At 72.1% G+C, this 57,671-nt stretch carries 40 protein-coding genes (1 of these 40 running past the window's edge); 12 read left to right on the forward strand and 28 right to left on the reverse strand.

What is annotated here, in order from left to right; genetic code table 11:
• Positions 1–447: 447 nt before the first annotated feature.
• Together ACIGXE_RS28595 and ACIGXE_RS28600 are read right to left on the reverse strand one after the other, a co-directional pair.
• Positions 448–1,338: a helix-turn-helix transcriptional regulator gene (locus tag ACIGXE_RS28595; protein WP_399751765.1), complete on the reverse strand. Its 891-nt coding sequence runs from the start codon at positions 1,336–1,338 to the stop codon at positions 448–450.
• A gap of 1 nt (position 1,339) precedes the next feature.
• Positions 1,340–2,215, reverse strand: coding sequence for a DUF4097 family beta strand repeat-containing protein (locus ACIGXE_RS28600; protein WP_399751766.1), 876 nt, complete (start codon positions 2,213–2,215; stop codon positions 1,340–1,342).
• Between the two features lie 192 nt (positions 2,216–2,407).
• Between ACIGXE_RS28600 and ACIGXE_RS28605 the strand changes: the two genes are divergently transcribed.
• Positions 2,408–3,226, forward strand: coding sequence for a hypothetical protein (locus tag ACIGXE_RS28605; protein ID WP_399751767.1), 819 nt, complete (start codon positions 2,408–2,410; stop codon positions 3,224–3,226).
• A 122-nt stretch (positions 3,227–3,348) separates the two neighbouring features.
• Here the strand turns inward: ACIGXE_RS28605 and ACIGXE_RS28610 are convergent, their stop codons facing one another.
• From ACIGXE_RS28610 to ACIGXE_RS28640, 7 genes are all read right to left on the reverse strand, one after another.
• Complete coding sequence (locus ACIGXE_RS28610; protein WP_003961784.1) at positions 3,349–3,531, reverse strand: DUF6104 family protein; 183 nt, start codon at positions 3,529–3,531, stop codon at positions 3,349–3,351.
• A gap of 82 nt (positions 3,532–3,613) precedes the next feature.
• The gene (locus ACIGXE_RS28615; protein ID WP_399751768.1) at positions 3,614–7,423 is read right to left on the reverse strand and encodes a multifunctional oxoglutarate decarboxylase/oxoglutarate dehydrogenase thiamine pyrophosphate-binding subunit/dihydrolipoyllysine-residue succinyltransferase subunit; all 3,810 of its coding nucleotides are present in this window, start codon (positions 7,421–7,423) and stop codon (positions 3,614–3,616) included.
• A 280-nt stretch (positions 7,424–7,703) separates the two neighbouring features.
• Positions 7,704–8,798, reverse strand: coding sequence for an ATP-binding protein (locus ACIGXE_RS28620; RefSeq protein WP_399751769.1), 1,095 nt, complete (start codon positions 8,796–8,798; stop codon positions 7,704–7,706).
• A 44-nt stretch (positions 8,799–8,842) separates the two neighbouring features.
• Positions 8,843–9,577: a response regulator transcription factor gene (locus tag ACIGXE_RS28625; RefSeq protein ID WP_399751770.1), complete on the reverse strand. Its 735-nt coding sequence runs from the start codon at positions 9,575–9,577 to the stop codon at positions 8,843–8,845.
• A 60-nt stretch (positions 9,578–9,637) separates the two neighbouring features.
• Positions 9,638–10,321 (reverse strand): spermidine synthase, encoded by a 684-nt coding sequence (locus ACIGXE_RS28630; RefSeq protein ID WP_399751771.1) that lies wholly within the window; start codon positions 10,319–10,321, stop codon positions 9,638–9,640.
• 99 nt (positions 10,322–10,420) lie between these two features.
• Complete coding sequence (gene surE, locus ACIGXE_RS28635) at positions 10,421–11,491, reverse strand: 5'/3'-nucleotidase SurE (protein ID WP_399751772.1); 1,071 nt, start codon at positions 11,489–11,491, stop codon at positions 10,421–10,423.
• A gap of 501 nt (positions 11,492–11,992) precedes the next feature.
• Positions 11,993–13,738 carry a glycoside hydrolase family 3 N-terminal domain-containing protein gene (locus ACIGXE_RS28640; RefSeq protein ID WP_399751773.1) on the reverse strand — a complete coding sequence of 582 codons (1,746 nt, stop codon included), beginning with the start codon at positions 13,736–13,738 and terminating at the stop codon, positions 11,993–11,995.
• Positions 13,739–13,879: 141 nt separating this feature from the next.
• Between ACIGXE_RS28640 and ACIGXE_RS28645 the strand changes: the two genes are divergently transcribed.
• Positions 13,880–14,524, forward strand: coding sequence for a TetR/AcrR family transcriptional regulator (locus ACIGXE_RS28645; protein ID WP_399751774.1), 645 nt, complete (start codon positions 13,880–13,882; stop codon positions 14,522–14,524).
• Positions 14,525–14,548: 24 nt separating this feature from the next.
• Here ACIGXE_RS28645 and ACIGXE_RS28650 read toward each other — a convergent pair whose 3' ends face one another.
• Together ACIGXE_RS28650 and ACIGXE_RS28655 are read right to left on the reverse strand one after the other, a co-directional pair.
• A complete protein-coding gene (locus ACIGXE_RS28650) occupies positions 14,549–15,070 on the reverse strand; it encodes a hypothetical protein (RefSeq protein ID WP_399751775.1) in 522 nt (173 codons plus the stop codon).
• Between the two features lie 46 nt (positions 15,071–15,116).
• The gene (locus ACIGXE_RS28655) at positions 15,117–15,752 is read right to left on the reverse strand and encodes a GNAT family N-acetyltransferase (RefSeq protein WP_399751776.1); all 636 of its coding nucleotides are present in this window, start codon (positions 15,750–15,752) and stop codon (positions 15,117–15,119) included.
• A 130-nt stretch (positions 15,753–15,882) separates the two neighbouring features.
• Between ACIGXE_RS28655 and lon the strand changes: the two genes are divergently transcribed.
• The gene (gene lon / locus ACIGXE_RS28660; RefSeq protein WP_399751777.1) at positions 15,883–18,294 is read left to right on the forward strand and encodes an endopeptidase La; all 2,412 of its coding nucleotides are present in this window, start codon (positions 15,883–15,885) and stop codon (positions 18,292–18,294) included.
• 169 nt (positions 18,295–18,463) lie between these two features.
• On the opposite strand, the gene ACIGXE_RS28665 is transcribed toward lon, so the two are convergent.
• From ACIGXE_RS28665 to ACIGXE_RS28675, 3 genes are all read right to left on the reverse strand, one after another.
• The gene (locus tag ACIGXE_RS28665; RefSeq protein WP_399751778.1) at positions 18,464–19,612 is read right to left on the reverse strand and encodes a glutamate--cysteine ligase; all 1,149 of its coding nucleotides are present in this window, start codon (positions 19,610–19,612) and stop codon (positions 18,464–18,466) included.
• A gap of 378 nt (positions 19,613–19,990) precedes the next feature.
• Complete coding sequence (locus ACIGXE_RS28670) at positions 19,991–20,863, reverse strand: lytic polysaccharide monooxygenase (RefSeq protein ID WP_399751779.1); 873 nt, start codon at positions 20,861–20,863, stop codon at positions 19,991–19,993.
• Positions 20,864–21,061: 198 nt separating this feature from the next.
• Positions 21,062–21,898, reverse strand: a complete 837-nt coding sequence (locus ACIGXE_RS28675) for a lysozyme (RefSeq protein WP_399751781.1) — start codon at positions 21,896–21,898, stop codon at positions 21,062–21,064.
• A 224-nt stretch (positions 21,899–22,122) separates the two neighbouring features.
• Here ACIGXE_RS28675 and ACIGXE_RS28680 point away from each other — a divergent pair, with 224 nt between their 5' ends.
• The gene (locus tag ACIGXE_RS28680; protein WP_399751782.1) at positions 22,123–22,608 is read left to right on the forward strand and encodes a MarR family winged helix-turn-helix transcriptional regulator; all 486 of its coding nucleotides are present in this window, start codon (positions 22,123–22,125) and stop codon (positions 22,606–22,608) included.
• Positions 22,609–22,636: 28 nt separating this feature from the next.
• Here ACIGXE_RS28680 and ACIGXE_RS28685 read toward each other — a convergent pair whose 3' ends face one another.
• Positions 22,637–23,431, reverse strand: coding sequence for a hypothetical protein (locus ACIGXE_RS28685; protein WP_399751783.1), 795 nt, complete (start codon positions 23,429–23,431; stop codon positions 22,637–22,639).
• A 384-nt stretch (positions 23,432–23,815) separates the two neighbouring features.
• On the opposite strand from ACIGXE_RS28685, the gene ACIGXE_RS28690 reads away from it, so the two are divergent.
• The 5 genes from ACIGXE_RS28690 to ACIGXE_RS28710 all read left to right on the forward strand — a co-directional run bounded on the left by ACIGXE_RS28690 (position 23,816) and on the right by ACIGXE_RS28710 (position 29,942).
• Complete coding sequence (locus ACIGXE_RS28690) at positions 23,816–27,019, forward strand: nitrate- and nitrite sensing domain-containing protein (RefSeq protein ID WP_399751784.1); 3,204 nt, start codon at positions 23,816–23,818, stop codon at positions 27,017–27,019.
• Positions 27,016–27,522: a roadblock/LC7 domain-containing protein gene (locus tag ACIGXE_RS28695; protein ID WP_399751785.1), complete on the forward strand. Its 507-nt coding sequence runs from the start codon at positions 27,016–27,018 to the stop codon at positions 27,520–27,522. The genes ACIGXE_RS28690 and ACIGXE_RS28695 overlap by 4 nt, the downstream gene beginning before the upstream one ends.
• On the forward strand, positions 27,519–27,932 hold the full coding sequence (locus tag ACIGXE_RS28700) for a DUF742 domain-containing protein (protein ID WP_399751786.1): 414 nt from the start codon (positions 27,519–27,521) through the stop codon (positions 27,930–27,932). Before ACIGXE_RS28695 ends, ACIGXE_RS28700 begins: the two co-directional genes overlap by 4 nt.
• On the forward strand, positions 27,913–28,587 hold the full coding sequence (locus ACIGXE_RS28705; protein ID WP_399751787.1) for a GTP-binding protein: 675 nt from the start codon (positions 27,913–27,915) through the stop codon (positions 28,585–28,587). The genes ACIGXE_RS28700 and ACIGXE_RS28705 overlap by 20 nt, the downstream gene beginning before the upstream one ends.
• Before the next feature lie 95 nt (positions 28,588–28,682).
• Complete coding sequence (locus tag ACIGXE_RS28710) at positions 28,683–29,942, forward strand: styrene monooxygenase/indole monooxygenase family protein (protein ID WP_399751788.1); 1,260 nt, start codon at positions 28,683–28,685, stop codon at positions 29,940–29,942.
• Here the strand turns inward: ACIGXE_RS28710 and ACIGXE_RS28715 are convergent.
• The 4 genes from ACIGXE_RS28715 to ACIGXE_RS28730 all read right to left on the reverse strand — a co-directional run bounded on the left by ACIGXE_RS28715 (position 29,915) and on the right by ACIGXE_RS28730 (position 33,194).
• The gene (locus ACIGXE_RS28715) at positions 29,915–31,126 is read right to left on the reverse strand and encodes an NlpC/P60 family protein (protein WP_399751789.1); all 1,212 of its coding nucleotides are present in this window, start codon (positions 31,124–31,126) and stop codon (positions 29,915–29,917) included. The genes ACIGXE_RS28710 and ACIGXE_RS28715 overlap by 28 nt on opposite strands.
• A gap of 75 nt (positions 31,127–31,201) precedes the next feature.
• Positions 31,202–31,480: a hypothetical protein gene (locus tag ACIGXE_RS28720; RefSeq protein WP_399751790.1), complete on the reverse strand. Its 279-nt coding sequence runs from the start codon at positions 31,478–31,480 to the stop codon at positions 31,202–31,204.
• Positions 31,481–31,505: 25 nt separating this feature from the next.
• The gene (locus tag ACIGXE_RS28725; RefSeq protein ID WP_399751791.1) at positions 31,506–32,228 is read right to left on the reverse strand and encodes a TetR/AcrR family transcriptional regulator; all 723 of its coding nucleotides are present in this window, start codon (positions 32,226–32,228) and stop codon (positions 31,506–31,508) included.
• 30 nt (positions 32,229–32,258) lie between these two features.
• Positions 32,259–33,194, reverse strand: a complete 936-nt coding sequence (locus ACIGXE_RS28730) for a diiron oxygenase (protein WP_399751792.1) — start codon at positions 33,192–33,194, stop codon at positions 32,259–32,261.
• 169 nt (positions 33,195–33,363) lie between these two features.
• On the opposite strand from ACIGXE_RS28730, the gene ACIGXE_RS28735 reads away from it, so the two are divergent.
• Positions 33,364–34,479 carry a ferritin-like domain-containing protein gene (locus ACIGXE_RS28735; RefSeq protein WP_399751793.1) on the forward strand — a complete coding sequence of 372 codons (1,116 nt, stop codon included), beginning with the start codon at positions 33,364–33,366 and terminating at the stop codon, positions 34,477–34,479.
• Between the two features lie 87 nt (positions 34,480–34,566).
• On the opposite strand, the gene ACIGXE_RS28740 is transcribed toward ACIGXE_RS28735, so the two are convergent.
• On the reverse strand, positions 34,567–37,497 hold the full coding sequence (locus ACIGXE_RS28740) for a DNRLRE domain-containing protein (protein WP_399751911.1): 2,931 nt from the start codon (positions 37,495–37,497) through the stop codon (positions 34,567–34,569).
• Between the two features lie 837 nt (positions 37,498–38,334).
• On the opposite strand from ACIGXE_RS28740, the gene ACIGXE_RS28745 reads away from it, so the two are divergent.
• Together ACIGXE_RS28745 and ACIGXE_RS28750 are read left to right on the forward strand one after the other, a co-directional pair.
• Positions 38,335–46,356 carry a ricin-type beta-trefoil lectin domain protein gene (locus tag ACIGXE_RS28745; RefSeq protein WP_399751912.1) on the forward strand — a complete coding sequence of 2,674 codons (8,022 nt, stop codon included), beginning with the start codon at positions 38,335–38,337 and terminating at the stop codon, positions 46,354–46,356.
• Positions 46,357–46,366: 10 nt separating this feature from the next.
• Positions 46,367–46,681: a hypothetical protein gene (locus ACIGXE_RS28750; protein ID WP_399751794.1), complete on the forward strand. Its 315-nt coding sequence runs from the start codon at positions 46,367–46,369 to the stop codon at positions 46,679–46,681.
• A 206-nt stretch (positions 46,682–46,887) separates the two neighbouring features.
• Here ACIGXE_RS28750 and ACIGXE_RS28755 read toward each other — a convergent pair whose 3' ends face one another.
• The 8 genes from ACIGXE_RS28755 to ligD all read right to left on the reverse strand — a co-directional run.
• Positions 46,888–48,363 carry a penicillin-binding transpeptidase domain-containing protein gene (locus ACIGXE_RS28755; protein ID WP_399751795.1) on the reverse strand — a complete coding sequence of 492 codons (1,476 nt, stop codon included), beginning with the start codon at positions 48,361–48,363 and terminating at the stop codon, positions 46,888–46,890.
• Positions 48,364–48,388: 25 nt separating this feature from the next.
• Positions 48,389–49,777 (reverse strand): FtsW/RodA/SpoVE family cell cycle protein, encoded by a 1,389-nt coding sequence (locus tag ACIGXE_RS28760; RefSeq protein WP_399751796.1) that lies wholly within the window; start codon positions 49,775–49,777, stop codon positions 48,389–48,391.
• Positions 49,778–49,833: 56 nt separating this feature from the next.
• Positions 49,834–51,168: an ATP-binding protein gene (locus ACIGXE_RS28765; RefSeq protein ID WP_399751797.1), complete on the reverse strand. Its 1,335-nt coding sequence runs from the start codon at positions 51,166–51,168 to the stop codon at positions 49,834–49,836.
• Complete coding sequence (locus ACIGXE_RS28770; protein ID WP_399751798.1) at positions 51,165–51,968, reverse strand: hypothetical protein; 804 nt, start codon at positions 51,966–51,968, stop codon at positions 51,165–51,167. Before ACIGXE_RS28770 ends, ACIGXE_RS28765 begins: the two co-directional genes overlap by 4 nt.
• Before the next feature lie 137 nt (positions 51,969–52,105).
• Positions 52,106–52,612 carry a class F sortase gene (locus ACIGXE_RS28775; protein WP_399751799.1) on the reverse strand — a complete coding sequence of 169 codons (507 nt, stop codon included), beginning with the start codon at positions 52,610–52,612 and terminating at the stop codon, positions 52,106–52,108.
• 436 nt (positions 52,613–53,048) lie between these two features.
• Positions 53,049–55,142: a HEAT repeat domain-containing protein gene (locus ACIGXE_RS28780; RefSeq protein WP_399751800.1), complete on the reverse strand. Its 2,094-nt coding sequence runs from the start codon at positions 55,140–55,142 to the stop codon at positions 53,049–53,051.
• Between the two features lie 426 nt (positions 55,143–55,568).
• The gene (locus tag ACIGXE_RS28785; protein ID WP_399751801.1) at positions 55,569–56,468 is read right to left on the reverse strand and encodes a DNA ligase; all 900 of its coding nucleotides are present in this window, start codon (positions 56,466–56,468) and stop codon (positions 55,569–55,571) included.
• Between the two features lie 293 nt (positions 56,469–56,761).
• Positions 56,762–57,671: the 3' portion of a non-homologous end-joining DNA ligase gene (gene ligD, locus ACIGXE_RS28790; RefSeq protein WP_399751802.1), read on the reverse strand. It continues 2 nt past the right edge of the window; 910 of the gene's 912 nt are visible here — the last part of the coding sequence; only part of the start codon is in view: it crosses the right edge, with 1 base visible at position 57,671; it ends in the stop codon at positions 56,762–56,764.

Genomic DNA, 57,671 nt, shown 5'->3' on the forward strand with positions numbered 1-57,671 from the left:
CACTTCGCTTCGCTCGTGGAGGACGCCACCACGTCCGGACACCTCCCTCCCCCGCTCCGGCCCCGGACCCCTTCCCGCCGTCGTCGGCCGCCGGGTCGGCCCCCGTCCCCCCTTCCCGCCGTCGCTGGCTGCCGGGTCGGCTCCAGGCCCTTCTTCCCGCCGTTGTCGGCTGCCGGGTCGGCTCCAGGCCCCTCTTCCCGCCGTTGTCGGCGACGGGGCCAGAGCGGGTGGCTCCGGCTGCAGGCGCTTAGCGGGGGTGGGGGCGGCCCTGCTCCTCTTCCCGCCGTTGTGGGCTGCGGGGCGCGGGTGGGGGCGGCCCCGGTCCCCTTTCCGCGTGGTCGGTCGTGGGTTGTGGGTTGGTGGGTGGTTCGGTGCCGGGTTCGTTCCGCCGTTGTCGTTTGTGGGTGGGGGCGGGTGGCACGGGGCCGGGTGGGCTGTCGTTGGTGGTTAGTTGTTGTCTGCTCGGTGGGGGTTCAGGAGGGAGAGGATGCTGTCTGCCGCTGTGCTCAGGTGGCGGCGGGTCTCTGTCAGTTGGGTGCGGGTCACGCCGTGGTCGCGGGCCGCGTCGCGGATGTCGTCGCGGAAGCGGTCGAGGAGGCGGTCGAGTTCGCGGGCCGGGTCGGCCGCGGTGTCGATGTCCTGGGCCCAGTCGGAGACGGCCTGCTCCGGCGTGGCGGGGCGGGTCGAGGGTGAGCCGTGGGCCGAGCCCGTGACCAGGCTGCCCAGCTGGGCTGTGATGTCAGAGATGCCCTCCCAGACGCCCTTGGGCCAGTCGCCCCGGGACATCCGGTCCTGCACCTGCTCCTGGACCTGCTGGGCGATCCGCTGGAACTCCTTCGCCTGGCGCTTGGCCGACTGGGCCTCGGCGCGGGCCTGGCGGGCCTGCTCCTTCCACTCCTGGCGGGCCTTGCGCAGCTCCTCCTTGGGGTCGGGGAAGGCCGAGGACGTGCTGCGGGAGGCGGTCGCCGCCGCGCGCATCTCGCTGCGCAGCTTGCCCGCCGCGCCCCGCACGTCGTCGCGGATCTCGGCGGCCAGCTCGGAGACGGACTCGCGGATCTCCAGCTCCAGGTCGGCCAGCTCGCCGCCGCGCCCGGCCAGCTCGGCCCGGCCGGCGTCGGTGATCGAGTAGACCTTGCGGCCGCCCTCGGTGGCGTGCGTGACCAGGCCCTCCGCCTCCAGCTTGGCGAGCCGCGGGTAGACCGTGCCCGCGGAGGGCGCGTACAGGCCCTGGAAGCGCTCCTCCAGGAGCCGGATCACCTCGTAGCCATGGCGGGGGGCCTCGTCGAGCAGCTTCAGCAGATAGAGGCGGAGACGGCCGTGGGCGAAGACGGGCGGCATGTCAGAGGACCTTTCCGGACGCGGGGGAGGGGGCCGTCCAGCCGTCGCCGTCCGGCTCCGGCTCGGGGCGGCGCAGCAGGGCGATGGAGCCGGAGATCGTGGTCGCCTTCAGGGTGCCCCGTCCGGCGCCGAGGGTGCCGGTGATGGACTTGGCGCCCCACTGTCCGCCGACCCGCAGGTCGTCGAAGGCGTTGGAGACGGAGCCGCTCGTGGTGCTCGCCTCGACCTTGGCGTCCGCCGGGTGCGGCAGTCGGATGGCGACCTCGCCGGAGACGCTGGCGAGCCGGATGTCGGCGGGCGGGCCGTCGAGGTCGGCCGCCGGGTCGAGGTCGATGACCATGTCGCCGCTGACGGTGTCGGCCCGCACGGAGGAGCAGGCGCCGTCGATCACCGTCACGTCGCCGGTCACCGAGTTGACCTGGAGGGCTCCCGTGACGGACTGCGCCTCCAGATTCCCGGAGACGGTCTCGGCGCGGACCGGGCCGGCCAGGCCGACGAGCGTGGTGTCGCCGGTGACGCCCCGCACGGCCGTACGCCCCTTGATGCCGGAGATCACGGTCTCGGCGCCGATGGCCCCGACCTCGACGTCCGCGCCGGCGGGCACGGCGACGGAGACGACGACCTTGCGTCGGTGACCCTTGGGGTCGAGCCACTTGAGGAAGCCCTTCCAGTGCAGGTCCTCGTAGCTCACCGTCAGCGTGGAGCCCTCCTGCGAGACGATCAGCGGCGGGCCCTCGATCGCGGAGATCTCCAGGCGGGCGGAACTCTCGTCGGTCCCCACCACGTTCACCGTTCCGTTGACCACGCGGACCTGGAGCCGGGTCACGGACTCGGTCAGCGGGATCTTGCGGGGCTCGGTGACGGACCACTCTGTCATGGTGCTGCCCTCCCGTGTCATGGCCGGCGCCGCCGCTCGCGGCGGGCGCCGAGTGACGCAACATATCGCGTCTTTCGCTATACACGATATATCGCGGCCGGGCCGAGTCAACCCCGATTCACCCCTGACAGGGTCGGCTCCGGGGACGGACATTCACCGCCGTACCTGGACGAATTGCCCTAGCGTAGGGCCATGAACGCGACATCGGGTCCCCGCTCCGCCGGAGCGCTGCTGCTCTGCCGTGCCGAGCCGCCGGTGGTCCGCCCGCCCTCGCGCCTGCTACGGGAACGGATGCTCCTCGCCCCCGCGGGGCTCGACTGGAGCGTCCTCGTCCCCGAGGGCAAGCCGTGGCTCGACGACGGCGAGCCCGTCGAGCGGGTCGTCACCGGCTGGGCGACCGCCCTCGCCGTCTCCGCCGCCAGCTGGCCGGTGCTCGCGCTCTGGTGGGACGCGGACCGGGCCGGCTTCACCCTCGCCGCCGGCTTCCGCCGCACGGTCGGCTACGTCTGGCTCGCCGACGGCACCCCCGTCGGCGAGGACGAGGCCATGCGCACCTTCGCCGCACGCCTCCACCTCGACCCGGTGCTCGACGTCCAGGCCCTGGAGCCCCTCACCCGGCCCGACCCGGACGCCGACGCCCACAGCAGGCTCGTCGGCCTCACCGCCGTCCTCGCCCGCACCGGGCTCGCCCTGCCCACGGGCCTGGCGCCCGGCGACCACGCCGACCGGCTCCGCTCCGTCGCCCACGCACAGGGCGCCGAACTGCTCGAAGGGGCGGGGTGGCGCGAGGCCGTACGCGCCGAACTCGACGTCGTGGAGGGCGGCCCGCTCGGCCCGTACCTGCGCGGTCCCCGGGCCCGCCTCCTGGGCGCCGCCCAGCTGGCGGCCGGAGTGCCGCTCCTCGCCTGGGGGATCGGCCGCCGCAGCGGCGGCTGGGCCACGGCCGGCGCGCTCCTCGTCGCCCACGGCGTGCTGGGACTCGCGTACGACCGTCTGCGTGAGACCCCTTAGGCCCGGGCCCGCCGTGAGGGCCGGCCTGACGGCCGGGCCGCTCGAAGCTGCCGGCTGGTCGACGGCGGCCCGCCCGCCTGACGGCCCGCCCCGCCTGGCGACGTCCTGCCGCTCGGCCCTGCCTACTCGTCCTCGTCCTCGTCGTCGAGACGCGCCAGCCAGGTCGCGAGGCGCTCGACCGGCACCTCGAAGTCGGGGTTGAGGTCGACGAACGTGCGCAGCTGCTCGGCGAGCCACTCGAAGGTGACCTCCTCCTCGCCGCGCCGCTTCTCCAGTTCCTCGATGCCACGGTCGGTGAAGTACATGCGATCAGAATAGGCCGTGCGACACGCCGGAGGCCCGGCACCCCGAGTGGGGTGCCGGGCCTCCTGACGTGTCCCGGACGCACTACGCGTCGAAGACCTCCGCGACCAGCTGAGCCTGCTCCGCCTGGTGGCGCTTGGCCGAGCCGACCGCCGGGGAGGAGGAGTGCGGGCGGGAGATCCGGCGCAGGCGCTCGCCCGCCGGGATGTCCGCGCCGACCGCCAGGTCCAGGTGGTCGATCAGGTTGAGCGCGATGAACGGCCAGGCACCCTGGTTCGCCGGCTCCTCCTGGGCCCACAGGTACTTCGCCGCGTTCGGGTACTTGGCGATCTCGGCCTGCACCTCGGCACCCGGCAGCGGGTACAGACGCTCCAGACGGATGATCGCGGTCTCCGTGTCGCCGCGCTTCTGACGCTCGGCCTCCAGGTCGTAGTAGACCTTGCCGGCGCAGAAGACGACCTTGCGGACGTCGGCCGGGTTGACCGTCGTGTCGCCGATCACCGGGCGGAAGCCGCCGGTGGTGAACTCCTCCACCTTCGAGGCCGCGGCCTTCAGACGCAGCATCGACTTCGGGGTGAAGACGATGAGCGGCTTGTGGTGCGGGTTGTGGACCTGCCAGCGCAGCAGGTGGAAGTAGTTCGACGGCAGCGTCGGCATGGCGACCGTCATGTTGTCCTGGGCGCACATCTGCAGGAAGCGCTCCGGGCGCGCGGACGAGTGGTCCGGGCCCTGGCCCTCGTAGCCGTGCGGCAGGAGCAGCGTGACGCCGGAGGTCTGGCCCCACTTCTGCTCGGCCGAGGAGATGAACTCGTCGACGACGGTCTGCGCGCCGTTGACGAAGTCACCGAACTGGGCCTCCCAGACGACCAGGGCGTCGGGGCGGGCCAGCGAGTAGCCGTACTCGAAGCCCATCGCCGCGTACTCGCTGAGCAGCGAGTCGTAGACGTTGTAGTGGGCCTGGTCCTCGGCCAGGTAGAGCAGCGGGGTGTAGTCCTCGCCGGTCTCCTGGTCCACCAGGACCGCGTGACGCTGGCCGAAGGTGCCGCGGCGGGAGTCCTGGCCCGACAGGCGGACCGGCGTGCCCTCCATCAGCAGGGAGCCGATGGCGAGGGTCTCGCCGAAGCCCCAGTCGATGGTGCCGTCGTCGATCGAGGCCGCGCGGCGCTGCATCTGCGGCAGCAGACGCGGGTGGACCGTGATCCGCTCCGGGATGTTGACCTGCGACTCGGCGATCCGCTTCACGATCTCCTGGGAGACCGCGGTGGTGACGGCGACCGGGAACTCCGGCTTGGCGTCGGGGACCTGGGTCGGGGCGGGGGCCGAGGTGGCCTCGCGGACCTCCGCGAAGACCTTCTCCAGCTGGCCCTGGAAGTCCTGGAGCGCCTGCTCCGCCTCTTCCAGCGTGATGTCGCCGCGACCGATGAGCGACTCGGTGTACAGCTTGCGCACCGAACGCTTCTTGTCGATCAGGGTGTACATCTGCGGGTTGGTGAACTGCGGGTTGTCGCCCTCGTTGTGACCGCGGCGGCGGTAGCAGATGAGGTCGATCACGACGTCCTTGTTGAACGTCTGGCGGAACTCGAAGGCGAGCCGCGCCACGCGGACGCAGGCCTCCGGGTCGTCGCCGTTCACGTGGAAGATCGGGGCCTCGATCATCCGCGCCACGTCGGTCGCGTACATCGACGAACGCGAGGACTCCGGGGCGGCGGTGAAGCCGACCTGGTTGTTGATGACGATGTGGACCGTGCCGCCGGTGCGGTAGCCGCGCAGCTGGGACATGTTCAGCGTCTCGGCCACGACGCCCTGGCCGGCGAAGGCCGCGTCGCCGTGCAGGGCGACCGGCAGGACGGTGAAGTCCGTGCCGCCCTTGTTGATGACGTCCTGCTTGGCGCGGGACACACCCTCCAGGACCGGGTCGACCGCCTCCAGGTGCGAGGGGTTGGCGACCAGCGAGACCTTGATCTGCTCGCCGTCGAGGCCGGTGAAGGTGCCCTCGGCGCCCAGGTGGTACTTCACGTCGCCGGAGCCGTGCATCGACTTCGGGTCGAGATTGCCCTCGAACTCGCGGAAGATCTGCGCGTACGACTTGCCGACGATGTTCGCGAGGACGTTCAGGCGGCCGCGGTGGGCCATGCCGATGACGACCTCGTCCAGGCGGGACTCCGCCGCGGAGTCGATGACCGCGTCGAGCAGCGGGATGACGGACTCGCCGCCCTCCAGCGAGAAGCGCTTCTGGCCGACGTACTTGGTCTGCAGGAAGGTCTCGAAAGCCTCCGCCGCGTTCAGCCGGCGCAGGATGCGCAGCTGCTCCTCGCGCTCCACGCGCGCGTGGGGACGCTCCACGCGGTCCTGGATCCACTTGCGCTGCTTCGGGTCCTGGATGTGCATGAACTCGATGCCGGTGGTGCGGCAGTACGAGTCGCGGAGCACGCCGAGGATGTCGCGGAGCTTCATCATCGACTTGCCGGCGAAGCCGCCGACCGCGAACTCGCGCTCCAGGTCCCACAGGGTGAGGCCGTGCTCGGTGATGTCCAGGTCGGGGTGCTTGCGCTGCTTGTACTCCAGCGGGTCGGTGTCGGCCATGACGTGGCCGCGGACCCGGTAGGAGTGGATCAGCTCGAAGACGCGCGCGGCCTTGGTGACGTCGTCGTCGTGGGAGGCGTCGATGTCCTTGAGCCAGCGGACCGGCTCGTAGGGGATGCGCAGCGACTTGAAGACGTCGTCGTAGAAGCCGTCCTCGCCGAGGAGGAGGTTGGAGACGATCCGCAGGAACTCGCCGGAGGCCGCGCCCTGGATGACCCGGTGGTCGTAGGTCGAGGTCAGGGTCATGACCTTGGAGATGCCCAGCTTGTTCAGGGTGTCCTGGGAGGTGCCCTGGAACTCGGCCGGGTAGTCCATCGAGCCGACGCCCATGATGACGGACTGACCGGGCATCAGACGCGGCACGGAGTGGACGGTGCCGAGGCCGCCGGGGTTGGTCAGGGAGACCGTGACGCCGGTGAAGTCCTCCATCGTCAGCTTGCCGACGCGGGCGCGCTTGACGATGTCCTCGTAGGCCTGCCAGAACTCGAAGAAGTTCAGCGTCTCGGCCTTCTTGATGCCGGCGACGACGAGCTGGCGGTCGCCGTTGGGCTTCACCAGGTCGATGGCCAGACCGAAGTTCACGTGCTCCGGCTTGACCAGGGTCGGCTTGCCGTCCTTCTCCGCGAAGGACCAGTTCATCGACGGCATGGCCTTGATGGCCTGCACCATCGCGTAGCCGATGAGGTGGGTGAAGGAGATCTTCCCGCCCCGGGCGCGCTTCAGGTGGTTGTTGATGACGATCCGGTTGTCGAAGAGCAGCTTCACCGGGACGGCGCGGACGGACGTGGCCGTCGGCATCTCCAGCGAGGCGTTCATGTTCTTCGCCACCGCAGCGGCCGGGCCGCGCAGGGTGATGAGCTCGGGGCCCGCGGGGGCCTCCGCGGCCGGGGCCGGGGCGGCCGCGGCCGGAGCGGCCTTCACGGGGGCCGGGGCGGCAGCGGCGGGCTTGGCGGCGGGCGCCGGGGCCGTGGGGGCCGCGGCGGCGGGCTTCGCGGGGGCCGGAGCGGCCGGAGCGGGGACGGCAGCCGGAGCGGCAGGCGCGGCCTGTGCGGGGCCCGCCTGCGTCGTGGCGGGGGCGCCCTGGGTGCTCTGTGGGGTGGCGGCCGGGGCGGCGGGGGTCTCCGCGGCTCCGGGCTTGTAGTCGGCGAAGAAGTCCCACCAGGCACGATCGACCGAATTCGGGTCCTGGAGGTACTGCTGGTAGATCTCGTCGACGAGCCACTCATTGGCACCGAAGGCGGTCGCAGGGGACTGACCCTGCCCGTCTTGGTCGGTCTGGGAGCTCGGGGTACTGGGGGACTGAGACGACACGGCGGCAACCGCCCTCTTCCGCTTCACAAGGTGATGGACAGCGGAAATAAAGGCTACGCCTCCCTGGCCGGGAGGTGCAGGCGGGGCACTCCAACGTCGCGCAAGTCACACTTGACGGGGTGTTTCGGTGCCGTGAATGGCGGGAAACAAGCGGGGTTCCGCATCTGTGAGGGTACGGAGAAGCGCGGCTACGGCCGTCTTCGGCCGCACCCCTGACCACGTCCCGCGCGTCTGTCGTACGACTACACGCAGAACGAGAGCTTCCGGTTCGAACCCTACGTCAATCTCGCGAGGTGAAGCTGCCCGGAAGAGTGAGCCTGATGCGGCAGCCGCGTGACGATTCGGCCACTCCGATGCGGCCGCCGTGCAGATCCACCGCCCAGCGGGCGATCGCGAGCCCGAGGCCGGTGCCGCCGTCGCTCCCGGGGCCCTGCTGAGCCGGGACCGTGCCCCGGTTGAAGCGCTCGAAGACCTTGTGCCGCTCCGACTCCGGGATGCCGGGGCCCTCGTCCTCGACCTCCAGCTCCAGCGAGTCCGGGAACGGCCCGCGCCGCGCCCGTACCGTCACGCGGCCGTGCGGCGGGGAGTGCTTCACGGCGTTGTCGATCAGGTTCGCCATGACCTGGTGCAGCCGCTCCGCGTCCGCGTCCGCGGTCAGCTCCGGCGGCGACACGTCCAGGTGCAGATGCACGTCCGTCCGGTTGTGCAGGCCGGAGGTGGACGACAGGCCGCGCTGCGAGGCCGCCAGGTTCGCCTCCCGCAGAATTCCGGAGAGGTAGGGCCACACCTCGAAGCGGCGTCGTCTGAGCGTGACGACACCGTTGTCGAGCCGTGACAGGTCCAGCAGCGTCTCCACCAGCCGGCCGAGCCGCTCGGTCTGCTTCAGGGCCGTGCGCATGGTCTCCGGATCGGCCTCCGAGACGCCGTCCACGACGTTCTCCAGGACCGCCCGCAGGGCCGCGATGGGTGTGCGCAGCTCGTGCGAGACGTTCGCGACCAGCTCCTTGCGGTGCCGGTCCACCGCCTCCAGGTCGTCCGCCATGCGGTTGATCGTCGAGGCCAGGTCGCCGAGCTCGTCGCGGCGGTCCGCGCCGCGCACCCGGCGGCTGAAGTCGCCGCGCGAGATCGAGCCCGCCACCGTGTTCATCTCGTCCAGCGGGGCCGTCAGGGACTGCGCCACGAACTGGGTGATGAGCAGGGTCGCGATCATCGCGAAGATCGTGATGTAGCGGAACTCGGTCGAGGTCCGGATCGCCACCAGGGCGAGGCCCGAGGTCAGCAGGACCGCCCCGACGACGAGGGCGCCCAGCTTCGTCTTGATCGAGATCGCTATGCGGCGCCGCCGCGCCGGGTGCCCGGGGCGTGCGGACCGCACGGGGCGCTCAGGCCGCGCCGGCCGCTCTCCCGACCCTCGCCGGCTCACGGCGCCGGGGTCTCCAGCGCGTATCCGACGCCGTGGACCGTACGGATCCGCTCGGCGCCGATCTTCCGGCGCAGCGCCTTGATGTGGCTGTCCACGGTCCGGGTGCCGGAGGCGTCCGCCCAGTCCCACACCTCGGCGAGCAGCTGCTCGCGGGAGAGGACCGCGCGCGGGGTGTTCGCCAGGCAGACGAGCAGGTCGAACTCGGTCGGCGTCAGGTGTACGTCCTCGGCCTTGACCCGGACCCGGCGCTGCGCGTGGTCGATCTCCAGCTCCCCGAGGCGCAGGATGCCGCTGCGCGGGGTCACCGCCGCGAGCGCGGCCCGCTCCACCCGGCGGAGCAGCACGTGCACCCGGGCGGCCAGCTCGCGCATCGAGAACGGCTTCGTCATGTAGTCGTCGGCGCCGACGCCGAGGCCGACCAGCATGTCGGTCTCGTCGTCACGCGCGGTGAGCATCAGGACCGGGACGGGCCGCTGGGCCTGCACCCGGCGGCACACCTCCAGGCCGTCGAAGCCGGGGAGCATCACGTCGAGGACCATCAGGTCCGGCTGCCACGCCTCGGCGGCGTCCACGGCGGCCGGGCCGTCGGTCGCGGTCTGGACGAGGAAGCCCTCGGCGCGCAGCCGCGCGGAGATGGCGTCCACGATCGTCGCGTCGTCCTCGACGACGAGGACTCTGCGCTGGGCCCCCGGAGTCGCCGCACCCTGGTTCGTGGTGTGTGTCTGCTCCATTGCCCCGCCTCGCGTCGCCGATGTCGGTGCAGCAGCCTAGAGGCAGCGGCGCGGTCAAGGCTACGCAGGCGAGGGGGAGGGCCGGACGGCGAGGTGGACCACGTCGGGGACGCCCCGGGCAACGGGGACCTCTTCGGTCCGTACCCCGTTGAATCCGGCATTCCGCAACGACTCTTCGAAATCGGCGGACGGCTGCGCGGACCACACGGCGAGGATTCCGCCGGGGTTGAGACGGGCCGCGCAGGCCGCCAAACCCTCGGCGGAATAAAGGGATTCGTTGTCCTCGGTGACCGTCCAGTCGGGCCCGTTGTCGATGTCCAGACAGAGTGCGTCGTAGGTGTCCGGGGTGGTGCGGAGGTACCCGACGAGGTCCGTGTGCAGGATCACGGTGCGGGGGTCGGCGAGCGCCTGCCCCGAGATCGCCGCGAGCGGGCCCTGGCGGTGCCAGTCGATGATCGCCTCCTCACGCTCGGCGACGGCGATCCGGCCCCAGCGCGGGTCGGCGGCGGCGTGCGCGAGCGAGAAGCCGACGCCCAGACCGCCGATGAGCACGGAGGGGCGGGACCGGCCGTCCGGCGACAGCGCTTCCAGGGCGGCGTCGATCAGCAGGCGTTCCGAGCGCCCGTCGGACGTGTCCATCAGGAAGGTGCCGTTGGCGATGATCTCGTAGTCCCTGTCCCGCCGCCGCAGGACGACCTCTCCGTACGGGCCTTCGCGGCGGTCGAGGGTGACGGGGCCGGGCATGCTCACACTCCGTGGCTCGGTGCGTACGGGTTGTCCCGGCCATCCTCGCCAAGGGCGGGCGGCCGGGACAAACGCGTTTCGCCTCCGGCGGGGTGCCGGCTACGGGCGCGGGGCCTCGTGCGTCACGTACCGCTCGACGCGGCCGAGTTCACGGCGGGCCTCCACCGGGGTGCCGTAGGTGCGGTCCCAGGTGAGGGGCGCGATCGTGACGTGGCCCTTGGCCAGGAGCCAGGTCGAGTCGGCGTCCTCGCGGCCCTCGGCGCACTCGCCCTCGCCGCTGCCGTCGAACGGGCACAGGCCCAGCGCGATGTCGAAGGAGTCGCTCGTGCCGCGCTGCTCGAAGGCGTGGTAGACGACGGCGCCGTCGCCGACCCGGGTCCACACCGGGGCCTTCGCCCGCTGCCCGGCGCTGACGTCCGGGTAGTCGACCTTGAGCGCGAAGGCGGAGGTCAGCAGGCCGTGCCGGCGCAGACCGGCGACGAAGCGGGCGCCGAACTCGGCGTTCGCGCGGTAGTTCACGCGGGGGAAGGAGGTGTTCGTGGCGTCGCCGGAGGAGGAGAACGCGAGCGCGGGCACGCCCTGGTCGATCGCCGCCACGGCGGCGCCGACGGTTCCGGAGTCGTTGACGCTCGCCGAGACGTTCGGACCCGAGTTGATGCCGGTGAGGACCAGGTCGGGGGCGTCCCGCCAGCCCGCCTTCGCTCTCAGGCCGCCGCGCAGGGCGAGCTTGACCGTGTCGGCGGGGGTCGCGCTCGGGGTGTCCTTGCCGCAGGGGCCCGCCGACAGGCAGACGCCGTAGACCGCGCCCTGGGAGGGGGCGGAGGCGCAGTCGTCCTCGTAGCCGGCGGGCAGCTCGGTACGGCGCTGGGCGGTGACGACGCCGCCGTTGGTGACGGCCGTGCCCTTGCCGGACTGGACCTGCCAGGGGGCCATCACGACCACGTCGGCGCCGGCGGCGCACATCGCGCGGCGCAGCTCGTAGAGGCCGAGGCCGTCGGAGTTGCTCGGCTTGGCGGCCTGCATGGAGTCGTCGTTGGAGATCAGCACCCGCAGACCGGCGAGCGGCCGGGCGGCGGTGTCGGCGGGGGTCGCGGGCGCGGCGGCGTAGGCGGTCGCTGCCGCGCCCACGAGGGCGGCTGCGGCGGTGGACAGGGCGAGGTACTTGCGCATGGCGGTGCGCCCCTTTCATGGGCATGACACGTGCGGGTGTTGCGGGGAGGGGCGATCCGGGGCCCTGCCCCCCACGGGAGGGCCCCGGATCGGTGCGGGGCGGCGTCAGGAGGCCCCGCGGTCTGTGGTGAGCCGGCGTCGGGAGCGCCCGCGGTCTGCGGTGAGCCGGTCCCGGAGTCCGTGCGGTCTGTCGTGAGCCGGCGGCAGGAGCCCCGCGGTTCGGGGCGAGCCGGGCTCAGGTGTGGTGCCTCGGCCGGCGGCAGGAACCCGCGGTTCGGGGCGAGCAGGTCTCGGGTGCGGTGCCCCGGCCGGCGGCGCCGGTCCGCGCGACCGGCCCGGTTTCGCTGCTCCGGGCCGTGGCCGCACGGGACCGGCCCGGTTTCACGCCTCCAGGTCGTGGCGGAACGGGACCGGCCCGGTTTCACTCCTCCAGGTCGTGGCGGAACGGGACCGGCCCCGGCCTCGCGGCTCCACGCCGTGCCCGAACGAGACCGGCCCGGCCTACAGCTCCAGGCCGTGACCGAACGGGAAGAGCGGGTCCTCCGTGTCGTTCGGGACGTCCGGACGGGAGGCCTCCACCGCCGCCATCGAGCGCGGCAGCTCGAAGGGCAGCCGGCCCTCCGGCTTCGCCCGGCCGAAGACCACGTCGAGGACGGCCTCGTCGCTCGCCCCGTAGTCGGCGATCAGCGCCGCCGCGTGCGCGGCGATCTCGGGGAGGACCGCCGGGCGCTCCAGATTGACGCTGACCACGGTCGGCGTCTCCTTGAGGAGCGCGAGGACGCGGCCGAGCTCCGGCTCCGAGAAGGCGAGCGAGCCCGAGTGGAAGAACGACTCGAACCTGTTGTCGCGCGGTTCGTACGGGGTGTGGAGGCGCAGGACCGCCAGGTCGGCCTCGGAGGGGCCGGCCACCACCTCGCCGTAGCCGGCCGCGACCGCCGGCTCCACGTTCTCCACGTACAGCGTCGGGCGGCCCGCGAGCGGCAGCGGGCCCTTGGTCAGGACCGTCAGGGAGCGGCGCTGGGCGGCGGCGCCGAAGGCCGTGAAGTCGGCGCGGCCGACGGTCTCCGCGGCCTCGTCGGGGTCCACGAAGCGCCGCTCGTCGAACAGGCCGAGCACGAACTTCTCGCGCAGGAGCCGGCGTACGGACTCGTCGATCCGGGCCTCCGTGACGCGGCCGGAGCGGACCAGCTCGACGATCACCTCCGGGCACTGCTCGCCGCCGAACTGGTCGGCGCCCGCGTCCAGCGCCTTCGCCGTCCGCTCGGCCACGCTCAGGTGCTCCACGCCCCAGGCGCGGGCCTCGTGCGGCTCGCCGAAGATCACCGAGTCGGTCAGCAGGCCCCAGTCGGTGCAGACGATGCCGGTGAAGCCCAGCTCGTCGCGGAGCAGCCCCTGGATGACACCGCGGTTGAAGCCGAAGCCGACCTCCTCCCAGTCCGTGCCGATCGGCCGGCCGTAGTACGGCATCATCTGCGAGCAGCCGGCGGCGATGGCCGCCTTGAAGGGCTCCAGGTGGTAGTCGCGCATGCCGCCCGGGTAGACCTGATCCTTGCCGTGCGGGAAGTGCGGGTCCTCGCCGTCCTTCTGCGGGCCGCCGCCGGGGAAGTGCTTGACCATCGCGGCGACCGAGTCCGGGCCGAGCTCCGGGCCCTGGAGGCCGCGTACGTAGGCCTCGACCAGCTCGCCGGTGAGTTGCGCGTCCGAGCCGAAGGTGCCGGACTGGCGGGCCCAGCGGGGCTCGGTGGTCAGGTCGATCTGCGGGTGGAGCGCGGTGCGGAAGCCGACCGACAGGTACTCGCGGCGCACGGTGTCGGCGAAGCGGAGGACCAGCTCCGGGTCGCGGATCGCGGCGAGGCCCAGCGCCTCGGGCCAGGCGGAGAAGGCGCCGGCGTTGAAGGAGGCGCCGATGTTGTCGGTGAAGGCGTGCCGCGGGTCGGTGGAGAGGGAGACCGGGATGCCGAGCCGGGTGCCGGCGGCCATCTCCTGGATCGCGTTGTGCCACTCCGCCATCTCCCGGGGGCCGTGGCTGCCCAGCAGATTGAAGTGGGTCAGTCCGCGCTCGACGATCAGCTCGGGCGTGGTGAGGGGCAGGAGCGAGCCGTCGGTCTCCGTGACCGGGGTGCCGTCCGGGTTCATGGTCAGCATGGCGTGGAAGAGCTGACCGGCCTTCTCCTCGAGGGTCATGCGGGCGAGGAGGTCCTCGACCCGGTCGGGGACGGGGCGGCTGGGGTCCTGGTACGGGTGCACTGTCCTGCCTCACTCGAAGAGGGCGCCGTGGTCGGCGGGCCCACAGGCTAAGCGCGAAAACCGAGTACCCACTAGGTTTGTGTGTTGTGTCCTGGGTCACACGCCGCCGGGGGTGTTCGGGCGCCGGACTAAGGTGGCCCCATGCCCGAGAAGAAGGTCACCGCGAGCCGCAAAAGCGCAGGCAGGGGTACGTATGCGGTCGGTGACGCGCGACGTCAGAAGATCCTCGACACGGCGGTCGAGCACTTCGGGCAGTGGGGCTTCCACGCCTCCTCGCTCGCCCGGATCGCCCACGACTGCGGCATCACCCAGGGCGGTCTGCTGCACCACTTCCGCAGCAAGGAGGACCTGCTCCTGTCCGTGCTCGCGCAGAGCGAGCAGCACGACGTGGAGCGGCTCTTCAGTCAGGAGCCGGAGTCCTACGCCGCGTATCTGGACACCCTCGTCGCCCTGATCGAGGACAACACCCGGCGCCCCGGCATCGTGCGCATGTTCAACGTGCTCGTCGGCGAGTCCGGCAACCTCGGCCACCCCGCCCACCAGTACTTCAAGGAGCGCTACGCGCGCGTGCTGCGGCACACCGTCGACCTCCTGGAGGCCGCCGTCGCGCGCGGGGAGCTGCGCGCCGGCATCGACTGCCCGGCCGTCGGCCGCGAGCAGCTCGCCGTGATGGACGGGCTCCAGATCCAGTGGGCGCTCGACCCGGATTCCATGGACATGCCGGCGCGGGTCGGCGACTTCCTGCGCCGTCAGTACGCGGAGATGCGGGCGGCCGGCGCCCCGTGACGACGTGCCCGAAACCGCGAGGGGCTAGGGCGCCGTGGGCGGGTGGCCTTCGGGCAGCGCCTGGAAGACCCGCTGCAGCGCCGGGGGTCGGTCCTCGCCGTCCTGGGTGACGACGAGCCGGTGGGCGTAGGTGACGTAGTACGTGAAGCCGTCAGCGGCCGGCCGGCCGGTGGGGCGCTCCGGGACCTCGGCGTACGCGGGGTCCTCCAGGGCGGCGCGCAGCTCGGCGGCCTGGGCCTTGGTCATCCGGCCCGAGGTGGGCGGCCGGGTGCCCTTGCGGAGCGTGTAGCCGCCGTCGTACCGGACGACCAGCTTGTTGCTGACGCCCGCGAAGCCGCCGTTGACGACGACCTCGACCAGGACCTCCTGGGGCGCCGGCTCGTCCGGGCCTCCGGCGGTGCCCGTGCTGACGGCCGGTCCGCTCGGCACCGGCGGAATGCTCAGGCCCGAGTCCTCGGGGTCCGCCGCCGGGGCCTGGCTGCAGCCGGCCAGGGCGACGACCGCGGCCAGCACCGTCGCGACCCCGTACCGCTTCACGTACTCCATGGACCGAGCATGCCCGCACACCCGGCCCTCGCGCAGCCCGAACGTGTCAGCCGGTGCGCACGACGCCGGTGAGCGGGCCGCGGTGGTACCAGTCCAGGGAGTCGTAGAGCGCCATCCCGTCGGTGGTCGCCGCCAGGACGCCGGTCTCGGCGCCCGCCTGTGCGGCGGCCGCCTCCAGGGTGTGCATGACGTTGGCGCCGAGCCCGCGGCGGCGGTGGGCCGGGTCGGTCTCGATCTGGTCGGCGACGGCCGTCAGGCCGGTGGGGGCGATCTGGCCGCGGGCCGCGAGCGTGCCGTCGGGCGCCAGGATCCGGACCCGGATCACGCCGTTCCGGGTCTCGGTCGTCCGCGCGTACCCCTCGGGCGGGGCGGGCCGGGCGGCGGGGTCGAGCTTCTTGGTCATCATGAAGCCGGGGTCGTCCGGGACGGTCCACCCCTCGGTGATCCAGGGCGCGACCTCCTCGGGCGTCGCCATCACCTTGAGCCAGGCGTACGGCTCTTCGATCTGCGCGCACAGCCGGCCCACGGACGCCGCGTCCGGGTGCGGCAGCACGTGCCGGAAGGGGTGCCGCGGCAGTCCGACGTCGATCCGGTAGCCCCAGGGCTCGACGACGGCGGGCGGGGTGCCCCGGGAGACGGTCCAGCCGGCCACCCAGGCCGAGGTAAGAGACGCCATATCCATGAGGGCATTACAACTGCTGTTCGCGGCCTGTGGATGGCTGATCGCTCAGAGCGAACGCCGGTCGGGGAACAATCAACGGCTCACATGCATTGAGTCGGCATAGCTCAACTTGACTGCCGAAGGGGAGATCATGGCTTCTGAGTCCATGGCGTCCGCGCCGCTCACACTGCCTGTGCTGCCGCTCGACGACGAGGTCGTGCTGCCCGGGATGGTGGTGCCGCTCGACCTGTCCGACAACGACGTACGGGCCGCGGTCGAGGCCGCACAGGCCGCCGCGCGAGGCGGGAACGGGAAGCCCCGTGTGCTGCTCGTGCCCCGGGTGGACGGCACGTACGCCGGGACCGGCGTGCTCGGCACCGTCGAGCAGGTCGGCCGGCTGTCCGACGGCGACCCCGGCGCGCTCATCCGCGGCCGCGGCCGCGTCCGCATCGGCGCCGGTACGACCGGGCCCGGCGGAGCCCTGTGGGTCGAGGGCGTCGTCGTCGAGGAGACCCTGCCCGACCCGCTGCCCGGCGCCGTGACCGAACTGGTCAAGGAGTACAAGGCGCTGGCCACCAGCTGGCTGAAGAAGCGCGGCGCCTGGCAGGTCGTGGACCGCGTCCAGCAGATCGACGGCGTCGGCGCCCTCGCCGACAACTCCGGCTACTCGCCCTTCCTCACCGTCGAGCAGAAGGTCGAACTCCTGGAGACCGCCGACCCGGTCGCCCGCCTCAAGCTCGCCACCGCGCAGCTGCGCGAGCACCTGGCCGAGCAGGACGTCGCCGAGACCATCGCCAAGGACGTCCAGGAGGGCGTCGACAAGCAGCAGCGCGAGTTCCTGCTGCGCCGTCAGCTGGAGGCCGTGCGCAAGGAGCTGCGCGAGCTCAACGGCGAGACCGAGGGCGACGAGTCCGACGACTACCGCGCCCGCGTCGAGGCGGCCGACCTGCCCGAGAAGGTCCGCGAGGCGGCCCTCAAGGAGGTCGAGAAGCTGGAGCGGTCGAGCGACCAGTCGCCCGAGGGCTCCTGGATCCGCACCTGGCTCGACACCGTGCTCGAACTCCCGTGGAACGAGCGCACCGAGGACTCCTACGACATCCAGGCCGCCAAGGCGGTGCTCGACGCCGAGCACGCCGGCCTGGAGGACGTGAAGGAGCGGATCACCGAGTACCTGGCGGTGCGCAAGCGGCGCGCCGAGCGCGGCCTCGGCGTCGTCGGCGGCCGTCGCGGCGGCGCCGTGCTCGCCCTCGTCGGTCCGCCCGGCGTCGGCAAGACCTCGCTCGGCGAGTCCGTCGCGCACGCGATGGGGCGCAAGTTCGTCCGGGTCGCGCTGGGCGGCGTCCGGGACGAGGCCGAGGTCCGCGGCCACCGGCGGACGTACGTGGGCGCGCTGCCCGGCCGGATCGTGCGGGCGATCAAGGAAGCCGGTTCCATGAACCCGGTGGTCCTGCTCGACGAGATCGACAAGGTCGGCTCCGACTTCCGGGGCGACCCGGCGGCGGCCCTCCTGGAGGTCCTCGACCCGGCGCAGAACCACACCTTCCGCGACCACTACCTGGAGGTCGAACTCGACCTGAGCGACGTGGTCTTCCTTGCCACGGCGAACGTCCTCGAAGCCATCCCCGAGGCCCTGCTCGACCGCATGGAGCTGGTCCGGCTCGACGGCTACACCGAGGACGAGAAGGTCGTCATCGCCCGGGATCACCTGCTGCCCCGGCAGCTGGAGCGGGCCGGCCTGGCGACCGGCGAGGTCGTCCTGGAGGAGTCGGCGCTGCGCAAGCTGGCCGGCGAGTACACCCGGGAGGCCGGCGTCCGGAACCTGGAGCGGTCGATCGCCCGGCTGCTGCGCAAGGTGACCGCCCAGCACGAACTGGGCGAGCGGGAGCTGCCCTTCAGCGTCGGCGCCGACGAGCTGCGCGGACTCATCGGGCGTCCGCACCACGTGCCCGAGTCCGCCCAGGACCCGGCCGAGCGCCGCACCGCGGTGCCGGGCGTGGCGACCGGGCTCGCCGTGACCGGCGCCGGTGGTGACGTGCTCTTCGTCGAGGCCTCGCTCGCCGACCCGGAGACCGGGGCCGCCGGGCTGACCCTCACCGGTCAGCTGGGCGACGTGATGAAGGAGTCCGCGCAGATCGCGCTCTCCTTCCTCCGCTCGCACGGCGCGGAGCTGGAGCTGCCCGTCACCGGTCTCAAGGACCGGGGCGTGCACATCCACTTCCCGGCGGGCGCGGTCCCGAAGGACGGCCCGAGCGCGGGCATCACGATGACGACGGCCCTCGCCTCGCTGCTCTCCGGCCGGCTGGTCCGCACGGACGTCGCGATGACCGGCGAGGTCTCCCTCACCGGTCGTGTCCTGCCCATCGGCGGCCTGAAGCAGAAGCTGCTCGCCGCCCACCGCGCGGGCATCACGACCGTGGTGATCCCCAAGCGGAACGAGGCCGACCTGGACGACGTCCCGGCCGAGATCCTGGAGAAGCTGGAGGTCCACCCGGTCACGGACGTCCGGCAGGTCCTGGAGATCGCCCTCACCCCGGCGGAGGTCGCGGTGAGCGCGGCGGCCTGACGTCCTGGCGTCCGGCGGTTGCCTGAGGCGGAGGTCGCGGTGGGCGCGGCGGCCTGACGTCCTGGCGTCCGGCGGTGCGCCCCGGCGGAAGTCGCGGTGAGCGCGGGCGGCCCATGCCCTGGCGTCCGGCGGTGGGCGCCCTCCCGAGCGGAGGGCGCCCGCCGCCGGCTCAGGCGGGGACGGTCCGCCGCACGGCGTCGGCGACGACCGGGGCGAGGCTGCCTCCGGTGTGCGCGGCGCGCTGGAGGTCGGCGCCGGTTCCCCGGGCGAGCAGCAGCTCGACGCCGCGCACGGCCCGGTCGAGGTCGCCCGCGGCCCGCAGCGCCGGGGTGACATGGTCGACCAGGGCGTCGAGGACGGTGGCGGCCGGGGCCGGGCGCCAGGTCAGCGGGTGCAGCAGTGCGCCGCCCAGTCCGTAGCGGCTGGCCCGCCAGGCGGCCAGGCGCAGCACGACGGTCGGCACCGGGTCGGCCGCCAGCCCGGCCCGCCAGGCCCGCGCCTCGGTCTCCACCAGGGCCCGCACGAGGACGGCGAGGAGCAGGGCGTCCTCGGCGGACTGGCACACGTCGCCGACCCGCACCTCCACCGTCGGGTAGCTGCGGGACAGCCGGGCGTCGAAGTAGACCATGTGGTCGTCGACGAGCACCTCGCTCGCCAGCATCGCCCGAATGGTCTCCTCGTGCGTGGCGACGTCGCCGTACAGCTCGGCGGGCCCGCTCATCGGCCAGCGCGACCACAGCTGGTGACGCCAGCTCGCGTAGCCGGTGTCCTCGCCCTGCCAGTACGGCGAGTTGGCGCTGAGCGCGAGGAGCGGCGCGAGCCAGGGCCGGATCCGGTCCAGGACGCCGACGCCCTCCTCCGCCGAGGCGAGATGAACGTGGACGTGGCAGGCGCAGGTGAGCTTGTCGTCGACGAGCCGGGCGTACCGGTCCTCGATGCGCCGGTAGCGGTCGGTGGGGGTGAGGAGCGGGTCGAAGCGCATCGGCGCGGTCGCGAGCGCCGCGACGGCCACTCCGGCCTCCTTGGCCGCGGCCGAGGCGGCGGCCCTGGCCTGGCGCAGCTGCTCGGCGAGCTCGTCCGCCGTGGCGCACGGACGCGTGCCGATCTCCAGCATCTCGCAGAACAACTCCGTCTTCACCGGCTCGCCCCGGTCGCCCTCCGGCCGCACGTCGGCGTGCCAGGCGGCGATCTCGGAGACGGTGCCGGCGAGCGGCTGGGGGAGCCCGGTCTCGGGATCCACCAGGAGCAGCTCCTCCTCCACCCCGAACGTGCGTAAACCTTGCCCGCGGTGGTAGACCCACCGCTGCTGATCCCGCATGGAGTGCTCTCCTTCACGGTCGGACGACGTGCGCTGACGGCCGTTCGAACAGAGCTTTCCCGAAGGATGTCCACGGAGGACCCCGCTCCCACCCGTCCTGGTACGGATGGCGTGAATTCGTCACCTGAACACCGGAACGGCCCCGGGAAGAGGAGCCTCGACGTCCTGTTCGGCTCTTCCCGGGGCCGCGTCGCGACACGCGCCTAGGCCCTGCCGTCGAACTCCCGCCTGCCCCACGACGCCATGCACGCGCTCTCGCCGCACCGGGCACAAGGCCGAGTACGTCCAGTACGAGGCCTCGCGCCCGGCGCACCGAGAGCACGCACCTGACGCCGCGGGGCCGCCCTCCGGGCAACGACGGGAGTTCGACGACAGGGCCTACCCGCGGCGGCGAGTCAGCAGGAGGCTGCCCGCGCCGAAGGCCGCGAGGGCGCCGGCGCCCGCGAGGGCCAGGGGGAGGGGTGAGGTGGGGGTGTCGGTGGCGTCGGCGGAGAGGGCCGGGGGCTGCTCGTCGCCGCCGTGTCCGGCGTGGCTGACCGTGGAGAGCGCGGCGCCCGCCGCGAGTTCCGCCTCGGTGGGGGCCTGGGGCCCGGTGGCGGCCCTGGCCGCCGTGGCGCCGCCGAAGGTGACGTCCGAGCAGCTGTAGAAGGCCTCGGGGCTGTCGTTGCGCTGCCAGACCATGTAGACGATGTGGCGGCCGGTGCGGTTCGGGAGGGTGCCGTTGAAGGTGTAGTAGCCGTCGGCCGAGGTGCGGGTGGTGGTGTGGACGGCGACGGGGGTGCTGTCGAGGTCGGACCACTTCAGCGGCTGGGTGGGGTCGAAGCCCGGCTTGGTGATGTACATCGTCATCGTGCCGGAGTGCGGGGCGGTGACCCGGATCCGGAAGCCGAAGGTGCCGGCGGCGACCGCGGTGGCCGGCCAGTCGGTGCGGGCCCAGTCGAGGGCGCGGTACTTCTCGCGGTTGGCCGAGCAGAGCCTGCCGTCGGGGATCACGGCCTGGTGCCTGCCGTCGGCGTTGGCGATGTTGACCTCGTTCCAGTCGTAGAGCGGCTGGGTGCCCGAGTCGGCGACGAGGTCCTTGCACACCTGCGAGTCGGGGGACTCCGGCCCCTCCGCGTAACAGGCCGCGATCCTGCTGACCGGGTCGAACACGGCGCCGTGGGCCTGTGCGGCGGTCGGGGTGAGGGCGGTGAGCGCCGCCGCCGCGGAGAGCGCGGCGACGAGGGCGGGGGTTCGGCGGTAGGGCGGCATGCGGGGGCTCTCTCTCGTGCGTGGGGGAGTACGGGACGATCAACACGCTTCGGACGCACGGGAGTTGCGAGTCCGGGCGCCGCCCCGAGGGTCGCATTGGTCCATACCAATGGGCAAGAGGTGCGACGAAGAAGGCGGGCCTCCCGGGTGTGCCGCTCACCCGGGAGGCCCGTCGCCCCCGTGTTCTTCGCGCGCCCGTCAGCCGTTGGCCAGCGCCTGTACCCGCGAGAGGTCGCCGTTGAAGTGGTTGTGGTCGCCGACCGTCGGGCCGGAGGAGGTGTACTGCCACATCGTGTAGTAGCCCCAGCCGGCCGGGAGCTCACCGACCTCGGAGGCGTACCGCGCGATCCACAGCGGGTTCGTGGTGGCGAAGCCGCCGTAGTTGCCGGTGCACTGCTTCCACCAGCTCGTCGCCGTGTAGATCACGGGGTCGCGGCCGGTCCGGTACCGGTAGCGGTTCACGAAGTCCTGGATCCAGGCGACCATCCCGGCCTGGGTCTTGCCGTAGCAGGTCGCGCCGTACGGGTTCCACTCGATGTCGAGCGCGCCCGGGAGCGTCTTGCCGTCCCTGGACCAGCCGCCGCCGTTGTTCACGAAGTAGTCCGCCTGCGCCGCGCCCGTCGTGGTGTCGGGGGTCGCGAAGTGGTACGTGCCGCGGATCATGCCCACGTTGTACGAGCCGTTGTACTGCTGGGTGAAGTAGGTGTTCTTGTAGTACGTGCCTTCCGTCGCCTTGACGTAGGCCCACCTCACGCCGCTGTTCCACAGGGTCGACCAGGCCACGTTCCCGTTGTGGCTGGAGACGTCCACGCCCTCGGTCTGGACGGCCTGGACGGAGATGCCGCCGGGCGCGCCGCCCTGGCCGTCGTGCGCGATCACACCCATGCCCATGTAGGCGGAGCCGCGCGCGGGGACCTGCCGGGCGCCGGGGTCCTGGGCGGCGCTCGCGGTGCCCGGGAGGGAGAGGGGGAGGAGGAGGGTCAGGGCCGCGAGGGCGGCGCCGGCGAGGGTCGTTCCGGATCTGTGCACACGCATTGCGTGCCTCCGAAAGGCTCGGTGGGGGGAGCGGTGGCGACACATCCTGGTGTGGACATGTCAGGCGGGGACGCCGGGAACGACGCTACGCACGTAGACCGGTCGGCGGAAGGGGGCCCGGGGGCTGCCGTTGGTCTACGCCTGCGAAATACTGAAGGAGCTGCGGCGATGGCCCGCGGCGGAAGAAACTTTCAGCGAGCGGAAAGCGCGCGAGGGGTGCTGACGTGCACGTAAGCGGTACGGGGAGTGGGTCCGGACCCAGCGGCGGGAGTGGTGTGGACCAGGAATTCCTCGCCCTGGAGCGCGAACTGGCGGTCTTTCTGCGCCGCGCCCGCGCCCAGTCCGGCGAAATGGCCCGCGAGGTGCACCCCGAACTGGAGCCCGCCGCCTACGGACTCTTCGTACGGCTCGACGAGGCCGGCCCCCAGCGCGCCACCGACCTCGCCGGCTACTTCGGCGTCGGCAAGGCCACCATGAGCCGCCAGCTGCGCGCCCTGGAGGAGCTCGGCCTGGTCGCCCGCGACCCCGACCCGGCCGACGGCCGGGCCTCGCTCGTGCGGCTCACCGAGGAGGGCCAGGGCCGCTTCCGGCACGTACGGGACGCCCGCCGTGAGCGGTACGTGCGCAAGCTCGCCGACTGGGACCGCGCGGAGGTCGCGGAACTGGCGCGGCTGCTGCACCACTTCAACGTACGGTCGGCCGAGGGCTGAGCGGCCCCGGGGGGCGTGCCGCCCCCCGCTACAGCTCCGCGTACACCGCCGTCGCGTCGTCGTGGAGCTTCCCGCGGCGCGTGCCGCCGGCCGCGCGGCTCGTCCACGGGTCCGCCGCCTCCAGTGCCCGCACCCGCCGCAGCAGACCGCGCGGGCCCTCCCGCTCCAGCACGCCGAACAGGTCCGCCCAGTCGCCCTCGCCGAACAGCTCCACCCAGCGGCTCGCGCCGTCGCTGAGCGCGGCGAGGGCCCGGACCTCCGCCCGGGGCGTCGTACCGGTGACCGCGAGGGCCGCCACGGCGGGGTCGGCCGCCGCCGTGAAGAAGCCGCCCTCCCGGTTGCGCAGCCGGTCCGTGGCCTCCACGGAGCGCCGGACCTCGGCGGGGACGCGGTCGAGCCGGTCGTCGAGCACCGCCCGTACCGTGCCGTCGGGAGAGCGCAGGAGCAGCGCCGCGTCCGACAGGACGAGGTGCTCCACCACCGCCGCGTTCCAGCGCGCCAGGGCCACCGTCGCCTGCGGAGTGCGGACGTGAGAAAGGTCACAGGTGTTCCGATGGGCGTCCGCGGTGCGCCGGATTGCCAGCGACAGGATCTCGGGCAGCGTCAGATCACCTCGCGAAACGGACAGTTCCGTCAAAGCGCCGCCGAGTCGGGCGGTGAACCACGGCACCCCGTGCACACAACCGCACGCGCCCGAGGGGGGTGTCACCCCGTCGAGGACCACGACCACGCCCCCCGCCCCCGAGGCGGGCAGAACGGCGCCCACCCAGTCCTCGTTAGGGCGTTCGGGACTGCCGGGGAGGGTCGCCGCTTCCGTACGCATGATCCACAGTCTGCCCCGTGTGCGCCCGCTCTGCATCGCTCCTTCACAACGCCTCCAAACGGCCGAATCTGGCCTGTACCAAGGCGGTGTGACGGCCGTGCCGGCCTGGGACCACGCGCTCCGGAAAGCTGCGGGCGGGCATCCTGCCAAAGCCCGCGCGGAAGATCCAACCGGCGGTAAGCCCGGCGCCCCGGCACCCCACGCGGAGAGTTGTTCCCCAACTCCAGAGTGTTGTTCACTCGTTCGGGTGGCGGAGCGGCCGATGTGAGTCCCCCGACCAGAACCGCTGAAATGGTCGGAAGACACACCAGGGGTGGGGGCTCTTACATGTGACCGGTCGTCACCTCTGCTTCATGGGCGGACGAGTCAAGGATGCGAGCACCGGTGCAGAACAAGCGGCCTCGGAGCAACAACGGCGCGCGGAGCCAGACCCCCGGTGACCCGCAGAGCCCCGGCCTGCCCGCGGAGCCCCCGGCCGGCCGCGCCAAGCGGGTCCGCAGCCGGCTCGTCGCCGGCGTCGCCCTGGTCGGCGTCACCGTCCTCGCCGCCGGCGCCCCCGCCGTCCTGACCGCCTCCGCCGACCTCGACGACACCGTCAGCCTCGTCGCCCTCGCCGAACTCGACCGCCAGGCCGTCACCCTCGCCCACTCCCTCTCCGACGAACGCGACGAGGTCGTCGCCTACATCGCCGCGGGCCGTGACGAGCAGTCCGGAGACGGCGCCGACGGCGACCGCAAGCGCCAGATCAGCAGCGCCAAGTCCGCCCGGGTCGACCGCCAGATCGACGAGATCCACGAGGCCGCCCCCGCCGACCTGCGCCGCGACCTCGCCGCCCTGCCCTCCATCCGCCGTGCCGCCCTCACCGGCAAGGGCGGCGCCCTGGAGGCCCACCGGGCCTACACCGACGTCATCGCCAAGCTCCAGGCCCTCGCCGACCAGCTCGCCGAACGCACCCCCGCCCGCGCCGCCGAGGCCGTCCGAGCCCCCGCCGCCCTCGGCCGCGCCACCGAACAGGCCTCCGCCGAGCGCGGCCTCCTCCTCGCCGCCCTCGCCGTCCCCCGGCCCGAGTCGAGCGGCAGCACCCACTACGACCCGGCCACCGGCACCTACGTCACCGACCGCCCCGAGGGCGCCGCCGAGGCCGACCGCACCCGCAACGCCCTCACCGCCGCCGCCCAGCAGGCCCGGGTCCGCGAACTCGCCGCCCTCGCCGACTTCGACCAGGCCGCCCCCACCGCCGCGCGCGACTCGCTCGCCGCCGGCGTCACCGGGCCCGACGTCAAGAACGCCGAGCGCTACCTCGCCCGGCTCACCGACCGGCCCGAACTCTCCGCGTCCGAGCTCGACACCGACCCGGCCCGGCTCGAGGCCGCGCTCTCCGCCCGCATCGAGCAGATGCGCGGCGTCGAGTCCGCCTTCGCCACCCAGCGCGCCGAGCGCTTCGCCCAGCTCCGCGACGAGGACGTCACCGCGCTCGAACTGCGCATCGCCTTCCTCGGCGGCTGTCTGCTCGTCGCCGTCGGCATCTCCACCTACGTCGCCCGCAGCCTCACCCGGCCGCTCGCCGTGCTGCGCATCGGCGCCGCCCGGCTGGCCGCCGCCCCCGAGCCGCAGCACGAGGAGCCGGTCCGCTTCACCGGACGCAACGACGAGTTCGCCCAGGTCGTACGGTCCCTCAACGGCCTCCAGGGCAAGCTCGCCGGCCTCGCCGCCCGCCTCGAGCAGCTCGACGGCGAACGCGACGACCTGGCCGGCGCCCGCGACGCCCTCGCCGCCGAGCTCGCCGCCCAGCGCGCCGAGCTCCAGGGGCACACCGCCCTGCTCACCGCCGAGCTCGAACGCGTCCGCGGCACCGTCCAGCACACCTTCGTCAATCTCTCGCTGCGCAGCCTCGGACTCGTCGAGCGCCAGCTCGGCGTCATCGAGAAGCTGGAGGAGCGCGAGCAGGACCCGGACCGGCTCGCCACCCTCTTCAAGCTGGACCACATGGCGACCGTCATGCGCCGCCACAGCGAGAACCTGCTCGTCCTGGCCGGTCACGAGCACCACCACGGCCACCCCGGCCCGGTCCCGCTCGTCGACGTGCTGCGCGCCGCCGTCAGCGAGATCGAGCGCTACGAGCGGGTCAGCATCCAGTCCCTGCCGCAGCACGCCCAGGTCGCCGGCTTCGCCGCCGACGACCTCAGCCACCTGGTCGCCGAACTCCTGGAGAACGCCACCTCCTTCTCGCCGCCCGACACCCAGGTCCAGCTCTCCGGCTGGCTCCTGGAGTCCGGCGAGGTCATGCTCTCCGTCCAGGACGGCGGCATCGGCATCGCCGCGTCCCGGCTGGCCGAGCTGAACGCGCGCCTGGCCGACCCCGAGATCACCGACGCCGACGGCGAGGGCCTCGGCATCCGCGTCACCGCGCTGCTGGCCGCCCGGCACGGCGTACGGGTCGAGCTGCGCGAGCAGAAGCAGGGCGGCACCGCCGCCGTCGTGGTCCTCCCGCTCCCGCTGCTCCCCACGGCCCCGCCGGCCACCGTCCCGCCGACGGTCCCGGTTCCGGGCACGAGCCCGTCCGCCGTCGTCAACCTCCCCGGCTCGATCGCCGAGGCCAACTCCAACACGCTGCCGTCGCGCCACCGCGACCCGCTGGTGGAGGCGGCGGAGCGGGCGATCGCCGCGGCGGAGGCGGACAACGCGGCGGAGCCGCCGGTGGCGGGGACCTCGCCGACGGCGGAGCCCGCGCCGGCCCGCGAGGAGGCCGCGCCGGCCCGCGAGGAGGCCGCGCCCGCACCCGCAGCCGCTTTCGCGTCCGAGGGCGCCGCCGCCGAGCCGGAGGCCGGGCCCGAGTCCGTGGCCGTCGCGCCGGAGCCCGTGGCGGCGTTCGAGACGGAGCCGGCCGCCGAAGCGCCCCCGTTCACGTTCGAGCCGGAGACGGAGCCGGAGACGGGGCCGGGGCAGTGGTCGGAGCCGGTCGCCGGCGAGCCGTCGGCCGGTTTCGCGCCCGAGCCCGCCGCTCCCGCCCCCGTGCCCGGCGAGTCCGTCTCCGAGACCACCCTCCAGGTCCGCCTGCCCGATCCGGCGCCCGAGCCGGACGCGCACGAGCGCGCCGTGGAGGAGGCGCCCGCCGAGCGAGAGCGGCTCGTCCGGCGCGAGCCGGCGACCGAGGCTCCCGCCCCGGACCTGCCTGCGGCCCCCGACGTGGCCACGGCCCCCGACCTGGCGACCGCCCCCGGCCTGGCCGGCGCGCCCGGTCCCGCGACCGGACCCGACCCCGCCGAGGCCGAGACCGCCCCCGCCCCCGCGCCCGAGGACGGTCCCGTCGGTCCGCGCCCCGGGCAGTGGGAGCGGGTCACCGACAAGGGGCTGCCCAAGCGGACGCCGCGGATAGTGCGTCAGGCCGGTGCCCCCGCCGCGCCGATACGCCGCGGCGGCGTGGACGCCGAGGCGCTGCGCAGGCGGCTCGGCGGCTTCCAGCGAGGAGCCGAGGACGGCCGCCGTGACGTGGCCGCCGAGATCCGCGCCACACAGACAGCACGGTCCGCCGAGAACGCTGAGAACACGGAGAAGACGGGGGACACAGTCGAGGAGGCACGCAGTTGACTGCGACCGGAACATTCGGACTGAGCAGCGAGGCCCGCAACCTGCAATGGCTGCTGGGCAACCTGGTCGAGGAGGTGCCGGGGGTCCGCTCCGTCGCCGTCGTCTCCTCCGACGGCCTGCTCCTGCTCTCGTCGGATCCCGAGGCCCAGGCGCAGGCGGCCCAGGCCGCCGCGCCCGGCGCGGACCGGCCCGCCGGGCCGCGCGGCTCCAGCGCCGACCTCGCCACCATCGTCTCGGGCATCGGCAGCCTCACCGTGGGCGCCGCCCGGCTGATGGACGGCGGCGGGGTCAAGCAGACCATGGTCGCGATGGAGGACGGCAGCGTCTTCGTGATGTCGATCAGCGACGGCTCGCTGCTCGGCGTGCACGCCACGCCGGACTGCGACATGAGCGTCATCGCGTACCACATGGCGCTCTTCGTCGGCCGGGCCGGACACGTCCTCACGCCCGAACTGCGCAGTGAGCTCGCCAAGTCCGTCCAGACGGCGGAGAGCGCCCGGTGACCGCCGCCGCACACGCCCACCGGCTGCCGATACGCGGGGAGGGGCGCCGCCCCTCCCGGGTCCGTCCCTACTCGCTCACCGGCGGCCGCACCCGCTTCGGCCACGTCCTCCTCGTGGAGACGTTCGTGGCCGCGCTGGAGGCGGCGCCCACGCGCAAGGTCCTCACCGACGGAGGGCCGGCCGCGCGCGGGCTGATGCCGGAGATGCGGGCCATCGTGGAGCTCTGCCGCCGGATGCGGACGGTGGCCGAGATCTCCGCGCTCCTCAAGATGCCGTTGGGGGTCGTCCGGGTGCTGCTCAGCGACCTGGCCGACCAGGGAAAGATCCGTGTGTACGGGACCGGTCACGCCACCGGCCGGCCCGACCGCGCGCTCCTCGAAAGGGTGCTGAGTGGACTCCGCCGTCTCTGACGCCTCCGTCGTCACCGAACCGCCGGCCCTCGCCGGCATCCCGGCCCAGCCCACCGGGGAGCCCGATCCCGAAGAGGGCGCCCAGGACTGGCAGCTCGACCACTCCCGCGCCCCGATAGCGACCAAGGTCGTCGTCGCGGGCGGCTTCGGCGTCGGCAAGACCACCTTCGTCCGCGCGGTCTCGGAGATCACCCCGCTCCAGACCGAGGCGCTGATGACGCGGGCGAGCGAGGACACCGACGACCTCACCGCCACGCCGGACAAGCTGACCACGACCGTGGCGATGGACTTCGGCCGGATCACGCTCGACGACGACCTGGTGCTGTACGTCTTCGGCACGCCCGGACAGCAGCGCTTCTGGTTCATGTGGGACGACCTGGTGCGGGGCGCGATCGGCGCGATCGTCATGGCCGACACGCGCCGGCTCACCGACTGCTTCCCGGCGCTCGACTACTTCGAGAGCTGCGGGCTGCCGTACGTCGTGGCCGTCAACCACTTCGAGGGCACCGAGCGCTTCGAGATCGAGGACGTCCGGGACGCCCTGACGGTCCCGCCGCACGTCCCGATCATGATCATGGACGCGCGCAAGCGGTACAGCGTGGTCGAGACGCTGCTCGCGATGGTCGAGCACGCCCTCGCGGCCACCCCGGAATGACGCCCGGGCCACCCGCACCGCGCACCCCCCCTTCCCCCTCCCCGAGCCCCCCCGCACCCCGTACCCAGCACTCCCCAGCACCCCCAAGGTCGCCCATGCGGAAGATACTCATAGTCGGCGCCGGTCAGTCCGGTCTCCAGCTCGCCCTCGGACTGCAGTCGAAGGGCTACGAAGTCACCCTCATGTCCAACCGGACGGCGGACGAGATCCGCTCCGGGCGGGTCATGTCCACGCAGTGCATGTTCGACACCGCTCTCCAGCACGAGCGTGACCTGGGCATCAACTTCTGGGAGTCCCAGGCCCCGCGGATCGAGGGCCTCGGCGTCTCGGTGGCCGGCCCGGAGTCCGGGGGCACCCCCGGCGAAGCCAGGGGGAGGGTGATCGACTGGGTCGGGAAGCTGGACGGCTACGCCCAGTCCGTCGACCAGCGGGTGAAGATGGCCGGCTGGATGGAGACCTTCGCCCAGCGCGGCGGCCAGCTCGTCATCCACGGCGCCGCCGTCGGCGACCTCGACTACTTCGCGCGCGGCTACGACCTGGTGCTCGTCGCGGCCGGCAAGGGCGAACTGGTGTCGATGTTCGGCCGGGACGCCGCCCGCTCCCCGTACAGCGAGCCGCAGCGCGCCCTCGCCGTCGCGTACGTGCACGGCCTCGGCCCGCGGCCCGAGCACCCGGACTTCGACGCGGTGCGCTGCAACCTCGTGCCGGGCGTCGGCGAGCTGTTCGTGATGCCGACCCTCACCACCTCCGGCCGCGCCGACATCCTCTTCTGGGAGGGCGTGCCCGGCGGCCCGCTGGACGTCTTCCAGGGCGTGAAGGACCCGGCCGACCACCTGGCGCTCACGCTGGAGCTGATGGAGACGTTCACGCCGTGGGAGTACGCGCGTGCCACGAAGGTCGAACTGACCGACGCGGGCGGCACGCTGGCGGGCCGTTACGCCCCGACCGTACGCAACCCGGTCGGCCACCTGCCCGGCGGCGGTCTGGTCCTCGGCGTCGCCGACGTGGTCGTGGCCAACGACCCGATCACCGGCCAGGGTTCCAACTCGGCGGCCAAGTGCGCCGCCGCCTATCTCGCCGCGATCGTCGAGCACGGCGACCGTCCCTTCGACGAGGCCTGGATGCGGTCCACCTTCGACCGCTACTGGCAGACCGCCCAGCACGTCACGAAGTGGACCAACGCCATGCTCGGCGTCCCGCCGGAGCACGTGCTGAACCTGATCGGCGCGGCGGGCGCGCTCCAGCCGGTCGCCGACCGCTTCGCCAACGGCTTCGACAACCCGGCGGACTTCGAGAACTTCTTCTTCGAGCCGGAGAAGACCGCCGCCTACCTGGAGTCCGTCGCCGGCGCCTGATCGCTCGCGTACCCCTCGTCCGCGCCGTCCGTGGCTCCCGCCGGGAGTTCGGGCGGCGTGTACGTCTTCAGGGGGAGCGCGTCGGGGTCGGGGCGGACGGCGCCCAGGAGGGGGTTGGCGGCGAGCGGGGAGACCTTGACGCGGGCGCCGGGGCGGGGGGCGTGGACGACCAGGCCGTCGCCGAGGTAGAGGGCGACGTGGGTGGCCTCCGGGTAGTAGACGACCAGGTCGCCGGGGCGGAGCTCGGTGAGGGGGACGCGGGGGAGCGTCTCCCACTGTTCCTGGCTGGTGCGCGGGAGTTCGCGGCCCGCCGCCGCCCAGGACTGCTGGGTGAGGCCGGAGCAGTCGTACGTGTCGGGGCCCTCGGCGCCCCACTCGTACGGCTTGCCGATCTGGCGCGCGGCGAAGCGCAGGGCCTCGGCGCCCTCCTGGGAGGGGGTGCGGGTGCCGTCGAGGGCACCGGAGCCGAGGAGCTGGCTCTGGGCGCCGGCGGTCTGGGTGGTCTCCAGAGAGGTCAGCCGGGCGAGTTGGGCGGGGGAGAGCGAGGCCAGGAGCTTCTCGACCTCGTCCAGTTTCGTGCGGACCGTCGCCCGCTGCTTCTGCCGGGTGGCGAGGAGGGTCCGGCGGCGGTCGAGGGCCTCGCGGGAGGCCGTCGCGAGGGCCGCCGCCTTCTTCTCGGCGGCCTGGAGGCGGGAGACGAGGGTGGCGCGTTCCCGGGCCGCCCGGGTCACCAGGTGGTTCTCGTCGAGGGCGTGCCGGGGGTCGGGGGCGAGCAGCAGGCTCAGGTACGGGGAGAGTTCGGAGCGGCCCTGGTACTGCTGCCGGGCCAGCCGGCCGGCCTCGTCCCGGCCGCGGTCGAGTGCCCTGCGGGCGGCGGCCAGTTGGACGTCGGTCCTGCGGGTGTCGGCGGTCTGCTTCTTCAGCGCCTCGTCGGCGGCGTTGTAGGCCTCGGTGGCCCGCTCGGTCTCCTGGTAGAGGGTGCGCAGCCGGGTGAGCAGGCCGGTGACCGAGCTCTCGCCCGCGTCGACGGGCGCGGCCGGGGCCTTCCCGGGCAGGGCTCTCCCGGCCAGGGCCCTCCCGGCGAAAGCCTTTCCGGCGAGGGCCGTGCCGGTCAGGGCCGTCGTGGCCGCCAGCATCCCCGCGAGGGCCCCCGTGCAGATCGTGCGCAGCAGTCGTCCCGGCACGTCATCACCTCCCTCGGGGATGATGGCGCCAGGAATGGTGTGACAAGCGGATGAAAGGGCGGGTGTCCGGCGGGCTCACTCCTTCGGAGCAGCCGGCTTCTGCCACGGCCACCGGATCTGCCTGCGCTCCCGCCCCTCCGGCGCGTACACGTACACCCACCCCTGCTGCAGCCCGAGCCGCTTCGAGTAGCCGGCCGGCTCACGGCGGTACGCGTACACCGCCGCCGGGCGCCCCTCGTGGGCCGGGACGGGGATCTCGTACCACTTCGGCGGGTGCCCGGTCGGGCCGAGCAGGACGGGCAGCTGCCGGCCGTCGAGGGGGCCGCCGCGGAAGGGGGTGTTCTCGCTCTTCACCCCACCAGTGTCCCCTCCGGGCGGCTCAGAGCAGGTGCGCGGCCTCGCTCACCACCGGGATGACGTTCCTGGCCAGCGTGCCGACCGGGCCCGTGGCCCGCTCCTGGGCCAGCAGCCGGGCCACCACCCCGGCGGTCTCCGTGTCGCCGGCCGCGGTCGCCGCGAGCAGGGCCACCAGGTGGTCGACCAGCCAGTCGCGGAGGTTGTCGGCCGGCGGCCGCTTCCCCTCGTCGACCCAGATCAGCGAGGCGGCCTCCACCGCCGCGATCCACGTCCTGACCATCATCCCGAGCCGCGGACCGGGCCGGTCCACACCCAGGTGGAAGAGGATCTGCTCGGCCGCCGCCCGCCGGACCTCGTCGACGATCGCCGTGGTCCGCGAGGTCTCGGCGACGCTGCCGCCGCGCAGCAGCGCGGCGAAGCCGGCGTCGTGCTGGTCGACGAAGGCCAGATAGCGGTCCAGGACCCGGGCGAGGCGTTCGGTGGGCGGCCCCTCGGGCGGCTCGGCGAAGCAGTGCTCGAGCGCGTCGGCCGAGGAGCGCAGCGCCGCCTCGTACAGCTGCTGCTTCCCGCCGGGGAAGTAGCGGTAGACGAGCGGGCGCGAGACCCCCGCGGCCTCGGCGACGTCGTCGAGCGAGACGTCCTCCGGCGGCCGGTGCGCGAACAGCGTCTGGGCCGCGTCGAGCAGCTGGATCCGCCGCTCCTCGACACTGAGCCGGCGGTACGCGGGCGACGGGGCACTGGTCATGCCCCGCAGCGTAACCCCGTCGCCGCTCCCTCAGGCCAGCAATCCGGACGACTTCCACAGCCTGCGGCCGGCGCCCCGCAGCACACCGATGTCGTCCAGGAAGTCGGTGAGCCGCTTCGCCCCCGACTGCATCACCTCCCGCCGGTGGCCGCTCGCCCTCACCTGGGCGACGGCCTCGCGGCGGTCCAGGCCGACGTGGTCGTACACGGCCGGGTTGACGAAGCAGGTGGAGAAGACCCGGGCCGCCTCGCCGCAGCTGAGCCGGGTGAACTCCTGCTCCCAGCGCGGCGCGGTGATCATCTGGCGGCGCAGCTCCTCCCGCGCGTAGCGCACATGGCGGGCCTCCTCGACCACGTGGATCCGGGTGACGCCCCGGACGAGCGGCTGGACGCGCTCGTCCGGGAAGGTCAGCCGCTGCATCCAGTCGAGGATCTCCTCGCCCAGGAGGGTCGCGGCGAAGGAGCCGGGGGTGGTGGAGACGGTCTTCAGGACCCGGGCGAGGTTGTGGTAGATCCGCGGCACCGGGTACTCGGGGGCGCCGCCACGCTTGATCAGCTTGGCGAACATCATCGAGTGCCGGCACTCGTCGGCGATCTCGGTGAGGGCGTAGCGCACGTGGTCGCTGGTCAGCGCCTTGTCGTAGATGTGCCGCACGAGCAGCTGCATGAGGATGATCTCGAACCAGATGCCGAGGGAGGCGAGCGAGGCGGCCTCGTGGCGGGACAGGTCGATCCGCTGCTCCTCGGACATCCGCCGCCACAGCGGGGTGCCGTAGAGCGAGACCAGCTCCGGCGGCCAGAACCACTTGCCGTCCTCGAAGGGGGCGTCCCAGTCGAGTTCGGTCTCGGGGTCGAAGGAGTGCTTGAGGGAGGACTCCAGGAGCCGCCGGGCGACCTGCTCGCGGTCGCGCAGCGGGCCGAGGGCGTCCCGGAGGAGGGCGAAGTCGGGCTCGGTGAGACTGGCCATGGCGGTGGCACCTCGCGCTGGGTCGGCGGCGGATGGGTCGGCGGCTCGTCGGCTCTTCCGGCTTTATAAGACTCCCCGTCAGTAACGTCGTCAATCCCTCACGCACGACTTGTTGACCCTGCGTCTACCAACGTGTGAGCCTGCTCGGAGCCGCAGGAAGGAGCCGCCCGTGTCGACGCACGACCTCTACGCCCAGGCCCCGCAGGAGCCCGTCTGGCAGGTGCCGGCGAGCGGCGCCGCCCGCTTCAACTGGGAATACGACGTGAACGCCGTCGGCCGCGACCGTCTCCTCGCCCTCTACCAGAAGGGCAAGGACAAGCAGTGGGACGGCGCCACCCGGATCGACTGGGACCTGGAGGTCGACCCGTACGACCCCCTGGGCACCCCCGACGAGGCCATGTCCCTCTACGGCACCCGCCATTGGGCCAAGCTCACCGACAAGGACAAGGGTGAGCTGCGCCGGCACTACACCTCCTGGCAGTTCAGCCAGTTCCTGCACGGCGAGCAGGGCGCGATGATTTGCGCCGCCCGGATCGTCGAGTCCGTGCCCGACCTGGACGCGAAGTTCTACTCGGCCACCCAGACCATGGACGAGGCCCGGCACGCCGAGATCTACGGCCGCTTCCTGCACGAGAAGATCGGGATGCTCTACCCGATCAACGACAACCTCCAGAGCCTGCTCGGCGACACCCTGCGCGACTCCCGCTGGGACATGCCCTACCTCGGCATGCAGGTCCTCATCGAGGGCCTGGCCCTCGCCGCCTTCGGCATGATCAGGGACACCACCGACAAGCCGCTGCCCAAGCAGATCCTGGCGTACGTGATGCAGGACGAGGCCCGGCACGTGGCCTTCGGCCGGATGGCGCTGCGCGACTACTACCAGCAGCTCACCGACGCCGAACTGCGCGAGCGCGAGGAGTTCGTCATCGAGGGCTGCTACCTCATGCGCGACCGGCTGCGCGGGGTCGAGGTCCTGGAGAACTTCGGCATCCCGAAGAAGGAGGCCGAGCAGCTCAGCGAGCAGAGCGAGTTCCTGCACCTGTTCCGCAAGCTGCTCTTCAGCCGGATCGTGCCCTGCGTGAAGGACATCGGCCTGTGGGGCGAACGCCTCCAGAGGGCCTACCTCGACATGGGCGTCTTCGACCTCGGCGACTCCAACCTCGACCTGCTGATGACCCAGGACGAGGAGATCGCCGAGGCCCTGGACCGGGAGCGGTTCGCGGCGGAGGAGGCGGCGCGGGTGGCGGAGGTGGCGGGGGCGATCGCGGAGGGGGAGGCCTCGTAGTCACCCCAGGAAAGGGGCGAGCCCCGGTCCCCTGCCGAAAGGCAGGTGACCGGGGCTCGGTGTTCGTCGGTCAGCGGGCGGCCGGGATCAGCCGAACGCCTTGACGGTGCTCCAGTCGACGGACAGGACCGTCTTCACCGGGGCGTTGGTGTTGGTGGTGGACGGGTAGTACAGCTTCATGTTGCCGGTGGCGCCCTCGCGGGCCCAGATGTCGGGAACGCCGTCCTTGTTCACGTCCGGGATACCGATCGCGGCCGTGATGTTGGTCGCGGTCCAGTTGGTGCCGAACTGTACGTCGCCGTTGAGCGAGTTGGCAGCGAGCTTGATCGACTCCAGGTCGACGCTGCCGGCGACCGCGCCGGGCTTGCCGTGGCGGACGTACATGTTGCCGTTGCTCACGTTGCGCCACAGCAGGTCGGGCGTGTTGTCCTTGTTCATGTCCGCGATGTTCACGATGTCGCGGGCGCTGGTCGCCCAGGCGGTGCCCTCCATGAGCGTGGCGGTCTCGAAGGTGGCGCCGGTGTAACCGGACAGGATCCAGAAGGCGGTGCCCGCGCGCACGGCGAGGTCGGGCAGCTTGTCGCCGGTGATGTCGCCGATCGCCTTCATCTGCGTCCAGGTGGACGGAGCCGGGGCGTTGGACGGCAGACGGATCTTGATGCGGTTGTCGACGTTGAAGCTGCCGTAACCGTCACCGGGGTAGAGCCAGAACTGCTTGTCCGGGGTGACGGCGAACAGGTCGGTCGAGCCGTCGCCGGGGTAGACGTCGTTGTAGTGCGCGATCAGCGACGGCGTACCGGCGGCGTCGATCCAGTGGTTCGGCGGGTCGACCTTCTTGCCGGCGCTGACGTAGGCCGCCTCCAGGCAGCTGTAGAGCTCGCCGCCGGTGCCGGGGACAGCCGGGTCGGCGGGGGCGCCGACGCAGTTCTTCAGCTTGCCGTCCGGGTAGAGGACGAGCAGGTCGGGGATGTTGTCGCCGCCCGTGTCCATCGGGCCGTCGGCGGTGTCGCGCGGCGGCAGGTAGAAGGCGTAGTCGCCGCGGATGCTCTGGTTGCCGTTGGCGTCGTAGGCGTAGACGTTGATGACGACCGGACCCGCGTGCGGCGGGGTCACATTGGTGATCGTGACCTTGCCGTTGACGGGGGTCGGAGCGTCGACGTAGCCCTGGCCCTCGAAGGCGTACCGGAACTTGGACGCCCCGGAGGCGATGAAGGTGAAGTCACCGGGCTTGCCGAAGTTCACCGTCGACCAGGTCTTGCCGTCGGCGGTGGCCTCCTTGAACACCGTGCTGGTGATGTCCGGCTGCGGCGGGGCGGTCGGGTCGACGGTGATCTGGCACGGCTCGGTGCCGTCCGGGAAGAAGGTCGAGGTGGAGCCCGCGTCCGGGTACGTGGAGTCCTCGGAGCGCACGTCCCACTTGTAGAGCGTGTTGGCCGTGATGGTGCTCAGCAGGGGGTCGGTCGCCGGGATGACCATCTGGCCGTAACCGGTGGAGTCCGCGGTGGCGACGTACTCCTTCTTGGTGGTGTCGCCGTTCTTCCAGAACCGGAAGCGCAGCTTCGGAACAGCGCCGTCCGGGTCGGAGCCCTTGGCCTTCAGGGTGATGGTCGTCCGGCCGATCAGCGCGCTGGCCGTCGGACCGGCCACACAGGCGCCGCCCGGGGAGGAGGTGCCGGAGGTCGGCTGGTTGGGGGCGCGGTTGAACTCGCCTTCGAGCCGGGCGCCGGTCGCCGCGAACTTGCGCCAGGTCTGGGTGTCGCTCTCGCTGGTGGCGCGCATGCCGAAGGTGATGGTCCCCCAGCCCTTGTCCGCACCCTCCTGGGCCGCGGACGTCACGGTGAACGACTCCCACGCGTCCGGGCAGGAGCTCGACCAGCCGTGCGCGAAGGACTTCTTGTGCAGGACCCTCGACCAGCTCGGCTGTGCGTTCCAGGTCGTACCGGAGGAGATGCCGCCGGTCAGCCAGAACTCCATCTGACGGTCGGTGCAGGACCAGGAGTGGTTGTTCACGACCTTGAAGGTGGCCCAGTCGAACTTCGCGCCCTTGTAGCTGGTGGAGAAGTTCATCCGCCAGAACGAGCGGGCGAGGCCGCCGGTGTCCTGCTCGTAGCCCACGCGGGCGTCGGAGGTGCCGGAGGAGAAGTTCGTACCGTTCCAGAAGCTGGAGTTCGGGTACTTCTTGTACGCCACGGTCCAGGCCTGCCACGCGGTGTTGAGCGGCGGGTCGATGAAGACCGGGAACTTCGTGTCCTTGTCGGTGAACAGACCCGTGGCCGCCGCGTCCAGCTTCATCGTGGCAGAGCCGGTGCCGTCCCCGTCGAGGACGGTGGGGAGCGGGGCGGACTTCGCGCCGGGCTCGATGCCGGTGAGACCCGACAGCTTCAGCACGTCGGCCGGGGTGGCCACGGAGGTGCGCTGCGGAGTGCCCGGGGGCAGCTCGGAGTCGCGGCCGCTGGAGTCCCAGGCGAACGGGGTCGGGATGCTGCCGACCTCCTGGCCCGCCTTGTCGAGGACCTGGATCCGGCTCGCCTTCGCGTCCCGGCGGAAGACGGCCGTCTTGGAGCTCAGGCCGTACGTGACGGTCGCGAGGGCCTTGTTCTGCGCAGCCTGCTCGTTCTTGACGATGAGGAGCTGGCCGAAGCCGCCCTCCTCACGCACGACCAGCAGCAGGTCGACGCCCGGGAACACCTCGGGGTAGAGGGCGCGCGGGCCGTCGAGCACCGGCTCCGGGAGGGTGCCGGGCCACGTGTAGGCGACGGTGTGGCCGCCCAGGTCGACCTCGGCGAGCACAGTCTCGCCGGCCAGCGGTGCGCGGACGTACGAACGGTCGGCGCGGCCCGAGGACCGCGTACCGCTCGCGAAGCGCACCGGCACCGCCGCGTTCACCGGACGGATGCCCAGCGAACCGGCGCCCTTCGCCCGGCGCAGCGTGTTGTCGATCGGCGCCCAGTGGCCCTCGGCGTTCTTCGCGCGTTGCGGCAGGGCGTCGATCTGGGTGCGCAGCTTGCCGTTGGGCATCGCCCAGAGCAGCTGGGTCTGGGTGGTCGCCGTGTCGACGAGCACCTTCTTCCCGGTCCGCTTGGCCTCGGCCGCGGCGGCGGCCTCGTCACGCGGGCCGGTCGACGCCTGCAGGGCATCGGTGGCGGACGTGCCGCCGTTGGCGGAGGTGGGCCCGCTCGGCTGCCACCAGGGCAGGAGCGCGGCGGTGAGTGCGGCCAGAACGAGGCCGAGAGTGAGGCTCAGCCGTGTGCGCGTGCGCACGAATGGGCTGAGAAGACGAGGCGGCGCTGGCACGGCGGTCTACTCCCGTAGGAACCAGAGGATTTCGGACAGCACAGACAGCCCCGGGGTCCAGACCACGGGGCACAGGCGCGCACACGATCACACGAGCGCCATGCCGCGTCCATATCTAAAGGTTTTATGAAGACGTTACATAGGTTTGTGAAAGGATCCGATGCCTAGTCAGGCTGCGGGTAATGGCACCATTTGACTGGCCGTTAGGCGCCCGATGCCCCGGGTGTCCGATCTATCGGAAAGATCGCCAGTGTGGTGCTCTGTTTGCGAGTGCACCGTGGCGAATCTCACCTTCACATCGTTGCGATCGCCATGCTCGATCTTGAAAGCGTCGGCGGCATGACAGAGAGTGCGCACGCACGCGCCTGAAGCAGGTGCGTGCTCTTTGGTGTTTCCGCACCTCCGTTGTCTTGTTCGTCTGGGTGGGAGTCGACGCGTATGCGTGCTTCAGGTCCACTGTCATGGCTGGGGCGGAATCGCCTAGCCCTGACAGAGTCACAACGACGGCGCCGTCGGCGAAGCCGCACGGCGACCGTCCTATTGCTGTCCTCGACGTTGACGGTGACAAGCCTGGGCTCGCAGGCCCTGGCCGTCCCCGGCGACGGGATGTCCCGTGAGGAGACGACCTCTCAGGTCGACCTCCCCGACATCCCGCCGAGCACCACACTGCCCGATGACGCCGACGCTCCGAAGACGCTGAGCACGGCGCCGGAGCAGCCGATCACGGAGTACACGCCGGTGGCCGTGGACCCGTGGGCGGCGGACGCCGGCAAGGCGGACCCGTCCACGGCGACGCCCGGCACCACGGTCCAGGTCGTGAACGCGTCGACCTCGGTGCCGCTGCCCGTCGGTGTCGGTGTGCCGGCCGGTCAGGACCCGGCGACGATCGCCGGTGACTGGCAGGTCGCCATCAAGTCGACCACCACGTCCGAGGAATCGGGCGTGCCGGGCATGGTCATGGAGATCGTGCCCCCGGCGACCGCGGACCCTGCCGCCCAGGTGCTGCTGGACGTAGACACCACCGACTTCAAGGACCGCTACGGCCAGCTGGCCGCCGAGCGGTTCGGTCTGGTGCTGCTGCCGAACTGTGTCCTGGACACCCCGGACAGCGGCGACTGCGCCCCGGACACCGGCGTCGAGACCATGGCGGGCAAGGACGAGCCGGACGTTCAGGCCGAGCGGCTGCGCAGCACCGTCAAGGAGGTGCCGGCGGCCAAGACCAAGCTGAAGGCGACCCGAGCGAAGAGCTCCGCGACCCGCCAGATCCTCTCGGGCACCGTGCCGGTCGCGAACCTGCTGCCGGACGCGGGCGCCGCGTCGAAGGTCTCGGGCGCCTCGGCGCGCAAGGCCTCCCTCTCGACGGACGGCCGCCAGGTCGTGGACGGCTCGGGCCGTCAGGTCGTGGGCGCCATGGACACCGGCTCCTCGGCGTCCGGTGACTTCACCGCCTCGCCGCTGCTGTCCTCGGGCTCCTGGGCGGCCGGCTCGTCGAACGGCGCGTTCACCTACTCGTACGAGGTGCAGACCCCGGAGACCGCCGGTGGCCTGATGCCGAAGGTCAACCTGTCGTACAACTCGCAGTCGGTCGACGGCCGCACCTCGGCGACGAACAACCAGGCCTCCTGGATCGGCGACGGCTGGGACTACAACCCGGGTTCGATCACCCGGACGTACAACAACTGCCGCCAGGACTCCAAGAAGGCCGGCGCGAACAACACGACCCACAAGACGGCCGACCTGTGCTGGGGCTCGGAGAACGCCACCCTCTCCCTGGGCGGCATGACCACCGAGCTCGTGTGGGACAAGGACAAGGGCCCGCTCGGCACCGACGGCAAGCCCGTCGGCCAGTGGTTCACCGCCAACGGTGACGGCTCGAAGATCGAGCGGATCAAGGACACGTCCAAGGACCCGCGCTCGGGGCTGAAGGACGCGGACGGCGAGTACTGGGTCGTCACGACCAAGGACGGCACCCGCTACCACTTCGGTCTGAACAAGCTGCCGGGCTGGTCGGACAACGGCACCTCCGCCGACGACCCGTACACCGACTCCGTCCTCGCGGTGCCGGTCTACGGCAACCACCCGGGCGAGCCCTGCTACGCGGGCACGACCACCGAGGACTGGAAGAAGTCCTCCTGCCTCCAGGCCTGGCGCTGGAACCTCGACTACGTCGAGGACATCCACGGCAACGCCATGTCCCTGTGGTGGAAGAAGGAGCAGAACTACTACGCGAAGAACTTCTACTTCAAGGGTCCGGTCAAGTACGACCGCGGCGGTTACCTGTCGCACATCTACTACGGCCAGCGCAAGGACTCGATCTTCTCCGCGACCGCCCCGGCCCGCATCGGCTTCACCGTCGCCGAGCGCTGCTACGACGAGGTCACGCCCGAGTACACGCTGACCTGCACGGACGACACGGATACGGTCGACAACTTCACGGACAAGGACCCGGGTAAGTACCGCATCTGGTACGACACCCCGGCCGACCTGAACTGCAAGGCCGTCACCTCGACGTACACCCGTAAGTGCTGGAACGCGGGTCCGACGTTCTGGACCCGCAAGCGCCTGGACAAGATCACCACCTCCGCGCAGCGCCTCACCACGACCACCGCGCGTCAGGTCGTCGACGAGTACCAGCTCAAGCAGAGCTTCCCGGTCCTGAAGACGGGCGCGAACACCGCGCTGTGGCTTGAGTCGATCCAGCGCACCGGCTACGCCCGCAAGGGCTCCACCGACGCCTCGGTGAAGCTGAACCCGGTGCGCTTCGAGTCGAACTCCGACGACATGCCGAACCGCGTCTACCGCGGCGGCAGCGGCGCGACCGACCCGCGTCCCGGCTTCTCGCGCCTGCGCATCGCCCGTGTCGTCAACGAGTACGGCGGCGAAACGGTCGTCACGTACAAGAAGCGCGAGGGTGACTGCCTTGCCGGCACGAACCTGCCGGGCAAGACCGACACCGCGCTGCTGAAGTCCAACACGCGCCTGTGCTACCCCTCGTTCTGGCACCCGGACGCCGAGATCGAGGACATCGACTGGTTCAACAAGTACGTGGTCGACTCCATCGAGGAGCTGCCGAACGTCGACGGCTCGTTCTCGACGCTGACCTCGTACGACTACAAGAACGCCGGCTGGAAGCTGGCCGAGGCCGAGTTCACGAAGAAGTCCACCCGGACCTACTCGCAGTTCGCCGGCTTCGAGCAGACCACCGTCATCACCGGTGAGAAGAAGGTCGCGGCCGACAGCGGCGAGGGCACCACGCCCGCCGAGGAGGTCCCCGGCGCCGAGGGCCCGAAGACGAAGGCGGTCACCCGCTTCTTCCGGGGCATGGGCGACACCGTTCCGGTGAAGGACGTCCACGGCAACGTCATCAAGACGTCGGACGGTCAGACGGTCTACGACCGCGAGGCCTTCGCCGGCCGCATCGCCGAGGAGCTCTCCTACAGCAACGCGACGGACGCGGACACCAACTGGCTGACCCGCAGCATCACGATCCCGGAGGCGACCGAGCTCGCCCGCCGCGACCTCGGCGACGGCCTGACCCCGCTGCAGGCGTGGCGGGTGACCGAGCCCGAGGAGATCGCGTACACGAAGTCCTCGGGTACGGGTGACGACACCCGCACGCTGCGGACGGTCAAGACCAACACGACCTACGAGTCGACGTACGGTCTGCCGACCTTCGTCGAGTCCGTCGGTGACACCGGCAAGACCGGTGACGAGTCCTGCACCAAGCTCGAGTACCTGCACCGCACGGACAAGAACCTGATCGGTCTGTCGAAGCAGGTCCTTGCCTCGCCGACCACGTGCGCCGACGCCAACTGGACCGACCTCACCACGCTGAGCGCCGGCACCCGTACGGCTTACGACAACACGGCCTACGGCACCGCTCTCGGTTCCACGACGCGCGGTCTGGCCACCGAGTCGTGGTCGCTGAATGGCACGGGCACCGGATTCCAGGCCAACGACAAGAGCGAGTTCGACGCTGTCGGCCGGGTAACCAAGGTGATCGACCCGGACCTCAAGGAGTCGACGATCACCTTCGACCCGCCCACGGGTCAGGTGTTCAAGATCACCGAGACGAACCCGCTGGGCCAGTCCCAGGTCAAGGAGTTGGAGCCCGGCCGCGCGGTCACGCTGAAGACGACCGACGCCAACGGCAACGTCAGCGAGGCGATCTACGACCCGCTGGGCCGTCTCGCCGAGGCCTGGGCCCCCGGCCGCACCTCGGGTACGGGGGTGGCCGACTTCCGTGCCGAGTACGTGATCCCGGAAGAGGCGCCGGACCCGAACGACCCCAACGGCGGCAAGATCCGCAAGCCTCCGTACGTCACTACGTACTCGCGTGGTTACGAGAACCGGGTCGAGAAGTCCGTCACGATCTACGACGGTCTGGGTCGTGAGCGGCAGTCTCAGGAGCAGGCGGACGGCGGCGGGCGTCTGATCACCGACACGCTGTACAACAGCGCCGGTGAGGTCTACCAGACCAACAACGCCTACCTGAACGAGCTCGACCCGAGCGGTGAGCTGTTCACGCCGCCCGCCGACACCACGGTGCCGAACATCACCCGGTACAAGTACGACGGTCTCGGCCGCGTGCTGGAGGAGATGCCGGTCCTCAAGGTCAAGCTCCCCGGCACGACCGAGGCCATCTCCCAGGAAGTTCCGGAGAAGGCCGTCCGCTACGAGTACGGCACGGACTGGTCGAAGGTGGTTCACCCGCAGGGCACCTCGTCCTACCGGGTCTACACCGACGCGATCGGTCGCACCGTCCGTACGGACTCCTTCAACCCTGCGGCGCCCGGCGGCTTCACGTCGACGCGCTACGAGTACGACGCCCGCGGCCAGGTGGCCAAGGCGACCGCGTCGGCCGACCCGACCCACCCGTGGACGTGGACGTACGACAAGCGCGGCCGGATGGAGACCGCGACCGATCCTGACACCGGCACCACGGTGACCAAGTACGACCACCGTGACCGCCCGCTGACCGTCACCAACGCCCGCGGCACCGTGTGGAACAGCTACGACGAGCTGTCCCGCCCCAAGCAGCAGCGCGAGACGGACGCCAACGGCAAGGTCCTGGCCGACTTCACCTACGACTCGGCCCCCGGCGGCAAGGGCATGCCCGCCACCGCCACCCGCTACACCGACGGCCTGGCGTACGTCCAGAAGGTCAACGGCTACACCAAGGACTACCAGCCGACCTCGACCACGCTGACCCTGCCCGACTCCATCGTCAGCACGTGGGGTCTGCAGAAGGACTACACCTACGGTTACACCTACTCCGACAACGGCATGGTGGACGAGGCCACCCTGCCGAAGGCCGGCAAGTTCGACCCGGAGAAGCTGGTCGTCCGTTACAACAAGGACGGCAAGCCGGTCTCCATCTCCGGCAAGGACTGGTACGGCTCGGAGACGGTCTACTCTCCGTACGGCCAGGTCATGCGCTCCACCCTGGGCGCGATGCCGTACCGCGTGTGGGCCCAGAACTCGTACGACGAGTCCACCGGTGAGCTGCAGAACCAGCAGGTCTACCGTGAGAAGGCCGACCCCTCGGTCGTCTCCGGCAACCTGGTCTCCAACCGCTCCTACACCTACGACCCCTCCGGCAACGTCACGGGCATCCGTGAGCAGGCCACCGGGATCGAGGAGCGCCAGTGCTTCAGCTATGACCCGCTGGGCCAGCTGAAGGAGGCCTGGACCTCCAAGGACCAGACCGCCTGCACCACTCCGAAGAACACCGACGGCACCCTGAACGTCGCTGCCGGCTCGGACAGCTCCGGTTACTGGCAGCAGTACGAGTACGACCTTCTGGGCAACCGGAAGAAGCTCGTCGAGAAGGACCTGTCGGGGAACACGGCCAAGGACGCCACGACCGACTACGCCTACGGCAAGGCGGACGGCTCCCAGCCGCACACCCTGACGAAGGTGTCGAAGACCTACACCACCCCCGCGGGTGCGCAGGTCAAGGCCGAGGCCGAGCGTCTGTACGAGCTCACGGGCGAGACCAAGCAGATCACCTCCATCCAGAACGGCGACAAGCAGACGCTGTCCTGGACGTACGACGGCAAGGTCGACCGGATCATCGGTGCGGGTACCGGCGGCAAGACCCCGTATGTGGGCCTGGCCGACAAGTGCCTCGACCTCAAGGGCGGTCTCACGGCTGCCGCGCAGGCGATCCAGCTGTACGCCTGCAACACGTCGCCGGCGCAGAGCTGGAAGTTCACGCCGACTCCGGCCCCCGTGGGCGGGACGCAGACCGACCCCAACCGGGGCACTCTGACGGTCTACGACGACTGGTGCGTCCAGCCGGCGGCGAACACGGCCGGCTCGGCCGTCCAGCTGCAGAAGTGCAACGGCACCGCCGCGCAGGAGCTGAAGCGCAACACGGCCGGTCAGCTGACGCATGTCGCGTCGGGTCTTTGCCTGGCGGTCCAGGCAGCGAATTCGGCGAACTCCACGCCGATCGTCCTGGCCACCTGTGACGGCACCTCCGCCGCGCAGCTGTGGGCGCCGCAGAACGACACCCGTCACATCTACGGCCCCGACGGCGGGCGCCTGCTGACCATCAAGGGCAAGACGGCGACGCTCAACCTGGGCGACACCGAGGTCACCGTCCAGCAGGGCGGCATCCTGGTCAACAGCCAGCGCACCTACTCCACCCCCGGTGGTCAGGTCATGCGCTACGCCAACGGCACCGGTTCCGATGCGCTGGTCGCACTGACCGGTGACCACCAGGGTTCGACGTACGCCGAGGTCGCGATGAGCGGCACGATGGCGGTGCGGATCCGCAAGCAGGACCCGTTCGGCAACCAGCGCGGCGCCAGCACCGTCGGCGTCAACCAGCAGAGCCACACGGGCTTCCTGGGCAAGGTCCGGGACGACGCCTCCGGCTTCCAGCCGCTGGGCGCCCGTCTGTACGACCCCGTGGTCGGACGCTTCGTGTCCGCCGACCCGCTGATGGACCTGAACGATCCGCAGCAGGCCAACGGGTACGTCTACGCCCACAACAACCCGGTGACGTTCGACGACCCGTCGGGTCTGGCGATCACCCTGACCGCTACCGAGCGGGCCGCCGCCCTCGCGGGCGCGGGTCTGTCGGCGGCCCAGGTCGCCCAGGCACAGGCGATGCAGGGCAAGTCCCTCACCTCGGTCATCCTGGCCATCGCGTGGGAGACCCTGAAGGACTTCATCGGCATCAACGACGCCCTCGCCTGCTTCGGCGGTGACATGTGGTCCTGCGGCAGCATCATCCTTGACGCGATTCCGTGGACGAAGCTGGGCAAGATCCCGTCGGTCCTGAAGGCGATCAACCGCACCATCGACGCCATCCAGGCGTTCAAGGCCGCCAAGCGGGCTGCCGAGGCCGTCCTCAAGGCAGCCAAGGCCGCCGAAGCGGCAGCGTTGAGAGCCAAGAAACTCGCCATCGAGAAGGCGAAGAAGGAGGCAGCACAAAGGGCTAAGAAGAAGGCAGCCGAGGCGGCCAAGCGAAAGGCAGACGCGGCAGCCGCCGCAAAGCGGAAGACTGGTAACCCTGCCCACAAGCAGTCCCAGGCCAAGGCCGCACCGAAGTCCTCCTCCCACTCCAGTGGAGGCAAGGGCTCCGGTGGAGGCAAGGGCTCCGGTGGAGGGAAGAGCTCCGGCGGCGACAAGGCCAGTGCGAGCAAGCCCGGCGGCAAGACAGGCGGTTCCTCCCGCGACAGCGGCGGCTCCAGTGGGAGCGGCGACTCCGGCAAGGCCGAGGGGGGCGGTGGTTGTAACAGCTTCGTGCCCGGCACGAAGGTGCTGATGGCCGACGGCTCCACCAAGCCGATCGAGCTGGTCAAGACCGGCGACAAGGTCCTCGCGACGGACCCGAAGACCGGCGAGACCCGCGTCGAGACGGTCACCGCGGAGATCAAGGGCCAGGGTGTCAAGCACCTGGTCACGATCACCATCGACACCGATGGCAAGGCCCACGGCTCGAAGACGGCTCAGGTCACCGCGACCGACGGTCACCCCTTCTGGGTTCCGGCCCTCCGTAAGTGGATCGACGCCACCGACCTGAAGTCGGGCCAGTGGCTGCAGACCAGCGCCGGCACCCGTGTCCAGATCACCTCGCTCAAGCGCTGGACCGCCCAGGCGGCGACCGTCCACAACCTCACCGTCGGCAACACGCATACGTACTACGCCCTGGCGGCGAACGTACCGCTCCTGACGCACAACGACGGTGAGTCCTGCCCGGTCGCTGGCCTCGCCACGCTGCACTACCACGGCACGGGCAACCACTTCAGCATCGAAGTGACGGACGGAGAGGACTGGACGCACACGCACCTCATGCCGCACGCCGGCACTGCCGTCGTCGGTGATTACCCGGAGGGTGGACCTGCGGGGATCATGAGCCACACGTTCGAGATCCCCGACGCCCGGGCCGCCTTGGCCTTCTCGCGGGAGCACCATGGCTCGTGGGGTCCGTACACCGAGCTGAGCAACAACTGCCTCAACTACTGCATGCGGGTCTTGAACGCGGGCGGAGCGAACCTCCCCGAAGGAAGACTTGCGGTGGTGTGGGCGACTAGGCTCTTCGGCGGCGGTGGTGGCCGGAGAAGGTGAGAAACAGACCATGACTGCTCGGAACTCCGAGGCGCTCGACGCGCTGTTGAAGATCGCCGGTGACAGCAGAGTGACGTGGCGGGCGGTGGAGATCGCCGGAAGGGGAATCTCCGCTGACGCCGCCGCGACGCTGTGGATGCTCGCCGACGGCAAGGCCTCAACGCCGGGGCTCGAACTGGCGGACATGCTTATCCGTCAAAGTGAGCTGGTGGACGACCTCCTGGGGCTCTGGGAGTCGTTCGAGCGCGACGCGACGAACTCCGCGGACTTCGAGGCCCGCCTCGATGAGATCGTCACAGCACTGGAGCGATGGCCCGCCGCTTAGCCGGCGCAAGTCGCGTCACCGATAGATGACGAGGAGCCCCGACCGGGGACAATCGGTCGGGGCTCCTCCGTTTGTCTGGGCACACCCGCCCGTTGTGGGCTCTTGCTGGAAGGCCGCCCCGGCCCCAGCTCGGCGAGGAGCGCCTGACTCGTGCCCTGCCGCCGCTCTGCCCGCTCGGCGGGGCTCGGGAAGGTGCGCCGCTGTACCTACCCCCGCCCCTCCGCCTCCAGCCGCAACCCCTCCTCCATCACCGCCCGCGCGATCGGCGCCGCGTTCCCGCCCCCGCTGATGTCCGTGCGGTTGGCCTCCGCGTCCTCGACGACCACCGCGACCGCGACGGCCGGCTGGGCGGAGTCGGAGGCCTGGGCCCAGGCGATGAACCAGGCGTAGGGGGTGCCGGTGTTGCCGAGGCCGTGCTGGGCGGTGCCGGTCTTGCCGCCGACGCGGGCGTGGGGGATGGCGGCGTTGGTGCCGGTGCCGTCCTCGACCGCGCGCACCATCAGGTCCTGGAGGCGGACCGCGGTCGAGGGGCTCATGGCCTGGCGGTAGCTGCGGCGGCCGGTCGTGTCGACGGTGGTGCCGCCCGCGGTGGTGGTGCGTTCGACGAGGTGGGGCTGGGCGATCTCGCCGTTGTTGGCGACGGCCGCGGCGACCAGGGCCATCTGGAGCGGGGTGGCCGCCGTGTCGAACTGGCCGATCGACGACAGGGCCAGCTGGTCGTCGCTCATGTCGGTGTCGAAGTTCGACTTCGCCACCCAGGACGGGATCCGCAGGCCCGTGTCGTTGAAGCCGAAGTCCTGGACCTTCTCCACCATGTCGTCCAGGCCCACCTTCACCCCCAGCCCCGCCATCACCGTGTTGCACGACCACTGGATCGCGTACGCCAGGGAGGCCTTCGCGCAGCCGGCGGCCTCGTTCGGGAGGACCTGGCGGGTGCCGGGGAGGACGAAGGGGTCCGGCGTGTCGGTCGGGGCGTCGACGTCCGTCACCACGCCCGCGTCGAGGGCGGCGGCCGCGGTCACGATCTTGAAGGTGGAGCCGGGCGGGTACGTCTGCCGGATCGCGCGGGCGAGCATCGGCTGGTGGGGGGAGGTGTTGAGGCGGTGCCAGGCGGCCTTCACCTCGCTGCCCGTACCGGACAGCACCCCCGGGTCGTACGACGGGGACGACACCAGCGCGAGGATCCGGCCGCTCGACGGCTCGATCGCCGCCACCGCCCCCCGCCTGCCGTCGAGGCCCCGGAAGGCCGCCTCCTGCATCCGCGCCCGGATCGTGGTCACCACGTCGCCGCCCGGCTGCCGGCCGCGGCTCAGGTCGTTCCACAGCGGCAGCGGCGCCAGCATCGGGTCGGTGCCCGACAGCAGGTCGTCCTCCGCGTTCTCCAGGAGCGTCGTCCCGTACGTCTGGGAGGCGTAGCCGGTCACCGGCGCGTACAACGGGCCCTTCTTGTACGTGCGTTCCCAGCGCAGCTGCTGGCCGCTGTCGCGGGAGCCGGTCACCGGGTGCCCGTCCACCAGGATCTCGCCTCGCGGCTGGCCCCAGCGGCTGATCGCGATCCGGCGGTTGGCCGGGTTGTCGTCCAGTTCGTCCGCCTGGAGGACCATGACCCGCGCCGCGTTGACGAGCAGCGCCACGAGGAGGATCAGGCACAGGGCGGCCGCTCGGCGGATGTACCGGATCATCTGGAGCCTCCCACGGCGCGTCCCCTCACTTCACGTCCTCCGCGATCGGCGCGATGACCCCCGTGTCCGCCATGTCCGGGCGCGGCGCCCGGGCCGAGTCGGAGACCCGGACGAGCAGCGCCACGATCACCCAGTTGGTGACGACGGAGGAGCCGCCCTGGGCGAGGAAGGGCATCGCCATGCCGGTGAGCGGGATCAGGCCCATCACCCCGCCCGCGATGACGAAGACCTGGAGGGCGAGGATGGAGGCCAGTCCGATGGCCAGCAGCCGGCCGAAGGGGTCCCGCAGGGCGAGACCGGCCCGGTAGCCGCGCGCCACGATCAGCGCGTAGAGCAGGAACAGGCCCGTCAGTCCGACCAGGCCCAGCTCCTCGCCGGCCGTGGCGAGGATGAAGTCCGACTTGGTGGCGAAGCCGATGAGGACCGAGTGCCCGAGGCCCAGGCCCGCACCGAGCATCCCGCCGGCCGCGAAGGCGAAGAGGGACTGCGCGAGCTGGCCCGGGCCGTCGCCGGCGCGGATCGAGGCGAACGGGTCGAGCCAGTCCTGCACCCGGCTGTGCACATGCGGTTCGAGGCTGCCGACCAGGAAGGCGCCTGCCGCGGCCAGCAGCAGGCCGACCGCGATCCAGCCGGTGCGCCCGGTCGCCACGTACAGCATGATCACGAACAGGCCGAAGAAGAGCAGCGAGGTGCCCAGGTCACGCTCCAGGACGAGCACGCCGACGCTCAGCAGCCAGATCGCCACGATCGGACCGAGGACGCGGCCGGTGGGGAACTGCAGCTTCCACACCTTGCGGCCGGTGTACGCGAGCGCGTTGCGGTTCGCGGCGAGGTACGCGGCGAAGAAGACGGCCAGCAGGATCTTCGCGAACTCCCCGGGCTGGAAGGAGAGTCCGCCGATCCGGATCCAGATCTTGGCGCCGTTCACGGCGGGGAAGAAGATCGGCAGCGTCATCAGCCCGAGCGCGGCCGCCACCGACAGATACGCGTACCGCTGCAGCACCCGGTGATCGCGCAGCAGCAGCACGACCACGATGAACAGGCCCACGCCCAGCGTCGACCACACGAGCTGGGTGGGGGCCGCCCGGTCGCCGGGCGTCTCCAGGTCGAGCCGGTAGATGAGGACCAGTCCGAGTCCGTTGAGCAGGACGGCGATCGGCAGCAGGAGCGGGTCGGCGAAGGGGGCGCGCAGCCGCACCGCGACATGCGCGAGCAGCGCGAGCAGCCCGAGCCCGGCGCCGTAGCGGGCGGCGTCCGGCGGCACGGCTCCGCTGCGGGCCAGACCGACCTCGGCATAACCGCACACGGCGATGAGCACCGCGCCGACCAGCAGCGACAGCTCCACACCACGCCGCTTCGGGACGGGCGCCCCGGACGGCGGTGCGTCCTGGGCGGCGGGGCTCGGTGCGGTCATGGACCGCAACGTAGCAAGCAGTAAGCCTTATGTCCCTTTTGTGTGACGGTGCGCCGTCAGGGCTCCCTCGACTCCGGCTCCTCCGCGTCCGCGTCCGCGCGAGGGGGAGGAGCCGGGTCCGCCAGCCGTACGTACTCCGGAAGCGTCAGGCGCGCCACCGCCCCGCCGCCCTCCTCTGCGGGCGCGTTGGCGAAGACCAGCTCCGCGCCGATCACCTCGGCCTGGCCCACCGCGATCGTCAGGCCGAGCCCGTGCCCCTTGCCGCCGCTCTCCGTGCGGAACCGCTGCGGCCCGGACGCCAGCAGGTAGTCGGGAAAGCCCGCGCCGTGGTCCCGGACCGTCACCACCGGGCCGTCCACCGTCAGGACCACCGGCGGGGCGCCGTGCTTGTGCGCGTTGGCCACCAGGTTGCCGAGCACCCGCTCCAGGCGCCGCTTGTCGGTCTCGACCGCCGCGTCCCGCACCACCCGCGTCTCCGTGCGCGCGCCCGAGGCGGCGGCCGAGGCGCGTACCACCCGCTCGGCCAGCGGCGCCAGGTCGTGCACGTCCAGGTCGACCCTCTCGGTGCCGGCGTCGAGCCGCGAGATCTCCAGCAGGTCCTCCGTCAGCCCCCGCATCGCCCTGACCCGGTCCCGTACGAGCTCCGACGGCCGCCCCTCGGGCAGCAGTTCGGCCGCGGCGGACAGGCCGGTCAGCGGAGTGCGCAGCTCGTGCGCCACGTCCGCCGTGAACCGCTGCTCGGTCTGCAGCTTGCGCTGCAGCGAGGAGGCCATGGTGTCGAGTGCCCCGGAGACCGTGGCCACCTCGTCCTGGGGTCGCGAAGGGTCCCTCGTACGGGGATCGTTGACACGCGCGTCCAGGTCGCCGGCGCTGATCCGCCGCGCCACCTGCGCGGTCGCGTGCAGCCGCCGGGTGATCCGGGTGACGGCGAAGGCGCCGACGAGCAGCGTCGCCCCGATGGCGAGGACGGAGGAGCCGAGGATCGAACGGTCGAGACCCTCGATGGTGGCGGCGCTCTGTGTGTAGTCGACCCTGACCGCCAGCGCCCGGCCGTCCGCCGGACCCGCCGCCCACATGGTCGGGCGGCCCTCGTACTCGTTCACCATCGTGCCGCTCTCGCCGCGCAGCGCGAGCGTCCGCAGCGACGCGGGCAGGCCGGGCGGGTCCACCCCGGCGAACCGGGGGAGCGGCTCGCCCGACTCGTACAGCCGGCCCACCTCGCCGAGCCGGGTCAGCGCCTTGTCACGGGAGTCCTTCACCGTCTGGCCGGCCACCGAGACGTGCACGAGGACGCCGAGCAGCGCCGCCAGTGCGCAGCACATGACGGTGATGAAGACCGCGGCCTTCCAGGTGAGGGTCGCGGTCCACGCCGGCAGGCGCGGCCGCCTCACGGCCCGACCTCGGGCGCCACGGGCGCGGGGACCGGGAGCGGGGTCGGGCTGCCCGAAGGGGCCGGGGCGGGGGTGGGGCTGACGAACGCGGGGGCCGGTACGAGCGTGGCGCCCGTGCCGGGCGGCTTCACCCGGACGATCTCGTCGCGGGCCGGCAGCATCGAACGCTGCTGCTCGTCCCACGACCAGGCGGTGCGGTACTCGTAGCCGGGGATCCCGGCAGAGCTGACCCGCATGATCAGGTCCCGGCCGGCCAGCTCGACGCTGATCACCTGGTCGACGGTCGACATGATCCGGGTCAGGCCGCCGTTCTCGGCGAGATAGACCCGCACGCCGAGCTGCTGGTCCGGCATCCGGATGCCGACGATCAGCTCGTCGCGCCCGTTGCCGGTGAGGTCGCGGTAGTACGGGGCGAGCACCGGGCACCGGGAGCGGTCCGTGCCGCACGCCTCGATCGCCCGTGCGGTCTCCTCGTACAGGCCGTCCGCGCCGGAGCGCGCGTCGGCGTGGGCGCGGACCTCCGCCTGGACGACCGCCAGCGGGTCGATCCTGTGCACGTCGTTGTCCGGGACCTCGATTCCGGCGATCCGCTCGGTGTCGGTCTCGCCGTAGTCGATCGGCGGATTGGTGGCGGGTGGCAGGTCGGGCCAGAGCCGGACGGGGCCCACGGCGTTCGGGGTACGGCCGGCGCTCTGCAAACCGCCCTGGCCGCCGCAGCCGGTGAGGACGAGCGCGAGCACGCCGAGCACCGCGACCGGCACGGCCGCGGTCACGACGAGCTGCACGAGGCGCGCTCTCACTCTCCTCCTTAGCCCTTCGAGCCCTTCGAGCCCTTCGAGCTCATCAGCCCTCCGAGCCCTCTGAGCTCTTCAGCCCTTCGAGCTTTTCAGCTCTGTAGTCCCTCGGTCCGTCGAGCCCTGGGGTTCTGCTGAGTCGTCTACCGCTTCACCAGGTCGGCGAAGACGATGATGTTGTCGGTGCGGTGACCGTCCCGGACGGGGCCGCCGCAGGTGATGAGGCGAAGCTCGGGACGGTCGGTTCTCCCGTAGACCTTATTCGTAGGGAAGTCCTTTTTGTCCACCTGTTCTATCTCGCGCACCGCGAACCGGGCCGTCGTACCGTCCGCCCGGCCCACCTCGATCACGTCCCCGGCCTTCATCCTCGCCACGTTCCGCAGCAGCGCGGGCCCGCGCTCCGTGTCGTGGTGCGCGACCATCACCGCCGCCCCGCGCTCGCCCGGCGTCACGCTGCCCGTGTACCAGCCCGGCTGCTCCGCCTGGCCGACCGACGGCACCTGGAGCTCCTGATCCGCGTCGAGCCCGAGCGGCAGCACGGGCCCGGCGTCCACGCCCGCCGAACGGATGATCAGCCGCGTCGGTTCGGCGGCCGCCATCGGCTGCGCGGCCACCCGGTGTGCCGCGGGAGCCGAGGATACGTGCGGCACGCGGACGTCCGGCACCAGGGTCGCCGCCGAACCGGCCGCACCGGCCCCGGCGCATCCCAGGAGTCCGCCCCCGACGGCAAGGGTGAGGGCGCTGCCGGCGAGGAGGCCGTGTCGGCCGCGGCGGCCGCGGGGGCGGGGGCGGGGGCGGGGCCGGCGTGGGTGGGGGTGAGGGCGGGAATGCGGAGGGGTGGCGGTGCGGCTCATGGGTGCGGGCTCCGATCCGGCGGCGACTGCTGACCGGATACGAAGCTAAATGTCCCACTTTGCGGTTCTGTAACGGTGAGCCGGAGGCGGGACGACAGAAGCCGGAGCGGAATCTGGAGCGGAGGCCGGAGCGGAATCTGGAGCGGAAGCCGGAGCGAGGCCGGAGCGGAAGCCGGAGCGGAGGCCGGAGCGGAAGCCGGAGCCGGACCCGCCCCGCCGCCCCCCGCTCCCGTCACACCCCCCGCCGCTCCATCTGCGACAACGCCGCCCGGCACAGGGTGAGGAGCTTCTCGTCGTCGTGGACGTCGTGCGAGCCGGCGCCGTCCTCGCGGGCGTTGTGGCGACGGGCACGGGCCAGCTCCGCGCGGATCGCGGGCTCCGCCGCGGCCGCCGCCGGGCCCATCTCCGCGAGGCACTCCGCCACCGCCAGCCGGGCGTGCCGGTTCTCCTCCCAGGCCGCGAGCAGCACCGGAAGCACCCGCTCGGTCTCCCCGGAGACCCGCCACAGCGCCGCCGCTGATCGCAACCGCACCCACAGGTCACGGGCCCCGAGGCCCGCCCGCAGGGCGGGAGCCGTCTCCGCGGCCGCCGGGCCGATCGCGCCCAGCGCCTGCGCCGCCGCGCACCACTCGGCGCCCGTCGTGCCCGGCCGCAGCCACCGCTCAAGGGCACCGAGGGCCTCCGCGAGCGAACCGTCCAGCGACCACACCGCCCGCGCCGCCATCGAGGAGACGGCCGCCGAGTCCGAGCCGAGCAGCCGCCGCACGTCCGGCAGCGCCTCCCGGGCCACCGGCCCGAACGCGGCGAGCGTCCGCAGACACGCCTCCCGCACCCAGTCCTGCCGGTTGGCCGGCGCCCCGCGCAGCACCCGCAGCACCTCGGGCAGCGCCTGGGCGCCCCGGACGGCCGTCAGGGCGAAGAGCAGCGGCGCCGCCCGGTCGTACAGCAGGTCGTCGAGCTCCACCTCCGCGAGCCTGCGCCGCAGCAACGGCGCGAGCGGCAGCGCGGCCGGCCCGAGCGCGTCCACGGCGTACAGCAGCTCCCGCCGGACCTCGCGCTCCTCCTCCAGCGCCCGCGCCAGCAACGGGATCGCCCGGGCGTCGCCCGAGCGCGCCAGTGCGAGCAGGGCGCCGCCCCGGCCGGCCCGCGCGCCCGGGCCCGGGAGCCCGAGCGGCCCGCCCGGCGACGTGGCCAGCCGTACGGCGAGCGCGTCCGCGGCGGGCCCGGCCAGCTCGAAGAGCCGCTCCAGGAACGACGTGGCCGCCTCACGCAGCCGGGGCTCGGGGTCGCTCAGCTGCGCCCCGACGAGGCGCACGACCTCCTCGTACCGCCCGCGCCACACCCGTATCAGGCCACCGCACAACCAGATCGCGTCCGAGCGCTGCCCCCAGTCGGGGCTGCGCAGCTGGGCCAGGATCAGCGCGGTGCGCTCCTCGACCCGGTCGTCGAGCGCGGCGTGCAGCGTGCGGAGCAGTTCCTCCGTCCAGGGGGTCGGCCGGCCCGCCGAGTGCTCCTCCAGGAGCTCGCGGACCTGTCCGATCAGGGTCGGGCAGGCCGCTCTCGGGGTCTCGGCCGGCCGGTCGGGCGGCGCGGTGCGCACCTCGTCGAGCAGGTCGGTCACCCGCTCCACCACGTCCCTCGGGATCGCCGCCGGCGCGCACCGGGCGAGCTGGGCGAGGGCCGCGAGCCGGAGCCCCGGCGCCTGCGCCGCGCGGGACAGCCAGTCCAGCCAGTCCACGGTCTGGGCGCGCAGCGACTCGTGCCGTAGCGCGATCCGGCCCACGGCGGCGACCAGGGCCAGCCGCACCTCGGTGTCACGCTCGACCGTGAGCCGTTCCCGCAGCAGGTCGAGCACCCGCGCCGGTTCGTAGTGGAGGGAGGCCAGTGCGCAGGGCGCCGCGAGCCGTACCTCGGGGTCGGGGTCGTCGACCAGGTCGAAGAAGACGTCGGCACCGGCCGCGACCGCCGCGGCGGCCATGGCGTAGTTCGCCGCCGGAATGAACTCCTCGTCCTCCGGGTCGAGTTCGTCCAGCTCCTCGTCGCCGCACAGGTCGATGCCGCCGATGCTGGTGAGTAACTCGACGATGCCGCCCCGGTCCTGGACCGTGGGGTCGGCGACGAGTTCGAGGAGGAAGGGGATGCAGGCGAGCGTCGAGTCGTACACGTCGCCCTGGTGGTGCACCGCGCCGTACATGCCGTCGAGGGCGTTCTCCCGCTCTGTGGGGTCGTCGGAGGCGAGTCCCCGCAACAGCTCCGGAACGTCGTCCGCGGGGCCGTACGCATGCCCCAACGAGGCCCAGTCGACCTCCTCGATCCCCGTCAGCATGCCAGGCCGCCTTCCCCGTGAGCGCTGTACCAGGCAGCAAGTGTGCACCAGCGCAAGGACAACAAGGACCCGCCTGCCGGACGCGACCGCGAAACCCCCGCGCGGGCGCTCGCTTTGCGCCACGCGCAGGTCCGCCGGGGGCCCCGGCCGGCCCTCGCCCCACCGCTCCAGGGCCTCCGCGACGCCCCTCCGGCCGGCCCGCACCACCGCGCGCGCACGGCGGACATGCGCACTTGTGCGCCGGAGCGCGGGGTGGGGCCCCCGCTGCGGGCACACAGGGAGTTTGTCCTGAACGGAGCGGAGGGGAGGGGGAGTCGGAATCCGGCCGAGGGGCGCGTTCGCGTACGGGGAGGGGGTGGGGCGGTGTAAGGGGAGGGGCGAGGAGGGAGGTGGTGAGGGAGCGGGGCTGGGCCGAGGACCGGCGTGTCAGGCCGCCCCGTCGCCCGCCGGACCGTCCTCCGTCAGGCCGTCGACCTCGTCCCGTACGCGAACGAACCGCGCGACGTCCTGGCGGCCCCGGATCAGCCGGAGCTCCACGGGCAGCGGATCGGTGAGCGGTCGGACGGGTCCGTGCTCCGGGTCGTTCACCGGGGCGGCGTCGAGCCGGCCCGCCGCCAGCTCGGCGACCTCGCGGGCCTGCGGTCCGGTCAGCCGTGGCGCGGTCCGCAGGGTGCGCCCGTCCGGCAGTCGTACGAGCACGGCGTGCGGGCGGTCGGGCGGCCCGAACACCCCTACGAGGAGGGCGTCTTCGGTGTCCGCGTGGCGGATCTTCCGCCAGGACCAGGTGTGGCCCGGCCGGTACGTGGAGTTCCAGGACTTCGCCACCACCCCCTCGACCCCCGCCTCGCGCAGCGCGACGAACCACTCGCGGGCGGTCTCCTCGTCGTCGGTGGCGAGCACCCGCTGGAGCGGAGGACCGGTCCCGTCGAGGGCGGCGCCGAGGAGATCCCAGCGTTCGTGGAGGGGGCGGCCGCGCAGGTCGCGGCCGGGGAGGGCGAGCAGGTCGAAGGCGATGTACGAGACGGGGATCCCGGCCCGTTCGCGTTCCCGGTGCGAGCGGAGCAGGTCGGTGAAGCTGAGCCGCCCCTCGCGGTACGCGCAGAGCTCGCCGTCGAGGACGATCCCAGGTGAAAGGGCGCCCCCGAGGTACGCGGCGATGCCGGGGAACTCGGGCGCAAGGTCGCGCCGGTTCCGGGACTGGAGGAAGACCTGGCCGCCGTCGAGGACGAAGGCGAGGGCGCGGAAGCCGTCGAGCTTGAGGGAGTACTGGAGACCGCCGGGGACGCTGCCCTGCCGGGGGAGCTCGTCGACGGCCTTCGGCCGCATCACCTCTACGGGGGGCCGCAGGACGACGTCGTCGGATTCCTCGGTGAGGCGGGAGTCGTCGCCGCTACCCCGGCTGCTCCCTCGGCCGCTTCCCCGGCCGCTTCCCCGGCCGCCTCCCCGGCTGCTCCCTCGGCCGTCGCCCCGGCCGTCGCCCCGGCCGTCGCCCCGGCCGTCGCCCCGGCCGTCGCGCCGGTCGTCGCTCCCCCCGCCACCCCGCTCGCCTCCCCGGCCGTCGCCTCGGCCGCCACCCCGGCCGCCACCCCGGCCGCCTCCCCGGTCGGCCGGCGGCGGCGTCATGGCAGGACCCCCGCCGCGTCCGGGTCGAAGAGCGGGGCGAGCATCTCGCCGTACGCCTCCAGCCGGGGCGCGATGTCGTTCATGAGGAAGGCGAGCCGACCGGGAGCGCCGGCATCGTGCGCGTGCCGCGCCTCGCCGGTCTCCTCGACCTCCTCCCAGGTGACCGGTGCGGAGACGGTCGGCAGCCGGCGGGCCCGCAGGGTGTACGGGGTGGCCGTGGTCTTCGCGGCGGCGTTCTGGCTGTGGTCGACGAAGACCTTGCCGGGCCGCAGGGCCTTCGTCATCCGGTGCACGACGAGCCGCGGCAGCTCGGCCTCCGCCTCGACGGCGAGCCGGCGCGCGTAGGCGGAGACCTGTTCGGAGGGGGCGGGGACCAGCGGGACGAGCAGGTGCAGCCCCTTGGAGCCGGAGGTCTTCGCGTACGCCGTGAGACCGTCGGCCGCGAGACGTTCCCGCAGGTGGAGGGCGACCCGGCAGCACTCGACGACGTTCGCGGGCGGCCCCGGGTCGAGGTCGAACACCAGTCGGTCGGCGACGGCGGGGGAGTCCTCGCGCCACTGGGGGGTGTGGAACTCGACGACCAGGTTCGCCGCCCACATGAGCGAGGCCAGGTCCTGGATCATCACCTGCCGGGCGCCGGGGGCGTCGGAGCGCGGCACCGGGGTGGTGTTCACCCAGGCGGGTGTGCCGGGCGGCGGGTTCTTGGTGAAGAAGAGCTGCCCGTCCGGGCCGTCCGGATACCGCAGGAAGGACACCGGGCGGTCGCGCAGATGCGGCAGGATCGCGGCCCCGACGGTGGCGTAGTAGTGCAGGAGCTCGCCCTTGGTGGTGCCGGTGGCCGGGTGGAGGATCTTGTCCAGGTTGCTGAGGGCAAGGCGCCGCCCCTCCACCTCTGTGATGGGCGTC

Origin of the sequence: Streptomyces sp. NPDC053431, assembly GCF_044544925.1 — a bacterium.
Taxonomy (GTDB): Bacteria; Actinomycetota; Actinomycetes; order Streptomycetales; family Streptomycetaceae; genus Streptomyces.

Bases quoted from the DNA above. Each gene is read 5' to 3' on its own strand.
- ACIGXE_RS28785 (WP_399751801.1), bottom strand. From the start codon at position 56,468: ATGCGGCCGAAGGCCGTCGACGAGCTCCCCCGGCAGGGCAGCGTCCCC.
- ACIGXE_RS28600 (WP_399751766.1), bottom strand. From the start codon at position 2,215: ATGACAGAGTGGTCCGTCACCGAGCCCCGCAAGATCCCGCTGACCGAG.
- ACIGXE_RS28710 (WP_399751788.1), top strand. From the start codon at position 28,683: ATGCGGAAGATACTCATAGTCGGCGCCGGTCAGTCCGGTCTCCAGCTC.
- ACIGXE_RS28595 (WP_399751765.1), bottom strand. From the start codon at position 1,338: ATGCCGCCCGTCTTCGCCCACGGCCGTCTCCGCCTCTATCTGCTGAAG.
- ACIGXE_RS28780 (WP_399751800.1), bottom strand. From the start codon at position 55,142: ATGCTGACGGGGATCGAGGAGGTCGACTGGGCCTCGTTGGGGCATGCG.
- ACIGXE_RS28630 (WP_399751771.1), bottom strand. From the start codon at position 10,321: ATGCCCGGCCCCGTCACCCTCGACCGCCGCGAAGGCCCGTACGGAGAG.
- ACIGXE_RS28755 (WP_399751795.1), bottom strand. From the start codon at position 48,363: ATGATCCGGTACATCCGCCGAGCGGCCGCCCTGTGCCTGATCCTCCTC.
- ACIGXE_RS28675 (WP_399751781.1), bottom strand. From the start codon at position 21,898: ATGCGTGTGCACAGATCCGGAACGACCCTCGCCGGCGCCGCCCTCGCG.
- lon (WP_399751777.1), top strand. From the start codon at position 15,883: ATGGCTTCTGAGTCCATGGCGTCCGCGCCGCTCACACTGCCTGTGCTG.
- ACIGXE_RS28610 (WP_003961784.1), bottom strand. From the start codon at position 3,531: ATGTACTTCACCGACCGTGGCATCGAGGAACTGGAGAAGCGGCGCGGC.
- ACIGXE_RS28605 (WP_399751767.1), top strand. From the start codon at position 2,408: ATGAACGCGACATCGGGTCCCCGCTCCGCCGGAGCGCTGCTGCTCTGC.
- ACIGXE_RS28730 (WP_399751792.1), bottom strand. From the start codon at position 33,194: ATGGCCAGTCTCACCGAGCCCGACTTCGCCCTCCTCCGGGACGCCCTC.
- ACIGXE_RS28665 (WP_399751778.1), bottom strand. From the start codon at position 19,612: ATGCGGGATCAGCAGCGGTGGGTCTACCACCGCGGGCAAGGTTTACGC.
- ACIGXE_RS28625 (WP_399751770.1), bottom strand. From the start codon at position 9,577: ATGGAGCAGACACACACCACGAACCAGGGTGCGGCGACTCCGGGGGCC.
- ACIGXE_RS28670 (WP_399751779.1), bottom strand. From the start codon at position 20,863: ATGCCGCCCTACCGCCGAACCCCCGCCCTCGTCGCCGCGCTCTCCGCG.
- ACIGXE_RS28760 (WP_399751796.1), bottom strand. From the start codon at position 49,777: ATGACCGCACCGAGCCCCGCCGCCCAGGACGCACCGCCGTCCGGGGCG.
- ACIGXE_RS28750 (WP_399751794.1), top strand. From the start codon at position 46,367: ATGACTGCTCGGAACTCCGAGGCGCTCGACGCGCTGTTGAAGATCGCC.
- ACIGXE_RS28725 (WP_399751791.1), bottom strand. From the start codon at position 32,228: ATGACCAGTGCCCCGTCGCCCGCGTACCGCCGGCTCAGTGTCGAGGAG.
- surE (WP_399751772.1), bottom strand. From the start codon at position 11,491: ATGCGCAAGTACCTCGCCCTGTCCACCGCCGCAGCCGCCCTCGTGGGC.
- ACIGXE_RS28645 (WP_399751774.1), top strand. From the start codon at position 13,880: ATGCCCGAGAAGAAGGTCACCGCGAGCCGCAAAAGCGCAGGCAGGGGT.
- ACIGXE_RS28650 (WP_399751775.1), bottom strand. From the start codon at position 15,070: ATGGAGTACGTGAAGCGGTACGGGGTCGCGACGGTGCTGGCCGCGGTC.
- ACIGXE_RS28685 (WP_399751783.1), bottom strand. From the start codon at position 23,431: ATGCGTACGGAAGCGGCGACCCTCCCCGGCAGTCCCGAACGCCCTAAC.
- ACIGXE_RS28655 (WP_399751776.1), bottom strand. From the start codon at position 15,752: ATGGATATGGCGTCTCTTACCTCGGCCTGGGTGGCCGGCTGGACCGTC.
- ACIGXE_RS28740 (WP_399751911.1), bottom strand. From the start codon at position 37,497: ATGCCCAACGGCAAGCTGCGCACCCAGATCGACGCCCTGCCGCAACGC.